Annotated in this window: 51 protein-coding genes, 1 tRNA gene, 1 other RNA gene and 1 pseudogene (1 of these 54 cut by a window edge); 22 read left to right on the top strand and 32 right to left on the bottom strand. The window is 70.0% G+C overall.

Annotated features, from left to right (window positions below; genetic code table 11):
- Positions 1-1257, bottom strand: partial view of a metallopeptidase gene (locus tag ACFOW8_RS19395; protein WP_378552257.1) — the 5' portion only. It extends 192 nt beyond the left edge of the window; the window shows 1257 of its 1449 coding nt (coding positions 1-1257); the start codon lies at positions 1255-1257; its stop codon lies off the left edge, out of view.
- 76 nt (positions 1258-1333) lie between these two features.
- Positions 1334-2284: an endonuclease/exonuclease/phosphatase family protein gene (locus ACFOW8_RS19390; RefSeq protein WP_378552255.1), complete on the bottom strand. Its 951-nt coding sequence runs from the start codon at positions 2282-2284 to the stop codon at positions 1334-1336.
- A 94-nt stretch (positions 2285-2378) separates the two neighbouring features.
- Here ACFOW8_RS19390 and ACFOW8_RS19385 point away from each other — a divergent pair, with 94 nt between their 5' ends.
- Positions 2379-2681, top strand: a complete 303-nt coding sequence (locus ACFOW8_RS19385) for a hypothetical protein (protein ID WP_378552254.1) — start codon at positions 2379-2381, stop codon at positions 2679-2681.
- On the opposite strand, the gene ACFOW8_RS19380 is transcribed toward ACFOW8_RS19385, so the two are convergent.
- Complete coding sequence (locus ACFOW8_RS19380) at positions 2648-5161, bottom strand: GmrSD restriction endonuclease domain-containing protein (protein WP_378552253.1); 2514 nt, start codon at positions 5159-5161, stop codon at positions 2648-2650. The genes ACFOW8_RS19385 and ACFOW8_RS19380 overlap by 34 nt on opposite strands.
- A gap of 115 nt (positions 5162-5276) precedes the next feature.
- Positions 5277-6296 carry a hypothetical protein gene (locus ACFOW8_RS19375; RefSeq protein ID WP_378552251.1) on the bottom strand — a complete coding sequence of 340 codons (1020 nt, stop codon included), beginning with the start codon at positions 6294-6296 and terminating at the stop codon, positions 5277-5279.
- Between the two features lie 188 nt (positions 6297-6484).
- On the opposite strand from ACFOW8_RS19375, the gene ACFOW8_RS19370 reads away from it, so the two are divergent.
- Complete coding sequence (locus ACFOW8_RS19370) at positions 6485-6688, top strand: cold-shock protein (RefSeq protein ID WP_278262620.1); 204 nt, start codon at positions 6485-6487, stop codon at positions 6686-6688.
- A 51-nt stretch (positions 6689-6739) separates the two neighbouring features.
- Here ACFOW8_RS19370 and ACFOW8_RS19365 read toward each other — a convergent pair whose 3' ends face one another.
- From ACFOW8_RS19365 to ACFOW8_RS19355, 3 genes are all read right to left on the bottom strand, one after another.
- Positions 6740-9754, bottom strand: a complete 3015-nt coding sequence (locus tag ACFOW8_RS19365; RefSeq protein ID WP_378552250.1) for a bifunctional [glutamine synthetase] adenylyltransferase/[glutamine synthetase]-adenylyl-L-tyrosine phosphorylase — start codon at positions 9752-9754, stop codon at positions 6740-6742.
- 40 nt (positions 9755-9794) lie between these two features.
- Positions 9795-11132, bottom strand: coding sequence for a type I glutamate--ammonia ligase (glnA, locus tag ACFOW8_RS19360; protein WP_378552248.1), 1338 nt, complete (start codon positions 11130-11132; stop codon positions 9795-9797).
- Positions 11133-11311: 179 nt separating this feature from the next.
- On the bottom strand, positions 11312-12844 hold the full coding sequence (locus ACFOW8_RS19355; protein ID WP_378552247.1) for an alpha/beta hydrolase: 1533 nt from the start codon (positions 12842-12844) through the stop codon (positions 11312-11314).
- A gap of 208 nt (positions 12845-13052) precedes the next feature.
- Between ACFOW8_RS19355 and panB the strand changes: the two genes are divergently transcribed.
- The 4 genes from panB to ACFOW8_RS19335 all read left to right on the top strand — a co-directional run bounded on the left by panB (position 13053) and on the right by ACFOW8_RS19335 (position 16285).
- The gene (gene panB, locus ACFOW8_RS19350; RefSeq protein WP_378552246.1) at positions 13053-13910 is read left to right on the top strand and encodes a 3-methyl-2-oxobutanoate hydroxymethyltransferase; all 858 of its coding nucleotides are present in this window, start codon (positions 13053-13055) and stop codon (positions 13908-13910) included.
- Between the two features lie 104 nt (positions 13911-14014).
- Entirely contained in the window at positions 14015-14467 is a 453-nt protein-coding gene (locus ACFOW8_RS19345) for a hypothetical protein (RefSeq protein ID WP_378552245.1), read from the top strand.
- The gene (gene pip / locus ACFOW8_RS19340; RefSeq protein ID WP_378552244.1) at positions 14467-15429 is read left to right on the top strand and encodes a prolyl aminopeptidase; all 963 of its coding nucleotides are present in this window, start codon (positions 14467-14469) and stop codon (positions 15427-15429) included. Before ACFOW8_RS19345 ends, pip begins: the two co-directional genes overlap by 1 nt.
- Positions 15430-15433: 4 nt before the next feature.
- Positions 15434-16285, top strand: coding sequence for a CHAD domain-containing protein (locus tag ACFOW8_RS19335; RefSeq protein WP_378552243.1), 852 nt, complete (start codon positions 15434-15436; stop codon positions 16283-16285).
- Between the two features lie 118 nt (positions 16286-16403).
- On the opposite strand, the gene ACFOW8_RS19330 is transcribed toward ACFOW8_RS19335, so the two are convergent.
- Both ACFOW8_RS19330 and ACFOW8_RS19325 read right to left on the bottom strand, forming a co-directional pair.
- Complete coding sequence (locus ACFOW8_RS19330) at positions 16404-17834, bottom strand: RNB domain-containing ribonuclease (RefSeq protein WP_378552242.1); 1431 nt, start codon at positions 17832-17834, stop codon at positions 16404-16406.
- Between the two features lie 20 nt (positions 17835-17854).
- On the bottom strand, positions 17855-18187 hold the full coding sequence (locus ACFOW8_RS19325) for a hypothetical protein (RefSeq protein WP_378552241.1): 333 nt from the start codon (positions 18185-18187) through the stop codon (positions 17855-17857).
- 403 nt (positions 18188-18590) lie between these two features.
- On the opposite strand from ACFOW8_RS19325, the gene ACFOW8_RS19320 reads away from it, so the two are divergent.
- A complete protein-coding gene (locus tag ACFOW8_RS19320) occupies positions 18591-18956 on the top strand; it encodes a hypothetical protein (protein WP_378552240.1) in 366 nt (121 codons plus the stop codon).
- 46 nt (positions 18957-19002) lie between these two features.
- Here the strand turns inward: ACFOW8_RS19320 and rnpB are convergent.
- Positions 19003-19412: RNase P RNA component class A (gene rnpB / locus ACFOW8_RS19315), an RNA gene on the bottom strand.
- A 110-nt stretch (positions 19413-19522) separates the two neighbouring features.
- On the opposite strand from rnpB, the gene ACFOW8_RS19310 reads away from it, so the two are divergent.
- Positions 19523-20410, top strand: coding sequence for an alpha/beta hydrolase (locus ACFOW8_RS19310; protein ID WP_378552239.1), 888 nt, complete (start codon positions 19523-19525; stop codon positions 20408-20410).
- Positions 20411-20622: 212 nt separating this feature from the next.
- Here the strand turns inward: ACFOW8_RS19310 and ACFOW8_RS19305 are convergent, their stop codons facing one another.
- The 5 genes from ACFOW8_RS19305 to cobC all read right to left on the bottom strand — a co-directional run bounded on the left by ACFOW8_RS19305 (position 20623) and on the right by cobC (position 26213).
- Positions 20623-21327, bottom strand: a complete 705-nt coding sequence (locus ACFOW8_RS19305; RefSeq protein WP_378552238.1) for a S1 family peptidase — start codon at positions 21325-21327, stop codon at positions 20623-20625.
- Positions 21328-21446: 119 nt separating this feature from the next.
- Positions 21447-22673, bottom strand: coding sequence for a bifunctional RNase H/acid phosphatase (locus tag ACFOW8_RS19300; RefSeq protein ID WP_378552236.1), 1227 nt, complete (start codon positions 22671-22673; stop codon positions 21447-21449).
- Between the two features lie 7 nt (positions 22674-22680).
- Positions 22681-23418 (bottom strand): zinc ribbon domain-containing protein, encoded by a 738-nt coding sequence (locus tag ACFOW8_RS19295; protein WP_378552233.1) that lies wholly within the window; start codon positions 23416-23418, stop codon positions 22681-22683.
- 128 nt (positions 23419-23546) lie between these two features.
- On the bottom strand, positions 23547-24662 hold the full coding sequence (locus ACFOW8_RS19290; RefSeq protein ID WP_378552231.1) for a Nif3-like dinuclear metal center hexameric protein: 1116 nt from the start codon (positions 24660-24662) through the stop codon (positions 23547-23549).
- A gap of 399 nt (positions 24663-25061) precedes the next feature.
- Complete coding sequence (cobC, locus tag ACFOW8_RS19285) at positions 25062-26213, bottom strand: Rv2231c family pyridoxal phosphate-dependent protein CobC (RefSeq protein WP_378552229.1); 1152 nt, start codon at positions 26211-26213, stop codon at positions 25062-25064.
- Positions 26214-26257: 44 nt separating this feature from the next.
- Here cobC and ACFOW8_RS19280 point away from each other — a divergent pair, with 44 nt between their 5' ends.
- Both ACFOW8_RS19280 and ACFOW8_RS19275 read left to right on the top strand, forming a co-directional pair.
- On the top strand, positions 26258-26761 hold the full coding sequence (locus tag ACFOW8_RS19280) for a low molecular weight protein-tyrosine-phosphatase (RefSeq protein WP_378552228.1): 504 nt from the start codon (positions 26258-26260) through the stop codon (positions 26759-26761).
- Positions 26761-27627, top strand: a complete 867-nt coding sequence (locus ACFOW8_RS19275; protein ID WP_378552227.1) for an SURF1 family cytochrome oxidase biogenesis protein — start codon at positions 26761-26763, stop codon at positions 27625-27627. Before ACFOW8_RS19280 ends, ACFOW8_RS19275 begins: the two co-directional genes overlap by 1 nt.
- Positions 27628-27965: 338 nt before the next feature.
- Here the strand turns inward: ACFOW8_RS19275 and ACFOW8_RS19270 are convergent, their stop codons facing one another.
- Positions 27966-28895 (bottom strand): cobalamin biosynthesis protein, encoded by a 930-nt coding sequence (locus ACFOW8_RS19270; RefSeq protein ID WP_378552226.1) that lies wholly within the window; start codon positions 28893-28895, stop codon positions 27966-27968.
- A 301-nt stretch (positions 28896-29196) separates the two neighbouring features.
- On the opposite strand from ACFOW8_RS19270, the gene sigJ reads away from it, so the two are divergent.
- The gene (gene sigJ / locus ACFOW8_RS19265; protein WP_378552313.1) at positions 29197-30135 is read left to right on the top strand and encodes an RNA polymerase sigma factor SigJ; all 939 of its coding nucleotides are present in this window, start codon (positions 29197-29199) and stop codon (positions 30133-30135) included.
- A gap of 187 nt (positions 30136-30322) precedes the next feature.
- On the opposite strand, the gene ald is transcribed toward sigJ, so the two are convergent.
- Both ald and ACFOW8_RS19255 read right to left on the bottom strand, forming a co-directional pair.
- The gene (gene ald, locus ACFOW8_RS19260; RefSeq protein ID WP_378552224.1) at positions 30323-31426 is read right to left on the bottom strand and encodes an alanine dehydrogenase; all 1104 of its coding nucleotides are present in this window, start codon (positions 31424-31426) and stop codon (positions 30323-30325) included.
- A gap of 31 nt (positions 31427-31457) precedes the next feature.
- Positions 31458-32132, bottom strand: a complete 675-nt coding sequence (locus ACFOW8_RS19255; RefSeq protein ID WP_378552222.1) for a hypothetical protein — start codon at positions 32130-32132, stop codon at positions 31458-31460.
- 179 nt (positions 32133-32311) lie between these two features.
- Here ACFOW8_RS19255 and ACFOW8_RS19250 point away from each other — a divergent pair, with 179 nt between their 5' ends.
- The 4 genes from ACFOW8_RS19250 (at position 32312) to ACFOW8_RS19235 (ending at position 34721) form a co-directional block, all read left to right on the top strand.
- The gene (locus ACFOW8_RS19250; RefSeq protein ID WP_378552220.1) at positions 32312-33268 is read left to right on the top strand and encodes a GlxA family transcriptional regulator; all 957 of its coding nucleotides are present in this window, start codon (positions 32312-32314) and stop codon (positions 33266-33268) included.
- Between the two features lie 8 nt (positions 33269-33276).
- Positions 33277-33792, top strand: a complete 516-nt coding sequence (locus ACFOW8_RS19245) for a gamma carbonic anhydrase family protein (protein ID WP_378552218.1) — start codon at positions 33277-33279, stop codon at positions 33790-33792.
- A gap of 115 nt (positions 33793-33907) precedes the next feature.
- A complete protein-coding gene (locus ACFOW8_RS19240) occupies positions 33908-34093 on the top strand; it encodes a hypothetical protein (RefSeq protein ID WP_378552216.1) in 186 nt (61 codons plus the stop codon).
- A gap of 7 nt (positions 34094-34100) precedes the next feature.
- Positions 34101-34721, top strand: a complete 621-nt coding sequence (locus tag ACFOW8_RS19235) for a TetR/AcrR family transcriptional regulator (RefSeq protein ID WP_378552215.1) — start codon at positions 34101-34103, stop codon at positions 34719-34721.
- Here ACFOW8_RS19235 and ACFOW8_RS19230 read toward each other — a convergent pair.
- Both ACFOW8_RS19230 and ACFOW8_RS19225 read right to left on the bottom strand, forming a co-directional pair.
- The gene (locus tag ACFOW8_RS19230; protein ID WP_378552213.1) at positions 34715-36640 is read right to left on the bottom strand and encodes an Eco57I restriction-modification methylase domain-containing protein; all 1926 of its coding nucleotides are present in this window, start codon (positions 36638-36640) and stop codon (positions 34715-34717) included. The genes ACFOW8_RS19235 and ACFOW8_RS19230 overlap by 7 nt on opposite strands.
- 4 nt (positions 36641-36644) lie before the next feature.
- On the bottom strand, positions 36645-36797 hold the full coding sequence (locus ACFOW8_RS19225; protein ID WP_378552212.1) for a hypothetical protein: 153 nt from the start codon (positions 36795-36797) through the stop codon (positions 36645-36647).
- A gap of 136 nt (positions 36798-36933) precedes the next feature.
- On the opposite strand from ACFOW8_RS19225, the gene ACFOW8_RS19220 reads away from it, so the two are divergent.
- Positions 36934-37629, top strand: a complete 696-nt coding sequence (locus tag ACFOW8_RS19220; RefSeq protein WP_378552211.1) for a nitroreductase — start codon at positions 36934-36936, stop codon at positions 37627-37629.
- A 181-nt stretch (positions 37630-37810) separates the two neighbouring features.
- Here the strand turns inward: ACFOW8_RS19220 and ACFOW8_RS19215 are convergent, their stop codons facing one another.
- The 7 genes from ACFOW8_RS19215 to aceE form a co-directional block, all read right to left on the bottom strand.
- A complete protein-coding gene (locus ACFOW8_RS19215) occupies positions 37811-38272 on the bottom strand; it encodes a winged helix-turn-helix transcriptional regulator (RefSeq protein WP_378552210.1) in 462 nt (153 codons plus the stop codon).
- A 279-nt stretch (positions 38273-38551) separates the two neighbouring features.
- The gene (locus ACFOW8_RS19210) at positions 38552-39982 is read right to left on the bottom strand and encodes an acyl-CoA carboxylase subunit beta (RefSeq protein WP_378552208.1); all 1431 of its coding nucleotides are present in this window, start codon (positions 39980-39982) and stop codon (positions 38552-38554) included.
- A 97-nt stretch (positions 39983-40079) separates the two neighbouring features.
- On the bottom strand, positions 40080-41330 hold the full coding sequence (locus ACFOW8_RS19205) for a KasA/KasB family beta-ketoacyl-ACP synthase (RefSeq protein WP_378552207.1): 1251 nt from the start codon (positions 41328-41330) through the stop codon (positions 40080-40082).
- A gap of 10 nt (positions 41331-41340) precedes the next feature.
- Positions 41341-41640, bottom strand: a complete 300-nt coding sequence (acpM, locus tag ACFOW8_RS19200) for a meromycolate extension acyl carrier protein AcpM (protein ID WP_019046010.1) — start codon at positions 41638-41640, stop codon at positions 41341-41343.
- Positions 41641-41720: 80 nt separating this feature from the next.
- Positions 41721-42635 (bottom strand): ACP S-malonyltransferase, encoded by a 915-nt coding sequence (locus ACFOW8_RS19195; RefSeq protein ID WP_378552205.1) that lies wholly within the window; start codon positions 42633-42635, stop codon positions 41721-41723.
- Between the two features lie 127 nt (positions 42636-42762).
- Positions 42763-44064, bottom strand: a complete 1302-nt coding sequence (locus tag ACFOW8_RS19190) for a PucR family transcriptional regulator (RefSeq protein ID WP_378552312.1) — start codon at positions 44062-44064, stop codon at positions 42763-42765.
- 44 nt (positions 44065-44108) lie between these two features.
- Positions 44109-47003, bottom strand: a complete 2895-nt coding sequence (gene aceE, locus ACFOW8_RS19185; RefSeq protein WP_378552204.1) for a pyruvate dehydrogenase (acetyl-transferring), homodimeric type — start codon at positions 47001-47003, stop codon at positions 44109-44111.
- Between the two features lie 281 nt (positions 47004-47284).
- On the opposite strand from aceE, the gene ACFOW8_RS19180 reads away from it, so the two are divergent.
- The 5 genes from ACFOW8_RS19180 to ACFOW8_RS19160 all read left to right on the top strand — a co-directional run bounded on the left by ACFOW8_RS19180 (position 47285) and on the right by ACFOW8_RS19160 (position 50815).
- Positions 47285-47842, top strand: a complete 558-nt coding sequence (locus ACFOW8_RS19180) for a hypothetical protein (protein WP_378552201.1) — start codon at positions 47285-47287, stop codon at positions 47840-47842.
- Between the two features lie 117 nt (positions 47843-47959).
- Positions 47960-48382: a DUF3052 domain-containing protein gene (locus ACFOW8_RS19175; RefSeq protein ID WP_378552200.1), complete on the top strand. Its 423-nt coding sequence runs from the start codon at positions 47960-47962 to the stop codon at positions 48380-48382.
- A gap of 73 nt (positions 48383-48455) precedes the next feature.
- Positions 48456-48920, top strand: a complete 465-nt coding sequence (locus tag ACFOW8_RS19170; RefSeq protein WP_378552198.1) for a peroxiredoxin — start codon at positions 48456-48458, stop codon at positions 48918-48920.
- Between the two features lie 32 nt (positions 48921-48952).
- Positions 48953-49024, top strand: a tRNA-Val gene (locus tag ACFOW8_RS19165).
- Between the two features lie 369 nt (positions 49025-49393).
- Positions 49394-50815 (top strand): WGR domain-containing protein, encoded by a 1422-nt coding sequence (locus ACFOW8_RS19160; protein WP_378552197.1) that lies wholly within the window; start codon positions 49394-49396, stop codon positions 50813-50815.
- 42 nt (positions 50816-50857) lie between these two features.
- On the opposite strand, the pseudogene ACFOW8_RS19155 reads toward ACFOW8_RS19160, so the two are convergent.
- The 4 genes and pseudogenes from ACFOW8_RS19155 to ACFOW8_RS19140 all read right to left on the bottom strand — a co-directional run.
- Positions 50858-51025: pseudogene (locus ACFOW8_RS19155) on the bottom strand (DUF2332 family protein); the annotation flags it as partial.
- A 177-nt stretch (positions 51026-51202) separates the two neighbouring features.
- A complete protein-coding gene (locus tag ACFOW8_RS19150; RefSeq protein ID WP_378552195.1) occupies positions 51203-51643 on the bottom strand; it encodes a hypothetical protein in 441 nt (146 codons plus the stop codon).
- 303 nt (positions 51644-51946) lie between these two features.
- Entirely contained in the window at positions 51947-53212 is a 1266-nt protein-coding gene (locus ACFOW8_RS19145) for a LuxR C-terminal-related transcriptional regulator (protein ID WP_378552193.1), read from the bottom strand.
- Between the two features lie 61 nt (positions 53213-53273).
- Positions 53274-54383, bottom strand: coding sequence for a flavin-containing monooxygenase (locus tag ACFOW8_RS19140; protein ID WP_378552190.1), 1110 nt, complete (start codon positions 54381-54383; stop codon positions 53274-53276).
- 192 nt (positions 54384-54575) lie between these two features.
- Here ACFOW8_RS19140 and ACFOW8_RS19135 point away from each other — a divergent pair, with 192 nt between their 5' ends.
- On the top strand, positions 54576-55391 hold the full coding sequence (locus tag ACFOW8_RS19135) for an NAD(P)H-binding protein (protein ID WP_378552189.1): 816 nt from the start codon (positions 54576-54578) through the stop codon (positions 55389-55391).
- Between the two features lie 44 nt (positions 55392-55435).
- On the opposite strand, the gene ACFOW8_RS19130 is transcribed toward ACFOW8_RS19135, so the two are convergent.
- Complete coding sequence (locus ACFOW8_RS19130; protein ID WP_378552188.1) at positions 55436-55972, bottom strand: DUF3145 domain-containing protein; 537 nt, start codon at positions 55970-55972, stop codon at positions 55436-55438.
- Between the last annotated feature and the right edge of the window lie 4 nt (positions 55973-55976).

Raw genomic sequence — 55976 nt, 5'->3', positions numbered from 1 at the left:
TTTCGTGGTCAGCGCGCCGGACAGGCACGCGGTGCGCAGGCCCGCGGTCGCGGCACCGGTCAGCGACAGGTTCCGGTCCCGTTGCACGGCCAGCGCGTAGCGCGATACGAAGACCACGGCCGCGTCGAAATCACCGGTGACGACCGCCGAGAGCGGTTCGTTCGCACCGGCTTCCCCCTCGCCCGCGCGCTCGGCCATGGCGGGCAGATCCGTGCCGATGGTGTTTCGGCCCGGACAGTACGACACCGGCTCGGTGGTGGTGGTCGAGGCACAGTTACGGGTCACGCCGGTGTAGTCGAACGTCGGCGGGTTCTCGACCGGCATGGACTTGCCGAGCTGGGTGGCCAGCGAGCTCAGCGTCTCCTCGTTCACGGGCAACTGCTCCTCGCGCTCGCCCTCCTCGAAGGTCACCGGCAGGCCGCCGCGACGCTGCTCGATCTCGTCCTCGTCGATGTCCTTGCAGGACTTCGCGCCCTCGGTGTAACCCATCTGTACGGCGGTGACCCGCTCGAACGCCGAACCGTGCACGGCGTCAGGATCGTTGGGGTCGCGGTCGCGCACGGCGACGGTGGCGCCGAGCACACCGTTGAGCCCGTCGGTGGTGTTGAGGGTGAAGTGCTTCGAGTTGCCCTCGGCGACATGGCGCAGGAAGACCCCGGCCAGACAGTCGGCCTGCTGCTCCTTCACCAGCTTGTCGGTGAAGATGCCGCGCAGCAGGTCGGCCTGCGCCTGGATGGCGTGGCCGTACTCGTGGGCGAGCACCATCACCACCGACATCTCCTTGTACTTGTTCACCAGCAGCGGCAACAGCACGGCGCGGTCCCAGCCGATGGTGTGGTCGAGCGGGCAGTAGGCGGCGTTGATCAGCTTGTAGGTGCTGCTCAGGCAGAACTGCACCGCCTCGGACTCCGGTGCCCGTGCCGACCAGGAGAGGTACTTCGACGCGGGTTTGAAATCGCCGCGGAAGGTCTTGGAATACTCGGTCTGCCAATACTCTTCGATATCGGCGATGGCGTTCAGCGCGAGGGTGTCGATCGCGCCGCCGTCGCCGTTCTCGGCCTGCTTGTCGGTGTCGGGAACACCGGGCCGCGGGCCGCTGGGACCGGTGCTCGACGCGGCGCCGGCCACCTCCCACGGGTTGTCCATCGCGGGCACGGCCTGGTCACTGGCGACGGTGGTCGCCGAGCAGCCGGCGACGAGCAAGCCGACGCTCGCCGCTGCCGCGGCCACGGCCATGCCGAATCGATGTCTGATCATCCGCTGTTCCTCCCCAAGGAATGACGCGGACGCCGAGCGGTCCGCTGTCGAGCGCTCACATGGTAATCGAGATCGGTCAGCTGTCCATCCGGACGGTGGCCAGCACCGCACGGTGGTCGGTGCCGGGGAGAGTGAGCGTCCGAACCTGTTGTGCCACTCCACCTGCGACGAGAATGTGGTCGATGCCGAGCACCGGTCCCCAGCGCCGGTCCGCGGGGAAGGTGAGCAGAATCCCGTCACCGGTTTGGTCGGCGGCCGCGGCGAAGGGACCGTCGAGCAGCGCGCGGTAGGCCGAATGATCGCGGGTGGCGTTGAAATCGGCGCCGACGATGGCGGGCGCGGCGGTGGCGGCCAGGATCTCGTCGACGCGGCGCATCTCCGCCGACCACGCCGCGAAGTCGAGATTCGGCGGCATCGGGTGGAAGGCGAACACCGGGATCGGACCGCGCTGCGGGTGCTCCATCGTCGCGGAGATATTGCTCATCACGAAGCCGTCGTATTTCCTCGTGTCCCGCAACGGATATCGGCTGTAGATACCGGTGCCACCGCCGCCGGACCGGGCGGGCTCCAGGTAGGTGTAGGGCAGCAGATCTTCCAGGCCCGCCGCGCGCAGCCGGTCGATCGCGCCGTCGGTCAGTTCCTCTGCGGTGAGCACGTCGACCTCGTTGTCGCGCACGGCGGCGACCACAGCGGCAGGATCGGCCTGACCGAACAGCAGATTCGACTGCAACACCACCACTTCCGGCCCGGCCGCAGCCCTGCTCTCCGGCAGATAGGACGGCGCGACCAGCCACAACACCCCCAGCAGCACCGCCGCCCCCGCCACCGCGCTGCGCCAGCTCCGCGCGAGCACCAGCAGGATCAACCCCACGACCGCGCCGAGCATCAACCACATCGCCCCCGACGCCAGCAGCACCATCGAGCGCTGCGACCACTTCCCCAGATGCAGCACGATCCCGACCACCGCGGTGGCGACCGCACCCCACCCGAGAACGAGCATGGCCCGCCCCATCCACTCACGCATCATGGGCCTCACCCTATGCAGCGAGCCTTGTCGGCTCCTTATGGGCGGCTCGAGAGATCTCTGTGGAAACTACACTGGCTGCACGGAAGGAGGCGGAATGTATCTCGAGCGATTCACGGCCGCGGGTCCGCTCACCGAGGAGGCCGTCGAGGAACTGGCGGCGCTGGCCACCCGCTACACCTGCGCACTCACGCTCACCGTCGCCGAGCGCACCGTGCAGCTGCCGGTGCTGCCGGTCTGCTGGCGCGAACTGCCGATCCGCGCGGGCACCGCCGTCACCGTCGAAGCGGCGCGTGGCCACCGCCACGGCGAGGCACGCGCCGCACTACGTGACTTCGTCGCCACCTTCGGACGGTTGACCTCGCCTCAGAGTGGCAGGCCTGCCTCGATCCAGTTGTAGGCCTGGATCTTGCGGGAGGCCGGGTCGCTGACGACCTGGTTGATGAGGTCGTTGATCTGGTCGGTGGACAGCGGGTAGCCGTAGTGTTCCGCGGCGCCGGCCGATGCCCAGAGCGAGGCGAACAGGCCGGGGCCGCCGAGCAGGTGGGCCAGGGCGGAGGCGACGTCCTCGACCACCTCGATGACGCCGTGCACCAGGGCGATCACGATGTCCTCGTCGCCGGGCACGGCACCGGGCGCCAGCGCACCCGAGTCGACGACGCGGCGGGCCAGCCACTCACGCGGGACCAGCGGGGCCGGGCCGATGGTCTCGCCGAGGTAGTAGCGCCACTCCCCCGGATTGCCCTGGTCGAAGGCGTGGATATAGAAGGTGCGGGTGAGCGCCCACAGCGCGATGTAGCGCAGCGAGACCTGTTCGGGGTCGAGCACCGCGTCGGGACCGTCGGCGCGGTCGCGTTCGAGCAGGTCCCAGGCGAAGCGGAACCAGACCTGTTCGGAGTTGCCGACCCAGGTGGCCGGCAGCCGGTCGGCCAGTACCGCGACGTCGGCGGCAGGACCGTAGAGGCCGGTGTCGCCGGAGATCTCCACGCGCAGATTGTCGACGTAGCCGCGCAGGGCGTCGGCGGAGGTGAATACCGCGTAGCCGAGCTGGGCCAGGCGGGTGAGGTCGGCGTTGCCTGGTTCGAGCACCAGCACCACCGGCATGCCGACACCGGGCTGCAGTCCCTCCGGCCAGAACGCCTCCGCGACAGCGAGTTCGCGTCCGGTGACCGGATCCGATACCTCGCTGTCGAGCAGCGGGAAGCCGAAGCCGTCGGCGACCAGATCGTCGACCAGCGCGTTCACCTGCTCCACCGCCGGGTCACCGAAACTCGCCCCGGCCACCCCGACGGTCAGCAGGGTCGGCCGGTGCAGCTTGCCGGTGCGCAGCTTCTCCAGGAACGCGTCGGCCGCGGTGGACAGCAGCAGCCGCCGCGCGCGCAGGAATTCGCGATAGTTCTCCACCCGCCACAGCGCCGGGTCGGTCGGAATCCACTGCGAGGCAAGCACACCCGGGTGCCGCCGCTCCATCTCGGCGAGGTAGTCGGCTGGTTCACGCTCCCCGAGTTCGGCCTCGGAGCCGGGGCCGAGGAAGCAGAAGTTGGCGATCGCGTTGATCTCGTTGCGCTCGTAGCCCGCAGCACGCAGTGTGGCCTTCGGGAACAGGTAGTGCACCTGCACCGGTGTGCGTTCGCCGACCTGCTCGATACCGAGCTCCGAGCCGGTGCCGAGATCGCGTGACCCGTCGACGCGGGTGAGCAGGTACAGCAGCGGGTAGAACCGTGAGCCCCTGGTCGCACCGCCGAAATCGTCGGCGCACAGGTCGAGCGAGCCGCCGCGCAGCCGTTCCAGCGAGGCGATCAGGCCGTCGATCCCGCCGCGTTCGAGAGTCTCGTAGTCCTGCTGCAGGAAGGTCTCGGTGGACCCGCTGAACCGGCCCCACAGCGCGGAATGGATGTACCAGTACAGGACCCGGTCGCGGTGCAGGTCGTTGTCGAAGCCGCCGCCGTTGACGAACAGCAAGCGGGTGATCACCGGAACGGCGTAGCGCCCCATCAGGACTCGATCGTGGTCGAGACCGAGCCTGCCCGCCACGGTGTCGAGGAAGGTGTCCACCTGGGTCGCGGTCGCGGCCAGCGCCTGCTCGAACTCCGCCGGGGACAGGTCACCGAGCGCGTCGAAGTGGGCGTTGCCGTTGCCGACGGCGATCACATTGCGCAGCAACCAGTCCAGGGTGAAGCTGTAGCCCTCCTTGTCCCAGCGGATCAGATGGTCGCGCAGATTGCCACGGGCCTGCGGCCACTGCGCGCACAGCGTGGCCAGCGCCAGGTCGCCCTTGGACAGTTTGGTGCCGCCGGAGTTGACCCGGTTGAAGATGTCGACCACCTCGTCGACCGTGCGGTCGGAGCCGGTGATGGTCTCGACATTGAACTCACGGTGGGTGATCTCGCGCAGCTTGTTCAACCGGTCGAGGTAGGCCGCCAGCGTGTCCGGCGCGACCTCGGTGAACCGGGGCAGGTAGTGCACCGGGCCCAGCGCGAACAGTTCGGTGACATCGATCCAGGTCGGCGCGATGTCGCGGCCGGGCACCTGGAACTCGAAAACCTCACGGTCGACATCGAAGTGCAGGCCGGTGAAGGCCACCGCGTCGCCCTCGAAGAACGACGGTGCCCGGCCACGGATGATGCCGTAGAGCGTGGTGATGCGCTGCTGACCGTCGAGCAGGAGCTGACGCAGGCCGGTACCGCCGCCCGCGCCGCGGACCGCGATGTCCTCGGACCCGGTCTCCCACACCAGCAGCCCGCCGACCGGGTACCCGAGGTACAGCGACCGCATGAGCCCGCGCACCTGATCCCGGTTCCACACGTATCCACGCTGGAATTCGGGCAGCAGCACCGCGCCGGAGTCGATCTGGTCGAGCAGGGAGGACAGACGTGTCACGGCAGCCTTTCGATCGCGATCCGGTAGCGCAGACGCCCCATCGTTGCACGGATCGTACCGACATACCCCGACGTGCCAGCGGCCGAACAGGACTCACGCTCGCGCCGGGGATCCGCTACTGGCCGGTCACCGCCGCCAGGAAGGCGTCCGAGGCGTAGAACGGGGCCAGGCGGCGCCGGATCGCGGTGTCGAGATAGCCGCGTTCGTCGAGCTTTCCGAGTACCGAAGGGCCGAACCGCAAGGCCTCCTCGATGAGGTCGGCTCGGCCGATGCCCAGCTCGGTGAGCAGCTCGGCCAGCGGGGTGTCACCGTACTTGTCGAAGACGTGATCGATGCCCTCGTCGAGCAGCGCGTGGAAGTAGTCCGTCTCGCGGAAGGTGCGCCAGAACTCGAAGGTGAGCACCACCGCGTCCTCGACATCGTTGGCCGACACCAGGTCACGAAACGAACCGACGGCGTCGCCGGTGTGTTTGCGCCAGGTTTCGCGGGCGGTGTCGAGTAGCACCTCGTCGGCGTCGTCGCGGTTGCCGCGCAATACGAATCGGGCGCCGCTGCGGGTGATCCGGCCGACACTGTTCTCGATCGCGGGCAGCGCGGGTTCGGCCAGCCGGGCCAGCGCGCCGCGCAGCGTCCCCGCCAGACCGCCGCCGTCGTGGTGTCGGCCCTCGTCGACCGCGGCGACCACCGCGCGCTGCACCGCCTCCACACAGGCATCGACGGTCACCGGGCTGGCGAGCACCAGCCGTACCAGCCGGTGGGTGACCTCCATGTCGGCTACCGCGGTGACCAGCTCCTCGAAGCGGCGATCGTCGACGACCGCGCCGACGGCGGTCTCGTCCTGGGCCCGGTGGTGATACAGCCGGGCCGCGATCTCGCCGACGAGTTCGGGGATCGCGCCCTCGACCGGGATCTGCACGGCGTACTTGTGCGCGACGCCCTTGATCTGCTCCCTGGTGACGGCACCTGCCAGGGTCAATTCCGCGGCCTCGGCCAGCAGAGCGTCGACCTCCTCGGTGGCGAGTTCGAGGAATCCGACGGGGTGGAGCAGCTGGTCCTTGGTGAACGCGACGTGTGCGTCGAGTACCCGCAGGGCCAGGTCGTGGTGTCCGGCGTGCGCGTCGTTGGTCTCACCCATCCGCCAAGACTGGCACACCGCGCTTCGCGCGGCGAGTCTGGTCACTCTGACCTGCGAACTCCGCCCAGATCGCCTTTTCCAGATGCCATGTGGGCATTTTGCCAAGGAGTATGGCATACTTGGCTGCTGAGACTGGGCTGATCACAGAGATAGCCATGGCTCATCTACGGAAAAGACTTGTAAAACACATGACTCAAGGCACTGTTAAGTGGTTCAACGGCGAGAAGGGCTTCGGCTTCATCGCCCAAGACGGAGGCGGCCCCGACGTCTTCGTGCATTACTCCGCGATCGGCGGCTCCGGCTTCAAGTCCCTCGACGAGGGACAGCGCGTGGAGTTCGAGGTCGGCCAGGGCCAGAAGGGCCCGCAGGCGCAGGACGTCCGCGCCATCTGATCTTCGCGTGAGGAAAGGCCCCGCACCGCTCGGTGCGGGGCCTTTTCCGTCTCAATCGCCGCCGAACACCCGCTCGACCACCGCTTTGGCGCGGCGGGTGATGCGCATGTAGCTGTCCAGGAATTCACTGCCGTCGTCGGTGGGCCAGCCCGCGACCCGCGCGACCGCGGAAAGCAGCCTGCCCGGACCCGGCAGCTGATCGGTGGGCTTGCCCTTGACCAGGACCAGCGCGTTGCGGGCCGCGGTGGCGGTGATCCACGATTCGCGCAGCAGCGCGACATCCTCCGGCACCAGGATGCCCTCGGCCTCGATCACGTCGAGCGATTCCAGCGTCGAGGTGTTGTGCAGGGCGGGCACGTTGTGCGCGTGGCGCAACTGGAGCAGCTGCACGGTCCATTCGATATCGGCGAGCCCGCCGCGGCCCAGCTTGGTGTGGGTGGCCGGATTGGCGCCGCGCGGCAACCGCTCGGCATCGACCCTGGCCTTGATCCGGCGGATCTCACGGACCGCCTCCGCCGATACCCCGCCCGCCGGATACCGGATCGGATCGATGACGTGCAGGAAGCGCACGCCCAGCTCCTGATCGCCTGCCACCTGATGTGCCCGCAGCAGCGCCTGCACCTCCCAGGGCTGCGCCCACTGCTCGTAGTAGGCCTGATACGCCGCCAGCGTGCGCACCAGGGCGCCGTTGCGGCCCTCGGGGCGCAGGCCCGCGTCGACCTGCAGTGGCGGATCGGTGCTCGGCGCCCCCAACATCCGCTGCACCTTCTCGGCCACCCCGATCGCCCACTTCACCGCGGTCGTCTCGTCCTCGCCGGGCCGGGGATCGCAGACGAACAGCACATCGGCGTCCGAGCCGTAGCCCAGTTCCATCCCGCCGAGCCTGCCCATCCCGATGACCGCCATATCGGCGGGCGCGGGCGCGCCACGCTGGGCCTCCGACGCCCGGATCACCGCGCTGAGCGCGGCCTCGAGCACCGCCACCCACACCGACGACAGCGCGGCGCACACCTGCGGCACCTCCAGCATGCCGAGCAGGTCGGCCGAGGCCACCCGCGCCAGCTCGTGCCTGCGCAGCGATCTGGCGGCGGCGACCGCGCGGGTTGGGTCGTCGTAGCGGGCGGCCGCGGTCTGGATACCACGGGCCACATCGGCCGGTTGCGGGCCGAGCAGTTGCGGGCCGCCGGGACCGTCGGCGTACATACGGATGGTCTCGGGCGCGTTGATCAGCAGATCGGGCAGGTACTCCGAGGAGCCGAGCACGATCATCAGCCGCTGCGCGATCGCGCCCTCGTCGCGCAGTTCGCGCAGGAACCAGATCTGGTCGTCGAGCCCCTCCGAGACCCGGCGGTAGGCGAGCAGGCCCGCATCAGGGTTGGGGGTGTCACCGAGCCATTCGAGCAGCGTCGGCAGCAGTAGCGCCTGGATCCGGCCCTTCCTCGACACGCCACCGGTGAGGGCCTTGAGGTGGCCGAGCGCGTTGGCCGGCGCGGCGTAGCCGAGGGCGGCGAGCTGGCGGACCGCGGCGTCGGGGCTCAGCCGCAGCGCGTCGGAATCCAGCCGGGCGACCGAATCCAGCAGCGGGCGGTAGAACAGCTTCGCGTGGAGCCGCCGCACCCGCACCGAGTTGCGGCGGATCTCGGTCTCCAGCACCCCGACCGCGTCCTGACGGCCGTCGGGACGGACGTTGGCGGCGCGGGCCAGCCAGCGCATCCCCTCCTCGTCGTCGGCGGCGGGCAGCGTGTGGGTGCGCTTGAGCCGCTGTAGCTGCAGCCGGTGCTCGAGCAGGCGCAGGAACTCGTAGGAGGCGGTGAGATTGGCGGCGTCCTCGCGGCCGACGTACCCGCCCGCCGCGAGTGCGGTGAGCGCCTCGACGGTATTGGTGGCGTGCAGCGACTCGTCGACCCGGCCGTGCACCAATTGCAGCAGCTGCACGGCGAATTCGACATCGCGCAGGCTGCCCGCGCCGAGCTTGAGTTCCCGCTCGCGCAGATCGGCGGGGACGAGGTCCTCCACCCGGCGGCGCATGGCCTGCACGTCGGCGACGAAGTCGGGACGCTCGGAGGCGGCCCACACCATCGGCATGAGCGCGTCCCGGTACTGCCGGCCCAGTTCCAGGTCACCGGTCATCGGCCGGTTCTTCAGCAGCGCCTGGAATTCCCAGGTGCGCGCCCAGCGCTTGTAGTAGGCCAGGTGTGAGTCGAGCGTGCGCACCAGCGCGCCCGCCTTGCCTTCTGGCCGCAACGCGGCGTCGACCTCGAAGAAGGCCGAACTCGCCACGCTCATCATCTCCGCCGCCAGCCGGGTGGCGGTGGCATCGGCCGGTTCGGCGACGAACACCACATCGACATCGCTGACGTAGTTCAGTTCCCGCGCACCGCATTTGCCCATCGCGAGCACCGCGAGCCGCACCGGCAGCGGCCCGTTCTTGCACACCCGCGCGACCGCGACCGACAGCGCGGCGGTGAGCGCGGCATCGGCCAGATCCGACAGCTGCCTGCCCACCACCTGATAAGGCGGCACCGGCTCGTTCTCCACGGTGGTGGCCAGATCGACGGCGGCGAGCAGCATCAGCTGATCGCGATACCGGCTGCGCAGCAACGCGATCGCCTCCGGCCCTGCCGACTCGGCCCGGAACACCATCGGACCGGCGTTGGGCCCGGTCTCCGGTCGCGCGTCCACCGCGTCGAGCAGATCGGCGATCACCTCGTCGCGCTCGGGAAGGTGCTTGCGGCGCAGGATCTTCCACGCGGCAGGCGCGGCGACCAGGTGGTCGCCGAACGCGGTCGACGAGCCGAGCAACCCGAACAGCCTGCCGCGCAAGGTGGTATCGGACCGGATCGCCGAATCCAGTTCGGCCCAGTCGTCGGCGAGCGATTCGCGCAGCCGGATCAGCGTCGCCAGCGCCAGATCGGCGTCGGGCGAGCGCGACAGCGCCCAGAGCACGGGCACCCCGTCGACATTGTCCCAGCCGAGCTGGTGCAGGGAATCCGCCGCGGTGGGCTCGAGCAAGCCGAGCCTCCCGACGCCGGGAACAGCGGAGCGGGCAGTCGGTGGCCGGACCATGCCCTAAAAGTACATCCTCGCGGTCACCATCGCGTCACCCTCACAGGCTCAGGTATTCCTCGAGCTCCCACGGCGTGACCTTGCTGCGGTAGTCCGCCCACTCGCGGCGCTTGTTGCGCAGGAAGAAGTCGAACACGTGCTCACCGAGGGTCTCGGCGACCAGCTCGGAACGCTCCATCGCCTGCAGCGCCTCGTCGAGGGTGCCCGGCAGCGAACGGAAGCCCATGGCGCGCCGCTCGGCGTCGGTCAGCGACCACACGTCGTCCTCGGCCTCGGGCGGCAGGTCGTAGCCCTTCTCGATGCCGCGCAGACCGGCGGCGAGCAGCACCGCGAAGGTCAGGTACGGGTTGCAGGCCGAATCGGGGCTGCGGATCTCGACCCGGCGCGAGGACGCCTTGTTCGGCGTGTACATCGGCACCCGGACCAGCGCCGAGCGATTCGACCGGCCCCAGGAGGCCGCGGTCGGCGCTTCGCCGCCGTGGATCAGGCGCTTGTAGGAATTCACCCACTGGTTACTGATCGCGCTGATCTCGGGCGCGTGCTCGAGGATGCCGGCGATGAACGAGCGCGCCGTGGTGGACAGGTTCAGCGGGTCGTCCGGGTCGGCGAAGGCGTTGGATTCGCCCTCGAACAGGCTCATATGGGTGTGCATGGCCGAACCGGGGTACTGCGAGAACGGCTTGGGCATGAACGTCGCGCGCACACCCTCGTCGATCGCGACTTCCTTGATGAGGTAGCGGAAGGTCATCACGTTGTCGGCCATCGACAGCGCGTCTGCGTAGCGCAGGTCGATCTCCTGCTGGCCGGGCGCGCCCTCGTGATGGCTGAACTCCACCGAGATGCCCATCGACTCGAGCGCGTCGATGGCGTGGCGGCGGAAGTTCGGCGCGGAGTCGTGCACGGCCTGGTCGAAGAAGCCGCCGGTGTCGGCGGGGGTCGGCTTGCCGTCCTTCAGCCCGTCCTCCAGCAGGAAGAACTCGATCTCGGGGTGCACATAGCAGCTGAAGCCCACGTCGGCGGCCTTGTTCAGCTGGCGGCGCAGCACGTGCCGCGGGTCGGCCCAGGACGGCGAGCCGTCGGGCATGGTGATGTCGCAGAACATGCGCGCGGAGTGCTGGTGGCCCTTGGAACTGGCCCACGGCAGCACCTGGAAGGTCGACGGGTCGGGCCGGGCGACCATGTCGGCCTCCGATACCCGCGCGAAGCCCTCGATCGCCGAGCCGTCGAAGCCGATGCCCTCCTCGAAGGCGCCCTCCAGCTCCGCGGGCGCGATGGCCACCGACTTGAGGTAGCCGAGCACATCGGTGAACCAGAGCCGTACGAAGCGGATGTCCCGCTCTTCGAGCGTCCGCAGCACGAATTCCTTCTGGCGATCCATACCGGCGAGCGTAAGCACCCGGCGTTAAATCCGTGTTACATACGCGATCGGGTTTGCGATCTTGTCACCACTTCCGCACATCTCACCAGCGTGGATGGGAGGTCGTGAGCGAGCGAACCACCAGCACAGCGCGCCGGAACGACGACGCAAGAGCAGCCGGGGGAGCGCGAGCGATCGCGTCAGCAGGTGAGGCCGGGTTCGGGCGCGGCGAGCTCGACCAGGTAGTCGATCACCGCCGCGTCCAGGCACTGATCGCCCGCGACCAGCGCGGCGGTGTGCCGGTTGCCGCGGAAGGTGATCAGCGCGGCGCCCAGCTGATCGGCCAGATCCACGCCTGCCTGGTACGGCGTCGCCGGGTCCTCGGTGGTGGACACGACGACCGTGGTCGGCAGCCCCGGCGCCGACACCCGGTGCGGGGTGCTCGTATTGGGCACCGGCCACGCGGCGCACAGTTCCAGCGGGGCGGCGCCGGTCCCCCTGCCGTCGTCGAGGAACGGCGCGGCCCTGCGGTACTCGGTGTCCTGGCGGCCGACGATCGCCCGATCGGTGATGCGCGGATCGTCCACGCAGCGGATGGCGTTGAAGGCGTCCTGGATGTTGGCGTAGCTGCCGTCGGCGCGGCGGCCGTCGTACATGTCGGCCAGTCCGAGCAGGGTGTCGCCGTTGCCCGCGCGCAGTTCGGTCAGGCCCTGGGTGAGCACGTCCCACAGGTCGTCGGTGTAGAGGGCTTGCTGGACGCCGGTGATGGCGTCGCCGTAGCTGAGGCCACGCGGATCGGCGGTCGCGGCGGGCGCGCCCGCCAGCGGCGAGACGAGCGCGCGGAACCGGGCGACGGCCTCGGCCGGATCGGTGCCGAGCGGACAGTCCGGGCTGTTCGCGCAGTCGGCGGCGTAGGCGTCGAACACGCCCTGGAATCCGGCGGCCTGGCGCAGCGATTCCTGCACCGGATCCTGCGCGGAGTCCACCGCGCCGTCGAGCACGAGGGCACGCACATTGCCCGGGTACTTCTCGGCGTAGGCCGAGCCGAGCCGGGTGCCGTAGGAGTAGCCGAGGTAGGTCAGCTTCTCGTCGCCGAGGGCCGCGCGCAGCACGTCCATGTCCTGCACGACCTCGCGGGTGCCGACATGGGCGAGCAGGTCGACACCGCTGCGGTCGGCGCACCGGCGCGCGTACTCGTGGTTGTCGGCCTCGGCGGCGGCGATACCCTCCGGGGTGTTTTCCAGCGGCGGTTCGGCCCGTTCGGCATCGGCCTGCTCGGGGGTAAGGCAGACGATCGCGGGCACCGAGGAGCCGACCCCGCGCGGATCGAAACCCACCCGGTCGAACCGCTGTGCCAGCGCGGTGCCGTGGCCGACGGCCACCGTCGACAGCCCGGAGACACCGGGACCGCCTGGATTCAGCAGCAGCGAGCCGATCTTGTCCCCGGTAGCAGGCAGCCGCGACAGCGCGAGCCGGGCAGTCGGCCCGTCCGGCCGCGCGTAATCGATCGGCACGGTGACCATGGCGCATTCGGTCCGCGGCGGCAGCCGATCCTCCGGGCCGCCGAAGTCGGCGCACGATCCCCACTCGATCCGCTGCTCGTAGAACCGCTCCAGCCCGGCGGGCGCGGGCGGCCAGGTCGCGGGCGTGCTGCTGTTCTCGGTGCCGCTACAGCCGGAGACGAGCAGAGCGCAGAGCGCCACGAAGGCACCGACCAGCCGGCCTCGCTGCACAGTGGGCCACCTTTCCGCGCCACCCGGCGCACAACACGATGCGCCCGAATCCACACGACTGGGCTCGCTTCACGGTAGCCGAACCGCCCGTGTGACCGATCACACCCGCGCACGCCCTTAAACCGGCTCGGTGCCGGGTGGCACACTGGATGCGTCAGAAAAGCCCGGGGACCCGCGCAGGGCCTCGAGGAACCCGACGAAAGGGACGATGATGTCCGTATCTGCTGAGCAGAACCCTGTCTACGGTGCCGCTCCCGCCGAAACCAAGCCCCGTCGCAAGACCCGCGTCCAGCATCTGCAGCAGATGAAGGCCGAGGGCGAGCGCTGGTCGATGCTGACGGCCTACGACTACTCCTCCGCGCGCCTGTTCGAAGAGGCGGGTATTCCGGTCCTGCTGGTCGGCGATTCCGCCGCCAATGTGGTGTACGGCTACGACACCACCGTGCCGATCACCGTCGACGAGCTCATCCCGCTGGTGCGCGGTGTCGTCCGTGGCGCTCCGCACGCGCTGGTCGTCGCCGACCTGCCGTTCGGCACCTACGAGTCCTCGCCGCAGCAGGCGCTGGCCACCGCCACCCGTTTCATGAAGGAGGGCGGCGCGCACGCGGTGAAGCTGGAGGGCGGCGAGCGTGTGGCCGAGCAGATCGCGCTCATCACCGCGGCGGGCATTCCGGTGATGGCGCACATCGGGTTCACCCCGCAGAGCGTGAACACTCTCGGCGGCTTCCGGGTGCAGGGTCGCGGCGACGGCGCCGAACAGCTCATCGCCGACGCCATCGCGGTGCAGGAGGCCGGCGCGTTCTCCGTCGTCATGGAGATGGTCCCGGCCGAGCTGGCCGGTCAGGTGACCCACAAGCTCACCATCCCGACCGTCGGTATCGGCGCGGGCGCCGACTGCGACGCCCAGGTACTGGTCTGGCAGGACATGGCCGGCTACACCAGCAGCAAGACCGCGAAGTTCGTCAAGCGCTTCGGCAATGTCGGCGACGAGCTGCGCTCGGCCGCCGCCGCTTACGCCGACGAGGTCCGCCGCGGCACCTTCCCCGGTCCCGAGCACAGCTTCTGAGTTCGGCCGCACTCCGGCCTGCGGGCCGGAGTGCGCTCGGTGGGTTCGCGCGGCGGCGGGTGGCAGACTCGGTGACGACACCGTCGACACGAGTAGAGGTTTCGATGCCGCACCGCCGTTGGAAGATCCGCCCGCTGCTGGCGACCGTGAGCGTGCTCGCCGTCGCCGGCCTGACCGGTTGTGCCAGCGTGGACACCTCGCCGTCCGGGAGTGCCGAGAGCTCGACGCCGACGGGCAGTACCGCGCCGTCGACGACCACCTCGCGGGCGAACGGCGCGGCGGGCGATCCGGCGGTCGATGACGCGCAGGCCGCCCAGCTGTGCGACATGTTCCGGCCCGAGCTGTCCAACTTCCGGGTGCAGGGCCCGACGCTGGGCAGGCTGTCACTGAACGCGATGGTGCTCGACTGGGTGCTGCGCAATCCCGAACTGCAGGCACAGGTGGTGGCCGACAAGACCATCGTCGACCGGGTCACCGAGAGCGCGTGCCCGGACGTACGCGCCGAGGTGCTCACCGCACTCGAACTCCCTGATCTCGCCTCGGGTCTGGTGCTGTGATGCGCGGACCGTACCCGGAGATCGAGCCGTACGACTACGGACTGCTCGGCGTCGGCGACGGCCAGTCGGTGTATTGGGAGGTCAGCGGCAACCCCGACGGCAAGCCCGTGGTGTTCGTGCACGGCGGCCCCGGCGGCGGCACCAGCCCGCTGCAGCGGCGGTTCTTCGACCCGGCGGTGTACCGGATCGTGCTGTTCGATCAGCGCGGCTGCGGACAGTCGGTGCCGCATATCGCCGACGGCGCGAGCCTCGAGCTCAACACCACCGCGCATCTCGTCGCCGATATGGAGCTGTTGCGCGAGCATCTCGGGATCGACCGCTGGCAGGTGTTCGGCGGGTCATGGGGTTCCACCCTCGGTCTCGCCTACGCCCAGGCTCACCCCGAGCGCGTCACCGAATTGGTGCTGCGCGGGATCTTCCTGCTGCGGCGCGCGGAGATCGACTGGTACTACAACGGCGCGGCGGGCAACGTGTACCCCGACGAGTGGGCGAAGTTCCTGGCGCCGGTGCCCGCGGCAGAACGCGACGACGACCTGGTCGAGGTATATCACCGGCTGCTGCACTCCCCCGACCCGCGGGTCGCGCTCGACGCGGCGGTGGCCTGGTCGACCTGGGAGGGGGCCACGAGTTCGCTGCTGCCGCAACCGGAACGGGTCGCCGAGACCGGCCAGGCGCGGTTCGCGCTGGCCTTCGCCCGGATCGAAAACCACTATTTCCGGCACGGCGGATTTCTCGACGAGGGACAGTTGCTGCGTGACATCGATCGGATCGCCCACATCCCCGGCGTGATCGTGCAGGGCCGCCACGACATCGTGTGTCCCGCGGTGAGCGCCTGGGACCTGCACAACGCCTGGCCCGCCTCGACCCTGCACATCGTGGAGGACGCCGGGCACACCGCCCACGAGCCGGGCATCACCCATCAGCTGGTCGAGGCGACCGATCGGTTCGGAAAGCGAGGGTGAGGTCATGAAGGCGGGCAAAGCCGTCACCGCGGCACTCGGAGCGGATATCGACCGGCTGCTTGCCGCCGAACCCGACGTGCGTGCCGACATCTACGACTCGGTCCACCAGATGCGGGTGGCCACCCGCAGGTTGCGCAGCGTGCTGCGCTCCTACCGCGCGGTGTTCGACACCGAGCGGGCCGCGGCCACCGTGACCGAACTGAAGTGGCTGGCCGACCTGCTCGGGGTGGCGCGCGACGCGGAGGTGCGCGCCGAACGCTTCACCGACCTGCTGGCCGCGCACGACAACGTTCCCGACGAGGTGACCGCCGCGTTGGTCGGCGCCTCGCGGGACGCCTATACCGCCGCGCACGAGACGGTCCTCACCGAACTCGACGGCCTGCGCTATCGCCACCTGGCCGAGACCCTGGACCGCTGGCGCACCGATCCCCCGCTGGACCCCGCGCTCGGGCGAGAGAAGGCGCGTCCGGTGTTCGAGCACGTACTCGGCCGCGACCGCAAGCGGCTGCGCAAGCTCGTCTTCGCCGAACCGTCGGCGGCACCGGCCGACCGGGTCGAACTGCTGCACGATATCCGCAAGGCCGCCAAGCGGTTACGGTACTCCTGTGAGGCCGCCGGTGATGTCCTCGGCGCCGCGGCCACCGAACTCGGGGCAGACGCCAAGCGCCTGCAGACCGTCCTCGGCGACCACCGCGACGCCGTCGAGTCCCGCGAGGCCATCCTCGCCGCCGCGGCGTCGGCGCCGGGTGCGACCGCCACGCTCTACGAACTGCTCGCCGACACCGAGGAGGCGGCCGCGGGCACGGCGATCGCCCGCTACCCCGCCGCCGCCAGCTTCATCTCCTCGGCCGACTGACAACGACCAACTCGCCGCCCGAAAGGTTACGGCCGCCGTTGCGGCGTCGGCCAGGTCGGCCGGATCGGCGGTTCCGAAGCCGTCGGTGTCTCCCACGGCGTCCCGTGTTCCGGATCGATCAGCTTCCGGCGTAAGCGAATTCGATGGTGCGGGTGGCGCTGTCTGCGGTGACCAAGCGGACCGGGACGTGGGCGCCCTCCGGTGGTCTGCCCGCGCAGCGGGCCAGCACGGGCGGGTCGGCGACGAAGATCTCGGCGTCGCGGGAGCCGTTGGCCTCACGCAACACCATGGCGGCGAACTCGGTGCCGACGCGCGGGGCGAGCACGGTGGCCTCGGTGAGGTCGATGCAGGCGCGGTCGACCTTGCTCGCGACAGCGTCGGTGCGGCGCAGGGTGCCCGCGGCGGCGGCGATGCCGTCGACCGCCCAATCGGGAACCTCGGTACCCGCGCAGTGGGCCAGGCAGACCTCGGTGGCGAAACGGTCCGCGAGACGGCGCAGCGGTGCGGTGACGTGCGCGTAAGGCGCGCCGATCCCGCTGTGCGCCAGCTGGTCTTCGGTCAGCTGGTCGAGCTCGGCGAGCACGGTGTATCCGGCGCCGCGCAGCAGACTGGTCGCCTCCGACATGAGCACCAGCCCGGCCGGGGTGTTGGCATCGAGGCCGGCCAGCATCCGGCCCACCGGCAGGTCGGCGGGCCAGTCGACGCCCAGCGCGGCGGCGGTGCGGCGCATCGAGGCGATCGCGGAATCCGGCGGCGGTGGCATGGTGCGCAGCAGGCCGACCGGGGCACCCTGGTGTTCGAGCATGATCCGGGCCGCGCACATGCCGGTGAGCAGTGACACCTGCTCGTTCCAGTCGTCGGCGGCGGTGCGCGGCTCCAGCTCGAGACGCCAGTTGTCGCCGTGGCGCACCACGTCCTGCGACGGTAGCCGCAGCGAGATCGCGCCGCGTGCCAGCCCGGCTTCGATGCGCAGGCGGCCGAACTCCGGCAGCGCGGTGAGGGCGGGGTGCAAGGTGCCCGCGTCGGCGGCGGCCTGCACCTGCGCGTAGTCGAAACGCTCACGGGAGCGCACCAGTGCGCGCGTCACCGAGAACGACTGCGGCACAGCGGCTTCGTCGAGTTCGATGGTCCACAGGGCGGCGGGCCGGTCGACACCGGGCAGCAGGCTCGCGGCATCCTCGGACAGCACGGGCGGGTGCAGTGGCACGGTGCCGTCGGGGAGGTAGAAGGTCTGGCCGCGGGTCTCGGATTCGCGGGCGAGCGCACTGCCGGGCACGATCACGGCGCCGAGATCGGCGATGGCGTAATGCAGGGTGAACCCGGTCGGGGTGCGTTCCAGATGCAGCGCCTGGTCCAGATCCATGGCGCCGGGTGGGTCGATGGTGACGAACTCGATCTCGGTCCGGTCGACCCTGCTGCCCGCGAACGCGTCGACCGCGGCACGGGCATTCGAGACGGCCTCGGCCGGATAGTCCGAGGCCAGCCCGAATTCGGAACGGATGGCGCCGAAGTCGACCGGCGCCGAGACGATCCGCTGATGGAGTTCCATCCTGGCAGGGTAGCGAGTTCCTACTGCAGCGCCAGCATGGTGCCGTTGAGCTGATCGAGCGGACCGTACACCGTGAAGGTGACCCGGCCGCCCGGGACCGTCGAGGACACGGCCGCTGCCGCGTCGAGCGCCTGGCCGAACGAGGCCGCCGACGGATGCGGCAGGCCTGCGACGGTCAAGCCGAACCGCGTCTGGTGTACCCACGCGGTATCGGCCGGGCTGAGATCGACCTGAACCCCACCCGAGAGCGGGGTCACCGCGACCGCGCTCGCCGATCCGGCACCGAGCGAGGTGAGCACGGCGGCGGCTCCGGCGATCAGCGCACCGGCGACAATGGAACGAACTACCCGCATGTAAATGTGACCTGCTTCCGGGATCGAATGTGTAGTGCCCGCGACCGGCGGCCGCGGGCCCTTCCGACGGCGAACACTCTATGACCTCGCTCACGTACGGGGCGAGTTCCCGGAGATCGTCACCGACCTGATACCTGTGGCGCCGCGATTGCTACTGTGGCGGGCGGCACGCCCGGCATTCGGCGGGCGATGCGGCACCCACATCGATAAACGGGAGTTCCTAGCGTATGTCGTCGCTGATCTACGATTACCTGCTGCCGATCCTCGGCCCGGACGCGGCCTCCTACTGGGCCCAGATGCTGATGATCAACCCGCAGTAGCCGACCGGTTCCGTCGAGCACCGCCGCCTCCCGTCCTCCCGACGGGAGGCGACTTGTTTCCCGGGGCGCTAGCATCCCGCTCCGTGAGAAGAACTTCCGCCGCCATCGCGGCAAGCGCCACCGTTATCGCCCTGCTCCTGGCCGGTTGCGGCGACGACACCACCGCCACCGAGCCCGCCTCGACCACCGCCGCCCCCGCCACCAAGGTCGACGCCGCCAAGGCGGGAATGTTCGTGGTGAGTTACCGCAACGCGTTCCCCAAGCTGGCCGAGGGCCGTGACGACGCCGCGGTCGCCGACGTGTTGAACCTGACCTGCAGCGATATCAAAGCGGGCAAGTCCGAGGCCGATACCGTCGCCGCCGTGGTCACCTATTCCAAGAACGGCTCGACCACCGCCACCGAGGACGAGGCCAAAACGATCTACGAGACGGTCAAGCTCATGTGCTGAGCCCAGGCACGCGGCGGTTCCCCTGTGGGACCGCCGCTTTCGTGCGCGGACGAGCCGGCCTGTAAGCCGGATCCTGTCCCCGGTTCGCACCGGGGGGCGACCATCCATCTGGACACACCGTCGCCGGGTGCCTCGAGCGGTCCACCCGCAGGCTCGGGCGAGCAGCCCTCGAACACCTGCGCAGCCGCACCGGGTGGTGCGACCTTCGACCTTGCTCCGGGCGGGGTTTACCGAGCCGCCCCGGTCACCCGGGGCGCTGGTGCGCTCTTACCGCACCGTTTCACCCTTACCGCACAGCTGTGCGGCGGTCTGTTCTCTGTGGCACTGTCCCGCGGGTCGCCCCGGGTTGCCGTTAGCAACCGCCCTGCTCTGTGGAGTCCGGACTTTCCTCGGCAGCGGGCGGCGGCACTGTGTGCCCGTTCCCGTTCCCGTTGCCGCGGTCGCCCGGCCGACTCGTCCGCCCGTACAGGATACCGCGGTGCGAGCGACGGGCCAGGAGGCGGCAGCCTGGGTATCCACGTAGGGCCCCGGGAGCACCGCTGGAAAACGCAGTACGGTAATCACTCATGGAACGTGTCGACGTCAGTTTCCCCTCGGGTGAGCAGCAGTGCGCTGCCTGGCTCTACCTGCCCGACGGTGCGCCCCGGCCGCGCCCGTTGGTGATCATGGGACACGGGCTGGGGGCCAACCGCGAGATGGGGTTGGATCGGTACGCGCGGCGGTTCGTCGCGGCGGGAATGGGGGTGCTGGCGTTCGACTACCGGCATTTCGGGGCCAGCGAGGGCGATCCGCGCCAGGTGATCGGCATCGCCCGCCAGCGAGCGGACTGGCGGGCCGCGATCGCCTACGCCCGCAGCATCCGCGGCTTCGATGCGACGCGGATCGCGCTGTGGGGCACCTCTTTCGGTGGTGGGCACGTGCTGTCGGTGGCGCCCGAGGACGACTACCTGGCCGCGGTCGTCGCGCAGGTGCCGTTCACCAGCGGCTGGGCCTCGGCGATGGCGAAGGGACCGACCAGCCTCACCAAGGTCGCCACGATCGCCGCGACCGACCTGCTGTTCGGGCCGATCCGGCGCAAGCCGGTGCCGATCCGGCTGGCCGGGCGCAAGCGCGCCGCGGCGCTGATGAGCGCGGCCGATGTGCCGGAGGGGTTCGGCAGGCTGGCCGAGGAGAGCGCCAACTACCGGCCGAAGGTCGGTGCGCGGGTGGCGTTCTCGACACTGTTCGATTCACCGGGGCGCCGGGCCAAGGCGCTGAAGGTACCGGTGTTCTACGCGATCGCCGAGAACGACACGATCGCGCCCGCCGCCCCGACCCGCAAGGCGGCAGAGCGCACCAAGCACGCGGTGGTCAAGCAGTACCCGGTGGGTCATTTCGACGTCTACTTCGATGATGTCTTCGAGCAGGTCGTCCGCGACCAGACCGAGTTCCTGGTGTCGGTCCTGCGCCCCTGACCGGGCGCGATCGGGCACCATGGGGTCATGGAACAGCTCAGCTCGTGGCCGCCTACGGTCTGCTGCTCCTGCACGAACGCGGCCTCGGTTCGTCCTGATCGGCAGTGCCGAGCGCGCGTTCGCGTGTCCTCGCCGCGGCACGCTGACGCCGCACAGCGCAGGGGCGCGGCAACCGTGACGGTGCCGCGCCCCCGTGCGGGTCCGAACCGGGATCAGATGGGCTGGAAGCCCGCGCCGACCCCGCCTGCCCGGTTCAGCACCTCGAGGATGACCCCGATGGGCTGGAAGTAGGCGGGCGAGTGGATCGGATTGGCGCCGTTGGTGCACGGCACGTCGAAATCGAGGGGGCCCAGGCCGGTGAGCCTGCCCTGGTTCATGCCGACCAGGCGATCGCCGACCACGACCGGGCCACCGGAATCACCCGGCTGCGAGCAGTACTGGTTGATCGAGGTGCCTTCGAGCTCACCCCACACCACACCGCAGCTGCGGCCGCTGGTGCGGCCGTCCGAGCACACCGTGGCACCGGCGGCGGGCGGCTCGCCGATCCCGGCGACGGTGGTCTGGCCGATGGTGCGCACCGGCACGACCTTGGTGGCATCCAGCTGCAGCACCGCGAAGTCCAGGTATTCACCGTCGTCGGAGAAGGCGACGGTACCGATCACGCCCGCGTCCAGCGCCTGCTCGGCGCCGACCCTCGCCCCGGTCGGGGCGCAGTGCCCCGCGGTCAGGCCGACCAGGCGGCCCGCGCTGTCGTGCCCGATGGCGGTCAGCGAGCAGCCGGAGTTGTTGTCGAAGACGATGCCGGAGGCCGCGCCGAGCACCACGCTCGGTTCGGCCGACACGATGCCCGCACCGGCGGACGCGGTGAGCACCCCCGCGATGGCCGCCGCGAACGCCGCCATCCGTAGAAACCTCATCAAGTACCTTTCTCGATGGCCGCGGCCTTGCGCCGCCCGAGATCCTTTCGGGCGGCGGGGCGTTGTCGTTACGCCGAACCGCGAACCTGGCGACGGTACCGTGTCGCGCGCAGGGGTGCCTAGCTCAAATACGAAACGTCATTGACCAGACGCACCGAGGCCCCGCCGTCGGGGTAGAACTCGGCGATGCTCAGCGAGGCCAGATCCAGATGCAGCCGGTACAGCAGCGAGGGGCCGACGCCGAGCGCCAGCTGCAGCAGTGTCTTGATCGGGGTGACGTGGCTGACCACGACGACGTTCTGGCCTGGATACAGCGCGACCAGATCGCGGCGCACACCCTCGACGCGTTCGCGCACCTGATCGAAGCTCTCACCGCCGGGCGCGGGAACGGACGGGTCACCGAGCCAGTCGGTGTGCAGTGCCGGGTCACGGTCGGCGGCCTCGGCGAAAGTCAGGCCCTCCCAGGAGCCGAAATCGGTCTCGGTGAGTCCGTCGAGGACGCGCAGCGGCACGTCGAGGGACGCGGCGGCCGCTTCCGCGGTGGCCAGCGCGCGCTGCAGCGGTGAGGTCAGCACGGCGGAGATATCGCCTTTGGCGGCAAGCATTTTCGCGGCACGGTCGGCCTGGCTGCGACCGAGGTCGGTGAGCGGCGGGTTACCGCGGCCCGAGTAGCGGCGTTCGATCGACAGTTCGGTCTGGCCGTGGCGCAGCAGCAGCAGCCGGGTCGGTCTGCCGAGCGCGCCGGTCCAGCCGGGGGTGCTGTTCGAAACCTGCTGTGCTGCCGTGCTTCTCGCATCGGGTGCCGAGTCGGGATCGAGCGCCTGTGGCCGGTCCGCGACCGCGGTCGTACCTACGGCGGCCCGGTCGTCGGCGGCGGGCACCGGCACCTGGTCGCCCGGAGCATGCCCGGCCGAAACCGCGGCGCGGACCGTGCCGACGAGGCCACCGTCGTCCATCGCCTCGTTCGCCAGCCGGTCGGCGTGGGCGTTCTCGGCGCGCGGAATCCAGGTGAAGCTCACCCGGTCGAACCCGGCGACCAGGGCGCGCGCCTGTTCGGCGAGCGGGATCATCGACGGATGCTTGACCTTCCAGCGTCCCGACATCTGCTCGACGACGAGCTTGGAGTCCATCCGCACCGTCACCACGCGCGCGCCGAGTTCGGCGGCGGCCGCCAAACCCGCGATCAGACCGCGGTATTCGGCCACATTGTTGGTGGCTACGCCGACGTATTCCGCGCGCTCGGCCAGCACCCGCGCGTGGTCGGCGTCGAAGACCACCGCGCCGTACCCGGCCGGGCCAGGGTTGCCGCGCGAGCCACCGTCGGCCTCGACGATCACCTCGGTCATCGGCCGATCACAGCCCGGATTCCTTGGTGCGCACCATGATCGCGCCGCATTCGGGGCAGCGCAGCACCTCCTCGGGCGCGGCCTTGGCGATGCGCTGCATCTCGCCGCGGTCGATCTCGATCCGGCAGGCGCCACAGCGGCGGGCCTGCAGCAGGGCGGCACCGACGCCGTGCGCGGCGCGCTGCTTGTCGTAGACGGCGAGCAGTTCGGCGGGGAACAGACCGAGCAGCCCGGCCCGGTCGGTGTCGCATCGCTGCTCGGCGACGTCGAGGTCGGCCGTCGCCTCGTCGCGCAGGCGTTCGGCGTCGGCCAGGTCCTGTTCGGCCTTGCTCAGCCGGGCACCGGCGTGATCGTGGTCGGCGGCCATGGCCTCGCGCTGCTCCATCACGGTGAGCAGTTCGTCTTCGAGCACCGAGCGGCGCCGCTCCAGGCTACCCAGCTCGTGCTGCAGCTCCGACAGCTGCTTGGCGGCGACGGTGCCCGCGGTGAGCATGCCGCGGTCGCGGTCCTCCCGCTTACGCACGGCTTCCACCTCGCCCTCCAGCTTGCGGATGTCGCGATCCAGATCGTCGATGCCGATCTCCACCGCGACCGCGGCGTCCTTGTAGCCGTTGCGCTCGGCCGCCAGCCGCGCCACCTCCTGCTGCTCGGGCAGCGCCTTCCTGCGGTGCGCGATCCGGGTGAGCTCGGCATCGACAGTGGCGAGCTGCAGCAGCTTGGACTGGACCGACGGTTCGACATTCAACGCGAACGAACTCCTGAACACAGTGGACGGATGGGGTCGGTCAACCGTACCGCGCCGCACGGGTGCGTATGCCACGACCCGAAGACCGAGGTTCGGTCGGGCAGCAGTAGTCGCTGCGCTGAGACCGGTCAGCCGGTGACGGTCCACGGGTCGGTGCGCAGGGTGGACACTCGGGTGTCCAGGCCGGGCAGGGCGGTGCGGACGACCTGTTCGGCCTGGGCGCACCAGGGGAACTCGGTCGCCCAGTGGGCGGCGTCGACGAGCGCGGGGCCGCCGCGGCGCAGGTGTTCGTCGACGGGGTGGTGGCGCAGGTCGGCGGTGAGGTAGGCGTCGACACCGGCGCGGATGGCGGCGTTCAGGTAGGAGTCGCCCGCACCGCCGCAGACGGCGATCCGGTGGACCACGCGGTCGGGGTCGCCCGCCGCGCGCACGCCCCACACGGTGCGCGGCAGGCCGATGCCGACGCGGGCGGTGAACTCGCGCAGGGTTTCCGGACGGGCCAGCTCACCGATCCGGCCGAGTCCCAGCGAGGACGGCAGCGGCGCGCGTTCGGTGACGTGATAGGCCGGTTCCTCGTACGGGTGGGCGGCGCGCAGCGCGGCCAGCACCGCCAGGCGCGCGGACGGCGGCGCGACGACCTCAACGGCGTCCTCGGTGACGGTTTCCACGGTGCCGACGGCCCCGATCGCCGGAGTGGCGCCGGGCAGGGGCCGGAACTGGCCGGTGCCCGCGGTGTACCAGGCCGCTTCCCGGTAGTCGCCGATGGCGCCCGCACCCGCGGTGAACAGCGCCGACATCAGCGCGGCGGTGTGGGTCTGCGGCACCTGGATCACCCATTTGTCCATGGCGGCAAACGGTTTCGGATCCAGCGGACCTGTAACGGTGAGACCGACCGCGGCGGCGAGCGCGTCGGAGACGCCTGGGTCGGCGGAGTCGGCGTTGGTGTGCGCGGAGAACAGGGCGCAGCCGGAGCGGATCAGCCGGTGCAGCAGCGCGCCTTTCGGGGTGGAGGCGGCGACAGTGTCGACCCCGCGCAGCAGCAGCGGATGATGCACGACCAGTGCCTGCGCTCCCCATGCGAGCGCTTCGTCGACCACCGCGGCGGTGGCGTCGACGGCGAACACGACCTTGCCGACGTCCTGCGCCGGGTCACCGCACACCAGCCCCACCGAATCCCACGATTCGGCCAGCCTCGGCGGGTACGCCGCGTCGAGTACCCCGATCAGTTCGGCCAGGTCGGTCACCGCCGCCTCCTTCGTCGTATTTCCCGGATTCCGGCCGAACCCGGTGCGTTCCACTACTTCTCACCGATCCTGGCCCACCGGACCATGGCGTGCTCACCACCCGGCGCCTCGAGGCCGGGCGGTGCGCCGACGCCGCCCGGTCGGGCGTGCCGCGGAGGCCGAGGTCCTGGCACCGAAGTTTCCTCGGGTCCGAGGGAGCCGGCGCCTCGCGATGCGCGCCGCCGCGACCTCGCGCTCCGCGCTGGACCTCGCCGAAACGTCATCGCCTGCACAGTCTCGATCCGGTCGACGGGCCGCCGATGCTCCCGCTGTCCTCGCCGGGACCACCGATTCTCGGTCGGCACCAGCACGGTCCGCACGCCGTGGTGCGGCCCAGCCGCTCGGACGAGCGGTTCGGTATCACCACAGCGCCGCCCGCAGTCCGGCGATCAGGCGATCGACTTCGGCCGGGCCCCGCACCGCCACCCGCAGGTGATCGGTGCCGAGACCGGGGAAGGTGTCGGCACGGCGGACAGCGATACCGCGATCGGCCAGGCGTTTACGGACCAGGGCGCCATCGGCGACGCGCAGTAGCAGGAACGGGCCGGTGGCCGGGGTGTGGACCTCGACACCGAGGGCGGTGAGGCGGGCGATCATGGCGGCGCGCTCGGCGGCGATCTCGTGCGCGTGCCGCCGGGATTCGGCGACGGCCGACGGCACTGCGGTGGCGATGATCGCCTCCAGCTGCAAGGTGCCGAGTGGCCAATGCGGTCGCCCGTGGTTCAGCCTGACCAGCACCTCCGGCGCCCCGAGGAAGTACCCGCAGCGCAGCCCGGCCAGCGCCCAGGTCTTGGTGAGGCTGCGCAGGACGAGCACATCGGACGCGGGGAGCCCGGCCAGCGATTCTGGCTCGGCGATGTCGTCTTCCGGTCGCGCCGTCGGCGGATCGCACGATGTCGCGGTGAGCGGCGAGCGGGACGGCGGCGAAACAGCGGTCCGAGCCCGGACACCCTCGCCCGGCGATACCCCGCCGACCGCGTCGGCGAAGGCCTCGTCGACGACGATGATCCGGCCCGGACGGCGCAGTGCCCTGATGGTGGCGGCGGGGTGCAGGACCGAGGTCGGGTTGGTGGGGTTGCCCAGGACCACCAGGTCGGCTTCCTCGGGGACGAGCGTCGGGTCCAGGGTGTAGGGCGGCGGCAGAATCACGCGGGTCACCGGGATACCCGCCTCCCGCAGGGCCAGCTCGGGCTCGGTGAACGACGGGTGGACGACCGCGGCCAGGCGCGGGGCGAGGCGCGGCAGCATCGCGAAGCCTTCGGCCGCACCTGCCAGCAGCAGCACCTCGTCGGGAGATCGACCGTGCCTGGCGGCGACGGCGGCGCGGGCGGCGGCCTCCTCCTCGGCGGCGGGATAGCGGCCGAGGTCGTCGAGGCGCGCGGCCAGCCGGTCGCGCAACCACGAGGGCGGGGCCACCCCGCGCACGTTCACCGCGAAATCGAGCATGCCGGGACGGGCCTCCACGTCGCCGTGGTGGCGCAGCATCGCGGGGTCGACCGAGTCCTGGAACACAACAGACCACCCTACGTGGCGGCGATTCGGCGGCACGGGCGACAATGGCGTGTGTGGGACAGCTGCACGTGTCATTCATCTGCACAGGGAACATCTGCCGTTCGCCGATGGCGGCGAAGATGTTCGAGGCGCACCTCTACCGCGCCGGTCTCGCCAACCGAGTGCGGGTGACCAGCGCGGGAACCGGTTCGTGGCATGTCGGCGATCCGGCCGATCCGCGGACCGAGGCGACGCTGCGGCGCGCCGGGTACCCCACCGAGCACGTCGCGGCGACCTTCGGCGCGCAGCACCGCGACGCCGATCTGATCATCGCGCTCGACACCGGCCACGATCGGGAGCTGGCGCATCGCGGTGTCCCGACCGAACAGCGCAGGCTGCTGCGCAGCTTCGATCCCGCCGCCGACGGCAGTGATGTGCCCGACCCGTACTACGGCGACCAGTCCGATTTCGACCTGGTCCGCGACCAGATCGAAGCGGCCGTCCCCGGCCTGCTCGACTGGGTACGCGCCGAACTCGCCGCCCGCGCCCCGGCCGACACCCCACGCTGATGCGCAAACTCGCCTTCCTGCTTCGCCCGAGCTGGCTCATCCTCGCGGCGATCGTCGCGGCCTTCGCCTACCTGTGCTTCACCGTGCTCGCCCCGTGGCAGCTCGGCAAGAACACCAGCACCGAACACCGCAACCAGCTGATCGCCGACTCGGTCCGCGCCGATCCGGTCGACGTGGCGAGTGTGCTCGACGGCGACGAGACCGAGCACACCGAATGGCGCCGGGTCACCGCCGACGGCGCGTACGTGCCGGATTCGACGGTCCTGGTGCGGCTGCGGCACCTCGACGGCGCGCCCGGCTACGCGGTGCTGGACGCGTTCCGCCTCGGCGACGGCCGCACCGTGCTCGTCGACCGAGGTCTGGTCGCCGCTGTCGACGGCACCCGGCCGCCGGATATCGCCGCGCCCCCGACCGGACCGCAGCGGCTGGAAGCCCGCGTGCGCGCGTCCGAAGGAGTGGTCGCGGACAAGCCACCGAGCACCCAGGACGGCTATCGCCAGGTGTACACCATCGACACCGGCCAGGAATCCACCGTGCTCGGGTATCCCCTCACCGAGATCCCGACCGGCACCGACAAGGGCGGCTACCTCCAGCTCGCCGATGGCCAGCCCGGTGCCTTCACCCCCGTCGCCCTCCCCCAGCTCGACGCGGGCCCCTACCTCTCCTACGGCCTCCAATGGCTGGCCTTCGGCATCATGGCACCGCTCGGCCTCGGCTACTTCGTCGTCGCCGAACTCCGCGCCCGCCGCCGCGATCGCGCCGAAACGGCCGCCTCCGCCGCTCCGGCACCGACCGCCCAGTCACCGGAGCCGACGCCGACCACCACCGAAGCCCGCCTGGCCGACCGCTACGGCCGCACCCGCTGACCACCCGGATCCAGCCGTTCGCCGAGTCCGCCCGGTCCGATCACGACAGCGCGTCCCCGCCTGATCGGTACCACCCGGTTCCAGCACCCGGACCGAGGCGGACCTCATCCCCCGACCACGGGCCTGAGCCTTCAAGATCAACAGGCAATGGTGCAGAATCCCACTCGGCGAACGCTTGCGCCAGAGCCTGGTGATCGGCTGTCCAGCTGGGCAAGGGGCTCGAACCCCCTCTGCGCCGTCCCCGTCGCCGACGCTTCGTACGTCCCGTGGGAAAGGGTCCGCCCCGCGGATCCGACCCGGCCCGCACGTCCACCGCGGGGATCAAACTCGGGCTTGCCTCAACGCCGCCGAAGCACTTCCGCGACAACGACCGCCACCGCCAGCGCACCCGCCTGGACGGCGGTCGACATCCGCACGGCCCGCCGGAGGTCCGCCGTCGTCGGCGCCGGACCGTCGCCGAGGGTGGGGCGCAGTTCCGCACCGTGCCGGTACTGGGTGCGGCCGCCGAGCCGGATGCCGAGCGCACCGGCCATCGACGCCTCGACCACTCCGGCGTTCGGGCTCGGATGCTTGGCGGCGTCGCGGCGCCACGCACGCAACGCCGCGCCGGGCCGCCCGCCGACGAGGGGGGCCAGCACGGCGGTCAGCACGCCGGTGACCCGGGCGGGTACCAGATTCGCGGCGTCGTCGACGCGGGCGGCGGCCCAACCGAATCGCTCGTATCGCTCGTTGCGGTAGCCGATCATCGCGTCGAGGGTGTTCACCGCGCGGTAGCCGAGCAGTCCCGGCACGCCGGCGACGGCGCCCCACAGCAACGGTGCGACGGTCGCGTCGGAGGTGTTCTCGGCGATGGATTCCAGCGCGGCCCTGGCCAGTCCGTCGGCATCGAGCACCGAGGGGTCGCGGCCGCACAGCGAGGGCAGCAGCTCGCGGGCACCGGTGAGGTCGCCCGCGTCGAGCCGGTCGGCCATGTCGTGGCCCGCGCGGGCGAGGGATCGGCCACCCAGCGCCGTCCAGGTCGCCAGGGCGGTCGCGAGCACGCCGCCCCTGGCGGCCAGCGCACCGATCCCGAGCACCGATCCGACCGCCACCGCCTCGTGCAGCACACCGGCCCACCGATCGTCGGCGTAGGTCGACCGCTCCAGAACCATTGCCGCGGAGCCGAACCCGGCGACCGGATGCAGCCGGCGAGGATCGGCGAGTACCCGGTCGAGCGCGAACCCTAGAACCAGACCCACCGCCGTCGAACTCGCCCGCTGCTCCCGCACGAGTAGACCCTAAGATCTCCGCCGACGACACCGCGCGCCACCCCCACCGGGCACCACTCTGACGAGCGCGCCGCCAGGCCGCACGGCCGATCGCTGAGCCGAGGCAGTCCGGCCGAGCCGGACGCAGCGCCCGCAACCCTGGCTCACGCACGGCCCGCCCGATCCGGCGGGCTGACCGGCCGCGCCACCGCGGCGAAATCGGCCGGGAATGTCACACCGCACCCGGTTGGTTCGTCGTCTCGGCGACACACTTTCCTACACTCGCCCGAACAGGGGCCACGACAATCGAACGGCGATGACGATGACCGACGCACCGCAGCACCCCGACCGGACCGAGCTGGCCCGCCGCTTCGAAGAGCACCGCCCCTACCTGCGCAGGCTCGCCTACAGCACGCTCGGCAGTCTCAGCGATGCCGAGGACGTGGTGCAGGACGCGTGGCTGCGGCTGCAACGGCAGCACGAGGCGGGCACGGCGGGCGAGATCGACAACCTGCGCGCCTGGCTGACGACCGTCACCAGCCGCCTGGCCCTGGACCTGCTCGGCTCGGCGCGGGCCCGGCGCGAGCAGTATGTCGGCGAGTGGCTGCCCGAGCCGGAGGTGACCACCTGGGACGACCCCGCCGACCGCATCTCCCAGGACGAACGGGTCACCACGGCACTGCTGGTGGTGCTGGAATCGCTCTCGCCCGCCGAGCGGACCGCGTTCGTGCTGCAGGACGTGTTCGGGATGACCGGCCCCGAGGTGGCCGAGGTCGTCGGCCGCACTCCGGCGGCGGTCCGGCAGCTGGCCTCGCGAGCGCGCAGACACGTCGAATCGGGGACGCCGCGGTTTCCGGCCTCACGCGCCGAACAGGAGAAGGTCGTCTCCGCGTTCGCGCTGGCCTGGCGCTCGGGTGATCTGCGTTCGCTGCTCGGCGTGCTGGACGAGAAGGTGGTGCTCACCGCCGACGGTGGCGGCAAGGTGCCCGCGATCCGCCAGCCGGTGCGCGGCGCCGAACTCATCGCCAAGATGCTGATGGGCTGGTACCACGGGCCGTCGGCCGAGCGGGCGTGGGGCCGCGCGGTCCTGGTCAACGGCGCGCCGGGCTTGGTGGTGTTCGACGGCACGAATGTCGGCGTCTTCTCGTTCGTGATCGACGCGGGGCGGATCGTCGCGATCAATGTCGTCCGCAATCCCGACAAGCTGCACGGACTCCCCACCGAGGGCGTCCCGGACTGGTTTCTCGGCACCGGCGAATAGCGGAGTTCCGCCGCGGCGGTCGGGAAACGTCGCCGCCGTTCTCGTCCAAGGGATACGAGCGGCGGCGGGGATCCAGCGGCGTACGTAAGGCCGGGCCTGCCCCGACCCGCTCGTTCACTGTGCGGGTGCCGGGCCCCGGCTGCGTCCCCCGTTTTCTCCGCGCTGGCCGACGCCAAGCCGCGCGGTGTCAGACGGTGAGCGAATACCCGTGAGCGGCGGCGACTTCGGTGGACAACAGCTTGCCGTCGTCGGCGGTGAGCCCGGCCGCGAGTCCGGGATCGGCCGCGCAGGCCCCGCGCCAGCCCCGGTCGGCGATAGCGGTGGCGAACGGCAGGGTGGCGTTGGTGAGCGCGACCGTGGAGGTGTGCGGCACCGCGCCCGGCATGTTCGCCACGCAGTAGAACAGCGAATTCGCCACGGGGAAGGTCGGATCGGCGTGCGTGGTCGGCCGGGTCGAGGTGAAGCAGCCACCCTGGTCGACGGCGATGTCGACCAGCACCGATCCCGGCCGCATCCGGGCGACCAGGTCGTCGGACACCAGTTTCGGCGCCTTGGCACCCGGCACCAGCACCGACCCGATCACCAGGTCGGCGCCGAGCACGGCCCGCTCGATCTCGAGCGCGTGCGAGGCGAGGGTGCCGACACGGCCCGCGAACCGGGCGTCGAGCGCCCGCAAGCGCGCCAGATTCGTATCTAGCACACTGACCCTGGCGCCCATGCCCACCGCGACGGTGACCGCGTTGGTGCCTGCGACTCCGCCGCCGAGCACCACCACATCGGCGGGGCGAACGCCGGGCACCCCGCCGAGCAGCACTCCCGCCCCACCCATCGGCGCCATCAGGTGGTAGGCGCCGACCTGGGTGCCGAGCTTGCCCGCCACCTCGCTCATCGGCGCGAGGAGCGGCAGCGACCCGTCCGGGGCGCGGACCGTCTCGTAGGCGATGGCGGTGATCCCGGAATCCAGGATGGCGTCGGTGCACTCCTTCGACGCCGCCAGGTGCAGGTAGGTGAACAGCACCTGCTCCCGCCGCATGCGCGAATACTCTTCGGCGATGGGCTCTTTCACCTTCAAGATGAGCTCTGCCTCGGCCCAGACCCGGTCGGCGTCCGCCGCGATCACCGCGCCCGCCGCGAGGTAGTCCTCGTCGCCGAAGCCGGATCCGGTGCCGGCCCCGGCCTGCACCAGCACCCGATGTCCGTGGGCGGTCAGCTCGGAAGCTCCTGCGGGAGTGAGCGCGACCCGGAACTCTTGCGGTTTGACCTCGGCAGGCACCCCGATTGTTCCCGTCATCGGCCCAGCTTAGGTCGCGGGCCGACGGGCGTCAGCCGGTTGCCGCCTCGCGTGTTGTCTCGGTGCCCGCCGCGGCGGATTCGGCCGAGGTGGGGGCCGGCGTAGCGGTCGTGGTCGCCGGTGGCGCTGCGGTCGCGGAGGTGGAGGTCGCCTGCGACTCGGTCGTGGCCGGCTCGGTCGTGGTCGGCTCGGTCGTGGTCGGCTCGGTCGTCGTGCTCGGCGCGGGTTCCTCGCCGCACTGCCCCGGCCCGCAGTTGTCGGTGCCGCAGTCGGGTCCAGGCTGACAGGTGTGCCCGGGTGGGAGCCCGCACTCACCGGGACCACAACTGTCCGTCCCGCAGTCCGGACCAGGCTGGCAGGTGTGCCCCGGCAGCAAGCCACACTCACCGGGACCGCAGCTGTCGGTGCCGCAGTCCGGGCCCGGCTCACAGTTGTAGCCAGGCGGCGGCGTCTGCTCGCTGCTTCGGGCAGCCGGGGTGCCGGGCTGAGCGCCGCCAGGCACCGACGCGCCGTCACCGCCAGGGGCCGGTGCCGACGTCACCGAGGTCGGGGCCGAGGAGGTGACCGTCACCGAAGTCTTGGACACCGTGCTCGACGCGGGGGCCGCGGGCTCGGTGCCGCCGGACGAACACCCGGCCACGGCCGGCACCACGGCGATCAGAGCGATCAGCACCCGCGCACCGGCACCGAGCAATGTCTTCGGCAACACATCTCCTCCGTCATGGAACGACACACCGAGCCTCGGGCGCGTGCTCGGAATCCGGTGGGTGAACACCCCTCGGATCACCCAGCGGCCGCATGCGCCGTCCACAGCCCCATCCACCCTCACCGACTGCCCCGCACTCAGCGAGTGGCCTTCAGGCCATGCATCGCTAAGATCGGGCCATGCGTTCGGTGGCCGTTGTCGCGTTCGACGGGATAAGTCCCTTCCACCTGTCGGTGCCGACCCTGGTGTTCGGCCGCTCCGGGACCGGCGTCGACGCCGAGCCGTCCTACGAGGTGCGGGTCTGCGCCGAACAGCCGGGATCCCTGTCCACCGCGGCGGATTTCGACATCACCGTGCACCACGGCCTCGACGCGATCGCCGAGGCGGAGCTGGTGATCTTCCCCGGCTGGATCAGCGGGCACGACCCCTCCCCCGCCCTCACCGCCGCCGTCCGCGCCGCGCACGCCGACGGCGCCCGGCTGGTGGGCCTCTGCTTCGGCTCCTGGGCGATCGCGGCCACCGGCCTGGTCGACGGCCGCGACGTCACCACCCACTGGGCTGCCGCCGCGGCCATGGCCAGCGCCTTCCCCCAGGTGCGGGTGCGAGCCGACGCGCTCTGGACCGACCTCGGCGACGTGATCACCTCCGCGGGCGTCGCGGCCGCACTGGACTGCTGCCTGCATATCGTGCGCGGCGATCTCGGCGCCCACGCTGCCACCGAACTGGCACGCGCGCTGGTCACCGCTCCGCACCGCCCCGGCTCCCAGGCGCAGTTCATCCCGATCGACACCATCGACGACGGCACCGACGACCCGATCGAACACGCGATGGTCTGGGCGCGGACCCACCTCGGCACCACCATCGACCTCGACGCCTGGTCACGGACCGCGTTCATGTCCCGGCGCACCTTCACCCGCCGCTTCCGCGCGCGTACCGGAACCAGCCCGCAGCGCTGGCTGCTGCGGCAGCGCACCGATCACGCCAGGCTGCTGCTCGAGTCCACCGACGACACCATCGACCGCATCGCCCGCGACACCGGATTCGGCAGCGCGGTGAACCTGCGCCACCACTTCCACCGCGCGCTCGGCACCTCACCGGCGGCCCACCGTGCCCAGTTCCGCGGGACAGCGCAATAATCGCGGACATGATCATCAAGGTGGCCGGGTTCGCACCGGAAATCGACGACACCGCGTGGATCGCGCCGAACGCGACCGTGATCGGCCGGGTGAAGCTGGCCGGCGAGGTCGGCATCTGGTACTCGGCGGTCCTGCGTGGCGACCTCGAGGACATCACAGTTGGCGCGCGCACCAATATTCAGGACGGGTGCGTGCTACACGCCGACCCGGGCTTCCCGCTCACCGTCGGCAGCGGAGTCTCGGTGGGACACAACGCGATCCTGCACGGCTGCACCATCGGCGACGACGTACTGGTCGGCATGGGCGCGACCGTCCTCAACGGCGCGGTGATCGGCGCGGGCACGCTGATCGCGGCCAATGCCCTGATCCCCGAGGGCGCGCAGATCCCGCCCGGCTCGCTGGTCGCGGGCGTTCCCGGCAAGGTACGCAAGGAACTGACCGAAGCGCAGCAGGACGGGCTGAAGCTCAATGCGGCTGTCTACGTCCACAACCTGGGCGCGCACCGGGATGCCGAGATCTTGTGAGACATCACACTGATCAAGTGACCAGTAGGGAAACCTGATAGCATTTGCCCTGCGTATCACGCCCGGCCAGGAGTTCGGCGGTCGGCACCGGATGCGCGAGGCAGGAGGTTTCACGGTGGCATACGCGCAATCCGGTGTGCACCTGACGGGACGGCTCAGCGTGGCCGATATCGCCGCCCAACCCGGCGGAATCGAGGCACTCCGGTGCCGGGTCCACGAATTACGCTCCCGCGGAGTCCACTTCGCCGCCAATGCCATCGAACAGGAGATGGCCGCGCTGGATCTGACGCCACAGGGATAATGGGGCGATGCCCACCGTTTCGTCCATCCTCGCGCGGATACTGGAAAAGCCCGTCACTGACGGGGAGAAGCTGCTCGACAGCGCGCTGTCGGCGTTTCTCGACTTCGGGATAAAACGCACGAGCATGGGCGAGATCGCCCGGCGGGCCGGGATCAGTCCGGCCACCCTGTATCGCCGCTTCGAATCCAAGAACGACCTGGTCGAAGCGGTGGGGGTGCGAGAGGCGCAGCGGTATGTGGCCGAGATCGACGAGCGGGTGCGGGCCGTGGCCGAGCCGGGCGAGCAGCTCGTGGAGATCTTCGTCGCGTTCGTCACGACCATCGCGGGCAACGAGCTGCTGCGCCGGTTGCTCAGCACCGAGCCGGAGATCATCCTGCCCAAACTCACCACCGAGGCCGGTCCCATCCTGGCGGTCGGGCGCGGCTATCTCGCCGACAAACTGCGCGAATTCCAAGCGGGCGGATCGGCGGACTTCGATGCCGACCTGGTCGCCGAGATCATGGCCAGGCTCGGCCTGTCGCTGGCACTGACCCCGGACGGCCTCATCCCCCTCGACGACGCCGAAGCCGGTCGCGAATTCGCCCGCCGCACCCTGCTCCCGATGGTCGGCATCGACACCGGTCAGTGAGCAGGCACGCCGAACGCGGCGGCCACCGCCTCGTCGATCCCGGCCTCCGCACCCGGCACACCGTCCTCCACCACGCCGCGCACCCGCTCGACGACCGCCGCCGACGCGGGTCCGGCCGGATCCGGCAGCGGCAGTCTGGCCACGTACTGGGTGATCCAGCGCCGTCGCCCCGAATACAGCCGATTGCCGCACACCGCGTCGTAGAACCGCAGTCCCAGCGTCGAATTCGCCACGCCCATCAGCAGATACGCCAGTTCGGTCGCCTGCAGGCCCGCGCCGAGGTCGGTGAGTGAGATCCAGTAGCAGTCGCCGTTGACCACGGCGCCGGACCGGTCCAGCGCGAACCGTGGCCGCTCGCTGATATCGGGAAACACCAGTTTCGGCGCGCCCCACAGGTGCGGACGCTGCGGCACCCAGATCTCGAACCACTTCCGGCCGCCGTCGAGCACATACCTGCGCCCCGCCAGCACCTGCTCGTGTTCCCGTAGATACCTTGCGGCACAAGGAAATTCGGCGAGATCGATCGGTGTACGCCGCGGCTGAACGAGATCATAGGGGTAAAGCACCCTGATCCCGCGATCGGGGCCGATCCGCCATGGCTGCAGGTCGTGATGGGTGATCAGCGTGCGCAGCAGTTCCGGTTCGGGGGCCGGGTCCATCTGGTCCCACCGATCGGAGATGAACACACGGTCGGCGGTGGTCTTGATGCCGACGCGGATGCGGGCGGTTTCGCCGAAGGTGCGCCACGTGCGGCCGGCGATGGTGTCGAGCCATCGATCGAGGGCAGGTCGCGACATGCGCCACGCGGTGTCGAACCGATCGGGCTGTGCGCGTGCGGGTTCCGCGGCGGGTAGGGATCGCAACCCCTCCCGCGCAACCGGCCGCCGGTGCCACGCCGATCCAGCACTCGAGCCCCGCCGCGGTGGCCCACCGTCCACCGGCGAAAGGAACCGTGCGCGCTGATCATCGTCCGCCGACGCTGCCTGCCGAGCTGTTGTCGGCACCACATCCGAGTCCGGCTCCGCACCGCTTTCGTTGCCACGCGCGATCATCCGGGTGCCGAGCGCCCCTTCGGGTAGCTCCCGCCGCTGCGGCTGCGAAGCACCGGTCATCAGCACGCCCACTTCGACGGCGAACACCCGCCCGCCCTCGCCGACCAGGCACGCGTCGTCGCCGGCGAGCGCGTCGAACAGCGTCGTCGCGCAATCGGGTTCGGCGCCCGGCTCCTCGTAGACCGAGACGTAGCGGCACTCACCGGTTCGCTCGGCCCTGGTGGCGACGGTGATGGCGGGCAGGACGGCGGCGGCGAACAGTTTGGTGTCGCCGAGGTCGTAGAGCTCGGCCGGGTGCAGGTCGCTGGTGAGAATCCGGCGCAGATTCGCACCGGCCTTGGTGGTGAGAAACCGGTTGGCGCAGAGCAATCCGAGTACCCCGTCGGCGGCGAGCAGTCGCGGCGCGACCGCGACGAACGGGTGGGTCAAGTCGATCCGCCCGCGCAGCCCGAACTGTTTGCTCAGCAGCTGCGCGGTGGCGCCGCCGAGCTGCTGAGTCCGCACATAGGGCGGGTTGCTGATGACGAGATCGAACGATCCCTCCGGGATGCGCGCCGACGCGGCGAGGAAATCTCCTGCCCGGCAGTCGATGTCCACACCCGCGGCCGCGGCCCGCGTCACCGTCGACGCGACCGCGCGGCGGTCCAGGTCGTAGCCGGTGAGCCGTACCGTGACGCCGGGCCCGGCTTCCCGGTGCACCGCGAGGAGCAGTTCGCCGTCGCCGCAGGCCGGGTCGAGCACGCGGAGTTCGCTCACGCGTGGGGCGTGCCGCAGCGCCCGCCGCGCGAGGAACCGGGCCAGGGCGGTCGGTGTGTAGTGCCTGCCGTGCCGTTTACGCTCCCGCGCATCGCGGACCTGCGAAGCCATGCGCTCAATTGTGCCCGCTGCGGCCCTCGTCCAGGGGTAGGCGCGAGGCGCGGCCCCACGCCGCGAGTGCCAGGTACGCGGCGACCACGTTCATCCTGGACGCGTCCGGGCCCATCGAACGCCCTGATCGGGACGGCACCATGATGGATTCGGCCAAGCGGTGGGGTGCGCTCGTTCGCCGAGTCGGCATCAACGGGGTCCACGGTCGCGGGCGGGTTCCGCGCGTCCCGGCCGACTGCTAACCTGGTCTCGAAATGAGACTAGTTCTCCGCCGTCAGCAAGGGAGCCGGGCGATGACGCCGACCGAACACGAGACCGACGATTTCGCGGCGCTGCTGCGCCTGGCCGAACAGCGGTGGACCTGTCGGCAATTCCGCCCCGACGAGGTCGAGCGCGCGACGATCGAGCAGCTGCTGAGGCTGGCCAATCGCACGCCGTCGTGGTGCAACACCCAGCCGTGGGAGGTCGTCGTCACCAGCGGCGGGGGAACCGAACGGTTCCGCAAGGAACTGCTCGCCCACATCCAGACCAACGGCACCGCACCGGATTTCGAGTTTCCGGCCCAGTACGCGGGCGTGTACCGGGAGCGCAGGCGGGCGTGCGGATTCCAGCTGTACGACAGCGTCGGCATCGCCAAGGGCGAGCACGAGGCAACGATGCGTCAGATGGTGCGCAATTTCGAGTTCTTCGACGCGCCGCACGTCGCGATCGTCACCACCGAAGCCGATCTCGGGGTGTACGGCGCCCTCGACTGCGGCCTGTGGCTGCAGAGCTTCCTGCTCGGCGCCCAGGCCCTCGGCCTCGGCGCCGCACCCCAGGCCGCCCTGGCCTCCTACGCCCCGTTCCTGCACGACTATTTCGATCTCCCCGCGCACCGCAAGGTCGTCTTCGGCGTCTCCTTCGGCTACCCCGACCACGCCCACCCCATCAACACCTTCCGCACCGCCCGCGCCTCCCTCGACGACCAGCTCACCTGGCACACCACCTGAGCCTTCAAGATCAACAGGCGATGGCGCAGAATCCCACTCGGCGAATGCTTGCGCCAGAGCTTGATGATCAGCCGTCCAGCTGGACTAGGGCCTGCGTCGAGGTCGGGCCGATCACGACGTCACGGCAGTCCGGCAGGATCCGGGGTCCGGCGGAACCGGGTGGGGATATCGGGATCGGCGGCTAGGCCGAGCGCGTGGCGGCGAGGCCGGGGCCGGGTTCGACAGTGATGTCGCGGGCGGTGAGCTCAGCGTCGCACTCGTCGCAGGTGAGGTGCGTGTGGGCAGCGCCGGTGCAGTCGCGGTGCCGGTACTCGACGGGCGGACCGTCCGGCGCCATATAGGTGTCGCCCCAGTCGCGGATCGCCATCAGGATCGGGTAGATGGCGTGGCCCTTCTCGGTGAGCCGGTATTCCTCGTAGGCCCCGTCCTCCGCGGGCCGCTTCACCAGGATCCCGTGCTCGATCAACCGATCCAGCCGATCCCCCAGCCTGCTGCGCGAAATCCCCAGCGCACCCTGGAACGCGTTGAACCGCCGCACCCCGGCGAAGCAGTACTTGAGGATCAGCAAGGTCCACCGATCCCCGAAGATCACCAACGGCCGGGTGATCGAACACGGCACCTCGGCCAGCTCCTCATACCGCACGCTGCCATTATGCGCCCCGCTCGCCCGTGGCCGCCGCGCACGCTGCCGAATCACCGCCGACGCGCATCTCCCGCATTGCGCACCGCTTCCCCACTTCGCGGCCACCTGGCCCGTCCCGGCCGCATCAGCGGGAGCGGCGCCATTACCGGTTCGTCCGGCGCCTTGCGCCACCCGCGATACCGCGAGTTCGACCGGCTCGCCCACACCGCGAGTTCGCTCGCCTCCGCGAGGTCCCAGCGCACCGGTCCGATCGCGGTCGCCAGCGGATCGGCAGGCCCGCTACAGCGGGATGTTCTTGTGGTGGCTCTTGCGGGCCGGGGCCGAGGCGAGCGCGGCGGCGAGGATGCTGCGGGTCCTGGCGGGGTCGATGACCTCGTCGACCACACCGATGGCGACAGCGCGTTCGACACCGCCGGCGATCTGCTCGTGTTCGGCGGTGAGACGCTCGTGCAGAGCTTCGCGCTCGTCGTCGGGGGCCGCGGCGAGTGCCTTCTTGTGCAGGATGCCGACGGCGGCCTTGGCGCCCATGACGGCCACCTCGGAACCGGGCCAGGCGTAGACGGCGGTGGCACCGAGCGCACGAGCGTTCATGGCGATATAGGCGCCGCCGTAGATCTTGCGCGTCACCAGGGTGACACGGGGAACGCGGGCCTCGGCGAAGGCGTGCAGCAGCTTCGCGCCGCGGCGCACGACACCGTCGAGCTCCTGACCGACCCCCGGCAGGTAACCGGGCACATCGGTGACCACGATCAGCGGAATGCCGAACGCGTCGCACAGCCGCACGAAACGGGCCGCCTTCTCGGCGCTCTCGGAGTTCAGGCAGCCACCGAGGCGCAGCGGATTGTTGGCGAGCACACCGACGGTGCGGCCACCGAGCCGGCCGAGACCGACGACCATGCTGCGGGCGTAACCGCCCTGCAGCTCCTCGAACGAGGACTCACCGTCGACATTGTCGAGCAGCTCGTGGATGATCGGCTTCACGTCGTAGGCACGACGCGGGGACTCCGGCAGCATCGCCTTCAGGTCGACGTCGCCGTGCGCGGCCGCCACCAGGTCGAACTCGCCCTGCTCGGCGAACATCGATACCAGGCGCCGGGCGCGGTGCAGCGCGTCGGCCTCGTCGTCGGCGGCGATATGGCACACGCCGGACTTCTTGAAGTGGGTGGTGGGACCGCCGAGGGTCGCCATGTCGACGTTCTCGCCGGTCACCGAACGCACCACGTCGGGACCGGTGACGAACACCCGTCCCTCGGGCGCCATGATGACGATGTCGGTGAGCGCGGGACCGTAGGCGGCACCACCGGCGGCGAAACCGAGCACCACCGAGATCTGTGGGACCAGACCGGACGCACGGACCATCGCCTCGAAGACCAGCCCTACCGCGTGCAGCGCCTCGACGCCCTCGGCCAGCCGGGCACCACCGGAGTGCCACAGCCCGACGACCGGGATACCGGACTCGATGGCGGTGTCGATCGCGTCGACGATGTGCTTGCAGCCCGCCACGCCCATCGCGCCGCCCATGACGGTCGCGTCCGAGCAGTAGGCCACGGTGCGCACACCATCGACCTCGCCGATGGCGGCGAGCACACCGGACTTGTCGCGCGGATGCAGCGGCAGCACGGTTCCGGGATCGAAGAAGCGCTGGAGCCGACCGAGTGGATCACGCGGATCGGTCGACGCGTCGTGAAACGCGGGAGCAATGATCGTCATCGCGTCCTCCTGTCTTGGTATGCCGAACGACCGGTGGGGCCGACCAATTCACTTGGCCGACCCCACCGGCGAGATCGGGTACTTCTCGATCGGCGGACTAGGCCCGACCGAAGGCGAGCGCGACATTGTGCCCGCCGAAACCGAAGGAGTTGTTGATCGCGTACTCGATTTCCTGATGCCGGGCCTGCCCGTGCACCACGTCGAGATCGATCTCCGGGTCCTGGTTGTCCAGGTTCAGCGTCGGCGGAACGACACCGTCCCGGATCGCGAGCACGGTGAGCACCGACTCGAGGGCACCGACGGCACCGATCGAGTGGCCCAGCGCCGACTTCGGCGCGTACACCGACGGGTGGTTGCCCACCGCCAAGTTGATCGCGTTGGCCTCGGCGGTGTCGCCGATGGGAGTCGCGGTCGCGTGGGCGTTGATATGGGTGATGTCCTGCTTGGACAGACCGGCGGTCTGCATCGCGCGGGTCATCGCCCTGGCCGCACCGGTGCCCTCGGGATCGGGGGCGACCAGGTGGAAACCGTCGGAGGTGATGCCGGCACCAAGCAGACGCGCGTGGATGGTGGCACCGCGAGCCTTCGCGTGCTCCTCGGTCTCGATCGTCATGAGCGCGCCGGCCTCACCGAAGACGAAACCGTCCCGGTCGGAGTCGAACGGCCGCGACGCACCCTTGGGGTCGTCGTTGCGCGTGCTCATCGCCCGCATCATGGAGAACGCCGCGATCGGCACGGAGTCGATGAAGCCCTCCACACCGCCGGTGACGACCATGTCGGCGTCACCCATCACGATCATCCGCCACGCGTTGGCGATGGCTTCCGAACCCGACGAGCACGCCGAGACCGGAGTGACCACTCCCGCCCTGGCCTTCAGCTCGAGCCCGACGACGGCCGACGGACCGTTCGGCATGACCATCTGAACAGCGAGCGGCGAGATCTTGCGGTAGCCGCCGTTCTTCAGCTTGTCGACCGAGTCGATCAGCGCGTCGCCGCCACCGAGGCCGGTGCCGATCGCGACGCCCAGACGGTCGGGGTCGACCTCCGGGCTGCCCGCGTTCTTCCACACCTCGCGACCGAGGACGGTCGCCAGGCGCTCGACATACGCCATACGGCGGATCTCGACCCGGCTCAGCAGGGTGTCGGGGCTGACTTTCAGGTGACCGCCGATACGCACCGGCAGGTCGTATTCCTCGATGAAGGAATCCTCGAGAACGTCGATTCCGCTCTCACCGTTGAGGAGTCCCTTCCACGTCGCATCGACATCACCCGCGATCGACGTGGTCGCCGCCATGCTGGTGACGACGACGTTGGGGAAATTCCCGTTCAAGGTGGAAGGAGTGGTCACTGGTTCAGCCCTACTCGGCGTCGAACTTGGCCTTGAGCTCCGCGGCGGCGTCGGAGTTCTCCGCCTCGAGCTTCTGGATGTAGGAGACAGCGTCACCCACGGTCTTCAGGCTGGCCAGATCCTCGTCCGGGATCTTGACGCCGTACTTGTCCTCGGTCTGCACAGCGATCTCGACCATGGACAGCGAGTCGATGTCCAGGTCGTCGACGAAGGACTTCTCGATGGTCACCTCGGAGGGTTCGATACCCGTCACCTCTTCGATGATCTTGCCGAGCTCTTCGACGATCTGTTCCTGGGTCAGAGCGGCCACTTTGGTGGCTCCCTTCTTGTTCTCGTTTGTAGGGTCTGAACGGTCCCGCACCTCGTCGTGCGCGACCGCCGGGGGGAAAGCTAGCCGGAGACGGTCAGCTCGGCCAACGCGGGGAGGTCTTCGGGGGTCTTCAGCGCCAGATTCGGCGTGCCCTTCAGTTCCCGTTTGGCGATTCCGACGAGGGTCCCCGCCGGAGGCAGTTCGGCCACGGCCGACACACCCGCCGCGCGGACGGTCTCGGTGCACAGGTCCCAGCGCACGGGGCGGGTGACCTGAGCCGCGAGCTTGTCGATCGCGTCGGCGCCCGAGGTGACCGGCTCGCCGTCGAAGTTCGACAGCAGGGTCCGGACCGGGTCGCCCGGCGTGATCTGGGCGATGGCCTCGGCGACAGCAGCCTGAGCCGGGGCCATGAAGGCGGTGTGGAAGGCACCGGCGACGGGCAATGCGCGGACCCGTGCCTTCTCCGGCGGGTTCGCGGCGAGCTCCGCCAGAGCTTCCATGGTGCCCGCCGCCACGATCTGGCCGACCGCGTTGCGGTTGGCCGGGACGAGATCGAGTTCGGCGAGCCGGGCGAGCACGGCGGCTTCGTCGCCACCGAGCACCGCGGACATGCCGGTCGGCTGCAGCGCGCACGCCTTGGCCATCTCCCGGCCGCGGATGGCGGCCAGGTTGACCGCCTCGTCGGCGGTGATGACGCCGGCGACCGCGGCCGCGGCGAATTCGCCGACCGAGTGTCCGGCGACGATGGTATCCGCCGGAATCGTCTCGGGGGCGATTTCGGCGAACGCGAGCAGTGCGGCCGCGACGACCAGCGGCTGGGTCACCGCGGTGTCGACGATCTCCTCGGCCGTCGCGGTGGTACCGAGACGGACCAGGTCGAGGCCTGCGGCCTTCGACCACAGCTCGAGGCGGTCAGCCGCGCCGGGAACGGCGAGCCAGGGCGTGAGCATGCCGGGTGTCTGGGACCCCTGTCCAGGGGTGAACAACGCGATCACCCCCTAAGAGAACACTGTGACCCCCGCCGCAAGAGATGTCGGCGCGAATGAAGCTTTCGGACGCGTTTTGTAGGGGTCCCACAAAATCCGAGGTGGGGTGTCGGGATCGACCGATTCCCCAATCTCGTTACAGGGGCTCGTAGCCCACTGGGGAAGGCGAGGTTTCTGTGACTGGGGGTGACGATTCGTTATGGGTTCGTGTCAAACGACCCACTGTCGCCGCGATGCGGAGCACATACGCGTCCCGCGGATTCATCGGATCACGTCCGGTGATCTCCCCGATTCGTTTGAGTCGGTACCGAACAGTATTTGGATGGACGTACAGCTGACGCGCGCATGTTTCTACTGCGCCGCCACAATCGAGGTAGGCGTCGAGTGTGTCGGATAACGAAGATCCGGCAGACGCCAACGGGAGCACAAGATACTCGTTCAGCGCCTCTATCGCAGCTCTATCGCCCAGCAGGGCCCGTTCCGGTAACAACTCCGAGGCGTGAACGGGCCTTGGCGCGCCCCGCCAGCCCACCACGGCCTCCATGCCTGCCAGTGCCTCGATGGCGCTGGCGTGCGCGGCGCCGAGCGTGCGCATGGTCGGGCCGATCACCACCGGGCCGTCGGAGAACACATCGGCCAGCAGGTCGGCCAGGAACGGCGAGGCGATCCCCGCGTCCCCGAGATGGCCGCTGACCACCATCACCAGCCTGGCTCCCTGCACCACCGCCAGCGCGGCCCTGCCATGTCTGGAGGCGATGGTGTGCACCGCGCCGACGGTCGACACGCCCTGATCCGCGGGCGGCGTGCCGACCAGCACGGTGGCGGGCGCGGTGGCGTCCCAGTTCAACGTGGCCGCACGCGAGAGCATGTCGGGGCCGGTGTCGCCGCGCACGACCGCGTCGACCACCAGGGCCTCCAGCCTGGTGTCCCACGCGCCGCGCGACTCCGCCGCGCTGGCGTACACCGAGGCGGCCGCGAAACCGAGCTCACGCCCGTAGCGCAGCACCGCTTCGGTGAGCGCGACCAGCTGACGATCGTTGCGGGCCAGCGCGGGCAGCCACTGCTCGAAGAAGTCCATGGCCACCCGCACCATGTCCACCGTCTGGCGCAGCGTCAGCCGCCGCGCCAGATCCTGCGGAATCACCTGGAACGCGTCCAGACTGAACCGGATGTCGGAATCGGGGTCCTGCAACCACTCCAGGAAGTTCACGACCGCCGTCTGCACCAGCATCTGCACGCCCGCCCGCTGCGCGGCATCCAGATCGGCGAAGAACGGCAGCCGATCCTGCATCGACCCCACCGCCTCGGTCGACAACCGACCCGAGAACTGCTTGACCCGCTTGAGCAGCGTGTCGGGCAGCGGATCACGGGTCTGCCGATTCGGGGACAGCGCCCCGGTCGGCAGGTAGACCTCGTGTTCGCTGGTGCCCTCGGTGATCCGGCGGGGCCGCGGCGGTTTCCGTTCCACAGTCCTATCGTCCGCTACGCGAGTTCTTCGGCCGCGTCCGCACTCGGCTTCGGCGCGGCGGCCACGTCGTCGATGCGGTACTTCGCCGCCGCTTCCACCGCCTTCGCCTTGTCCAAGCTGCCGTCTTTGACCAAGCCCTCGATCACGGCGACCACGATCGACTGCGCGTCGACATTGAACACCCTGCGCGCGGCGGGACGGGTGTCGGAGAAGCCGAACCCGTCGGTGCCGAGGGTGATGTAGTCGCCCGGCACCCACTGCCGGATCTGGTCGGGCACCGCGCGCATCCAGTCGGTGGCGGCCACGACGGGGCCGCGCGCCGCCGCGAGCGCCCCGGTGACGTACGGAACGCCCGGATCGGTGTCGGGGTGCTTGAGCGCCTGGATCTCCTTGTCCAGCGCCTCCTTGCGCAGCTCGCCGAACGAGGTCACCGACCACACGTCGGCGGCCACGCCCCACTCCTGCGCCAGGATCTCCTGCGCGCGCAGACCGTCGGGCACGGTCACGCCGGAGACCAGGATCTGGGCGCGCATCTCACCCGCACCACCCGGCTGGTACAGGTACAGCCCCTTGAGCAGACCGGCCACATCCAGGCCCTCCGGCTCGGCGGGCTGCTGGTACGGCTCGTTGTACAGGGTGATGTAGTAGAAGATGTTCTCCCCGGCGAACGCGCCGTGCTCGGGCGGATTGGTGCCGGGCAGTTCGCCGTGCTCAGCTGCCGTGCCGCCGTACATCCGGCGCAGGCCGTCCCGGATGATGTGCGCGATCTCGAAGGAGAACGCCGGGTCGTAGGTCACCACGGCCGGGTTCGTCGACGCCAGCAGCAGCGAATGCCCGTCGTTGTGCTGCAGGCCCTCACCGGTGAGCGTGGTGCGCCCTGCCGTCGCGCCGAGCACGAACCCGCGGGCCAGCTGATCCGCCGCCGCCCACAGCCCGTCGCCGGTGCGCTGGAACCCGAACATCGAATAGAAGATGTAGAGCGGGATCATCGGCTCACCGTGGGTGGCGTAGGAGGTGCCGACCGCGGTGAACGACGCGGTGGAACCGGCCTCGTTGATGCCCTCGTGCAGGATCTGGCCGACGGCGCTCTCCTTGTAGGCGAGCATCAGCTCCGCGTCGACCGAGGTGTAGAGCTGGCCGTTGCGGTTGTAGATCTTCAGCGTCGGGAACCACGAGTCCATGCCGAAGGTCCGGGCCTCGTCGGGGATGATCGGCACGATCCGCTTGCCGATCTCGGAGTCCCGCAACAGCTCCTTCATCAGCCGCACCAGCGCCATGGTGGTGGCAACCTTCTGCTTGCCCGAACCCTTGCGCACCGAGCGGTAGGCCTCGTCGCCGGGCAGCGTCAGCGGCCTGGCGGCCGAGCGGCGCTCCGGGACGAAACCGCCGAGCGCCTGACGGCGGCTCAGCATGTACTGGATGGCCGGATTGTCCATGCCGGGGTGGTAGTACGGCGGCAGGTACGGATCCTTTTCCAGCTCGGCATCGGTGATCGGGATGCGCTGCAGGTCGCGGAAGTCCTTGAGGTCCTGCAGCGCCAGCTTCTTCATCTGGTGGGTGGCATTGCGGCCCTCGAAGTGCTTGCCGAGGGTGTAGCCCTTGATCGTCTTGGCCAGGATCACCGTCGGCTGGCCCTTGTGCGCCATCGCCGCCGCGTAGGCCGCGTACACCTTGCGGTAGTCGTGGCCGCCGCGCTTGAGGTTCCAGATGTCGGCGTCGGACATGTTCTGCACCAGTGCCTTGGTGCGCGGGTCACGGCCGAAGAAATGGTCGCGCACGTAGGCGCCGTCGTTGGCCTTGTAGGTCTGGAAGTCACCGTCGGGGGTGGTGTTCATCAGATTCACCAGCGCGCCGTCGCGGTCGGCGCCGAGCAGCGCGTCCCACTCGCGGCCCCAGACCACCTTGATCACGTTCCAGCCCGCGCCGCGGAAGAACGACTCGAGCTCCTGGATGATCTTGCCGTTGCCGCGCACCGGGCCGTCGAGACGCTGCAGGTTGCAGTTGATGACGAAGGTCAGATTGTCGAGCGCCTCGTTGGCGGCCACCTGGATCAGGCCGCGCGACTCCGGTTCGTCCATCTCGCCGTCGCCGAGGAAGGCCCAGACGTGCTGGTCGGAGGTGTCCTTGATCCCGCGGTCGTGCAGGTAGTGGTTGAACCGCGCCTGGTAGATGGCGTTCATCGGGCCCAAGCCCATCGACACCGTGGGGAACTCCCAGAAGTCCGGCATCAAGCGCGGGTGCGGGTAGGAGGGCAGTCCGTGGCCCGGACCACCGTGGCTGTACTCCTGCCGGAAGCCGTCGAGCCGGTCGGCGCCGAGACGGCCCTCGACGAAGGCGCGGGCGTAGATACCGGGCGAGGCGTGGCCCTGGATGAAGATGCTGTCGCCGCCGCCGGGGTGGTCCTTGCCGCGGAAGAAGTGGTTGAAGCCCACCTCGTAGAGCGCCGCCGAGGACGCATAGGTGGAGATGTGGCCGCCGACGCCGATGCCGGGGCGCTGCGCGCGGTGCACCATGATCGCGGCGTTCCAGCGGATCCAGGCGCGGTAGCGGCGCTCCACCTCCTCGTCGCCGGGGAACCACGGCTCGTTCTCGGTGGGAATCGTGTTGACGTAGTCGGTGGAGGTGAGCGCGGGAATCGACACCCGGCGTTCACCCGCCCGCTCGAGCAGCCGCAGCATCAGATACCTGGCGCGGCCGGGGCCTTCGCGATCGAGCATGGCATCGAAGGATTCCAGCCACTCGCTGGTCTCCTCGGGGTCGATGTCGGGAAGATACGACGCGACGCCCTCACGGATCACCCGGACGCGTTCACCGGCCGGTCTGGTGGCGCCGTCGCTGCCCGCGACGGGTGCCGCAGCGGCGGGATCGTTCGCGGAGTTCGCGGACACAGGGTGGATCAGGTCGGTCAAATCTGCTCCTCGTACAGGGGGCTGAACTGCTTGTTGGCGTCGCTATCCCCGGGCCTGCCCGCTTGGTGTGCGGGCCACCCGCTACGAACGTTTCGGGCGCACCCCCATCCTTACCGAAAAGGTGGCGCAGGTCATCCTCTCCGAGCGGGTACTGCCCGGTATCCCCCGAACTCACCGCATCGGGCGCCGGATGTGACCGCCGCCCTCGGCGACCACGGGCGAATCCACTAAATTCTGTGTCGGGAAATCCGGCTCGGTGAGTGGAGAGGGATCGGGGAACGATGAGGGTGCTCGACGTGCGTCGCCTCGGCGTGGCCTGTGCCGCTGTCGCCGTCACCGCGGGCCTGGTGGTGGCGGGTTGCGGCAAGCAGGTTCCAGGCACCGCGACCACCGACGCCGCCGAGGTCGCCACCTACCGGACCGAGGCCGCCGCGTCCTCCTCGGCCGCCGCCGCCTCGCGGGCCGCGGCCGCCCAGGCCAAGGCCATCAGCGACAACTGCACCCAGTTCCCCACCACCACCGGCGCCGGTGTCACCGCCTACAACGAGTTCGTCACCGCGCACGACAGCAACGCGCCCGACTACGCCGACAAGCGGGAAGCCGCGGCGGGCACGCTCGACAACGCCGCGACCAAGGTCGAGACCGGAGTTGTCGCGGCCGCGGGCGCGCTGCCCGCCGATCTGGCCGAGAAGTTCACCGCCTATGTGGTCGCCGCGCGCGAGCTGTCCGCCGAGACCAGGAAGATGACCTACAGCTCGCAGGTGGGCCGGCTCAACGAGGCCAGCCGCAAGATCAACACGGCCCGAACCGACGTCCACGAGGCGTGCCGGAACCGCTGAATCCGGCCCGCCGACACGCGGATTACGGTCCCAATTCGTCCGATCGGCTTGCGCTGAGGCCGATAACCATGTTCGCTTGCACGTATCTACTGTCGGCAGTTTAGGGAGGACACCACCGTGGTCGCCGCGGCGGACGCGCAGAACTACGCTCAGAAGCTTGGCATTTCTCACGGCTTGGTCGTTCAGGAATTGGGCTGGGACGAGGACACCGACGACGCATTGCGCGCCGAGATCGAGGAGGTCAGCGGCGGTGAGATGGTCGACGAGGACTCCGACGAGGTCGTGGACGCCGTCCTGTTGTGGTGGCGAGAGGGTGACGGCGATCTGGCCGACGAGCTGATGGACGCTATCGGCCCACTCGCCGACGAAGGCTTCATCTGGGTACTCACCCCCAAGACCGGGCAGGACGGCCATGTCGATCCGAGCGAGATCGCCGAGGCCGCACCGACCGCCGGTCTCACCCAGACCTCGACCATCAGTCTCGGCAGCTGGACGGGGTCGCGCCTGGTCCAGCCGAAGGCACCGTCCAAACAGCGCTGAATCCGCGGTTCGCTATGGTCTCAGCCGGACGAGAACGCTCGGCTGAGACCCGACACGACGGAGGATTCACCCCATGCCGCTAGAGGTTGGCACTCTCGCGCCGGACTTCACGCTCAAGGACCAGAACAACCAGCCGGTCTCGCTGTCGGACTACCGCGGCAAGAAGAACGTGCTGCTGGTGTTCTATCCGCTCGCCTTCACCGGCATCTGCCAGGGCGAGCTGTGCAAGGTGCGCGACGAGCTGCCCAAATTCCAGAACGACGACGCCGAGATCCTCGCGATCTCCGTCGGCCCACCACCCACCCACAAGATCTGGGCGGCCGAACAGGGCTATCTGTTCCCGCTGCTTTCGGACTTCTGGCCGCACGGCGCGGTCACCCAGGCCTACGAGGTGTTCAACGAGAAGGCCGGTTACCCCAACCGCGGCACCTTCGTCGTCGACAAGTCCGGCTACATCACTTTCGCCGAGATGAACGGGCCCGGAGAGGCCCGTGACCAGGCGGCTTGGGAGAAAGCCCTCGCCGCGCTAGATTCATAGACCGATCCCGTCGGCACCCGCCGACAGGACCCGGGCGTATAGCTCAGCGGTAGAGCACTGGTTTTACACACCAGCGGTCGGGGGTTCGATCCCCTCTGCGCCCACATCGTCGAGCCGAGTTCAGGAGCGATTCCTGACCATCTGGTGGTGTCCCCGCGAGCACCCCGACACGGTCCGGTCCTCCGCAACACCGCCGCACCGTGGCCGAGTCACTCCGCCACAGCCGCGGGTGGCATTCCCGAAACCAGCGGGGTTGTTCGCGGCGGTTGTGCCGAGTGTCGTGCGGACGGATCACCGGCAGCCTGGCCGCCTTCACCTTCGCTGGACCACTCCGAACTCCTCGTGGACAGCGAGGAGGCGTTCGTCGGTCCACTGCTGCCAGAGGGGCCGCCCGGCAACCGCGCGGATCGCCGATGTCGGTGCCCTTTGCTACTTTTCGCTCGTTCGATGCCGCACGAGCTCAGCGAGGATCCATGACGACCGCCGAAACCACCTACCTGGAACTGTCCGACGACACCGGTTCCTCGCACAAGTTCTACGAGGTGATCGTCACCGGCACCCAGGTGAACATCCGCTTCGGCCGGATCGGTGAGCAGGGTCAGTCCAAAGCGAGCTCGTTCGCCACGGCGGAGAAGGCGAAGTCGGCCGCGCAGAAGAAGATCGGCGAGAAGGTCCGCAAGGGCTACGCGCCCGCCGTGATGGGTGCGCGCCAGCGCCGCGCGGTGACCCGCCGCGTGATCACAAGCCAGCGCTCGACCGCCAAGAGCGCCCCGGTCCTGTGGCGCTTCGATTCCGGCGCCGCCGCGTTCGGCATCTTCGTCGACGAGCAGCGCTGCTGGGTCGGCAACGAGAACGGCGAGGTCTTCACCCTCACGCCCGAGGGCGTGGTGACCAACCGCTACCAGCTGCCCGACGGCGTGAAATGCCTCGTGGCCGACGACTTCTGGATCTACGCGGGCTGCGACGACGGTCGCGTATACGACCTGTCGGGCAAAGTCCCGCGCGCCGCCTACGACGTCTCGGCCACTGACGTCTACTGGCTCGATATCCACGACGGCATCCTCGCCGCCTCCGACGCCGCGGGCGGCCTGACCGTCATCGACCACGAAGAGGAATCCCTGTGGTCAGCCCGCAGCACCGGCTCGTCCGGCTGGATGGTGCGTCTCGACCCCACCGGCGTCTACCACGGCCACAGCAGCGGTGTCACCAAGTACCACCTGGAAACCGGTGCCACCCAATGGCATTCACCCACGCACGGCTCCGTCTTGTTCGGCTGGCAGGAGACCTCCGACGTATACGCGGGCACCGCGGCCAACCGCGTCGAGGAGATCACGAAGCAGGGCGTTACCACCCGCGCCTACCAGTGCGACGCCGCGGTCTTCTCCTGCGCCGCCTCTCCCGACGGCCGCTACGTCTTCGCCGGCGACTCGCACTCGTCGGTCTACTGCTTCGACGCCACCGGCACCCGCCTGTGGAAACTGGCCACCGGCTGCGGCTCGGCCTATTCCATGCAGTACCACGACGAGAAGCTCAACCTGGTCACCACCTCCGGCGCCCTGGCCTGCCTCGACGTGAGCGAATCCGCCATCCGCGACGCCGACCAGGGCGTGCTCCCCAGCACCGTCTCCGTCAAGGCCCCCGAGATCTCCGCCGTCACCGCCTCCAACACCCTCGAGGTGACCACCGACGCGGGCACCGGCATCGTCGTCGAATGCGTCGAGCACGGCGGCTCGCTGCGCGTCCACGTCGTCAGCCCCGGCTACGAGCGTGGCTGGAACGTCCAGTTCCCCCGCGACATCCGCCAGGCAGGCACCCGCTACGTCGTCGACGCCGTCACCGAATCGGCCCGCGGCGGCTTCTACCGCGTCCGCGGCGACATCCGCCGCTTGGGCTGACCGACACGCGGCGGTGCCCGAGGGCTCGGCGCCGACCCAACGGGCCGCGCCGAGGACCAGATTCGGTTGCCGCTGCCGCACCGGAAGCTGTTCGATCAGCCCGAGCAGGATCGCGTCACCGGCAATCCCGTGGCACCACCGCTCGTAGCACGGCGAATGCCCACGCACTTCGATGTCGGCGAAGGCGCGATACCGCGATGCCGTGTCCACATCATCCCCCTGGCGTGTTTCCGGTCCGAACCCGTATCGGCATTCTGCACCGCACCACCGACACTTCGCCCCTCGGACGCTCGACCGCCGGGAGTGCGCGCATGTCGCACCCGCCGAGCACGCCACGGATGACCCGAACGGTGGTGGCCGGGCGGCGACCCGTCCACCACCGGACGATCAGGGTGTCGAATAGCCGATCAGGGCGCCGATTCCGGCGCCGATCGGCACGGTCACCAGAGCGCCGACCCCACCGAGGAAGAAGCCGAGCACCGCACCGATCCCAGCGCCGATGAGCGCACCGACGGCCGCGTTGTGCTGTTTGCGGGCGATGGTGTCGCTGGCCTCGTCGACGAAGGCGGCCATGTTGGCGGTGACCACGGCCGGCGCGGCGATCGGGCGCAACGTCACCGTGCGGCCGTCGGCGGCGATGTCGGTGGCCATGTCGAAACCACCGGCCCCGGTGGTGATGTGGGTCGGCAGGCTGGTCACGATCCGGCCCGCGTTGTCGGTCAGGGTGAGTGTGTCTGCGGCGAGGCGGAAGGTGCCGTCGGTGACCGAGGCGGTGAGGCCGGTGCCGTCACCCAGCGGGCTCGCGGTGAACGCCACTGCCCCTTCCATACCGCGAACGGTCGGCGCCGATTCGGCGTGCGCGGTACCGCTCGCGAGACCGATCGCGCCGGCCGCCAACACCGCGATCGAGCCGAATCGCCATGCGCCCGTGTTCGTTCGAGACGAGAAAGTCATCGTGCCCCTCCAGTCTGCCCGCCGAGACGACGGCGGAACATCCTCTGCCGGACCGGATCTCGATCCGCGAACATTTTCCCAAAGGGAACGATCACACGGAACCCACCAGCGGTGATACCGGAAAAACATCAGTGCGACATACCTGCGTGCACCGAAAGACGCAAGAGCGTGACCGGATCAGGTGAGATCGTGCTCGTAGGCGAACGCGGCCGCCGCGGTGCGCGAGCCGACATCGAGCTTGCCGAAGATATTCGACAGATGCCGGGCCACCGTCTTCTCGCTCACCACCAGCTCCTCGGCGATCTGCGGATTGCTCCGCCCCGCGGCGACCAGCCGCAGCACCTCGGCCTCGCGCGCGGTCAGCCCGGCGGGCAGGGTGGGCGTCAGCATGTTCGCCACCTCGGATTCGGCGGGCGCGGCACCGAGTTCGGCGAACACGGCGCGGGCGGCGGCGAATTCCAGCCGCGCCGAATCCTCGTCGTCGAGCGCGCGTAGCGCGAGGCCAAGATCGGCACGGCAACGTGCGGTCTCGTACGGCACGCTCAGCTCCGTCCACAGCCGGATCGCCCGGCGCAGGTCACCGACGGCGGCGGCGTGGTCGCCACGGACCGCCGCGACCCTGCCCGCCGCCCGTGCCGCCGTCGCCCGCAGCGCCGAACCTCCGAAGCTGTCTGCGATGCTGGACAGTTCGGCGCTCAACGCGCTCGCCTCCGCCGATTCGCCTGCCCCGAGCAGGATGTCGACCGCCGCGGGCAGCACCTGTGAACGGTGCACCGGATCGGGCGTCTCGGCGACCAGCCGTCGCAGGCCCGCGACGGCGGCATCGGTGCGGCCGCGGGCCGCCCAGAGCAGCGCGAGCCCTGGCTGCGGATCGTGTCCGTAGCCGATGGCCGCGGTGTAGGCGGCGTCGGCGTGGGGATACGCGCCACGGATCCGCAGGACATCGCCCCGTTCGGCCTCGGCGAGTCCGGCGGGCGCCACCGCCCCGGCAGCGAGGTAGCGGCGCAGTGCCAGCCCGAACTCGTCCAGCGCGGCGTCGTAGGCGCCGTGCGCGCGCATGAGCTGGCCGCGGTGCACCGCGCACTGACCGGTGAACTGCACCAGACCCGGCTGGTCAGCGCACCAGGTGGTCAGTGCGAGCGTCCACTGTTCCATGCGGGCGAAATCCGAGATCTCCTGACAGGCTTCGACCAGCGAACAGTAGATCTCGCCGGCGAACAGCGTCGACACCTCGCCCGCGTCCAGGTGTAGCTGGTAGGCACGCTGCATGGCCGCGACGCTGTCGTTGGTGCGGCCGGTCAGCTGGGCGGCGAAGGCGAGGCGGGTGAAGTCCTCGGCGCGCAGCAGGTCGGTGTCGGTACCGGACAGGGACTCGAAGGCCACCACCCATTCGCGGCGCTCATAGGCGTCGCGCGCCCGCAGCAAGCTGTCGACCACACCCATCACGTATCACCTCCCTAGGAGGATACGCGCAGGTCATGGGATCGGTTCGAGGCTGAGCGGGCTATGCGGCGGCCGCGACCCCGGCGGGCTCGGCCGCACGCCGCGCGATCCGGCGCGCGAGGTATTCGGCGTCGCGCCCGACGCCGGGGAAGACCATCGACGAGAAGGCGTACTGGAAGCTGAGGCCACAGAAGTACAGGCCGGGAACGGTATCGACGACACCCCGGTACTCCGCGGGCCAGCCGTTGTCGTCGAAGACCGGGATGTCGATCCAGTCGAAGACCTGACGGAATCCGGTGGCCCACACGACAGTGCGCACGTCGAGTACGGTGCCGTCGTCGAGTTCCGGCCTGCCGTCGCGCACTCCGCGCACCCGCTGCGTGCGCCGGTCGACGCCACGTTCGGCGAGGTCGGCGCGCTTGACCCGCAGCATCGGCCCGCCGTGGCGCCGCGCCTCCCGAAGCTGCTTGCGCCCCATCGGTGTCCGCCGCGTGAGGACATGCCGCCAGAGGAACACCAGGACCGGCAGTGCCACCCTGATGGCGCTCGAATCCCAGCGCATCGGCAGCTGCCCGCAGTCGCGGCCACACAGGACGGTCGGGTGGGTGGCCGCCAGTTCGTAGGCGATATCGGTGCCCGAATGGGACGCGCCGACCACCAGCACCGGGCCGTCACCGAGCCGAGCCGGGCCACGGTAGCGGCTCGAATGCAGTTGGGTGATGGCCGGATCCAGCTCGCCCGCGAAGTCGGGCACCCTGGGTGTGCGGCCGAAGGTGCCCGTCGCGACGACGACATTGTCGCAGGCGATGACATCGGCGCCGAGGTAGGCGAGGAACCCGCCGCCCGGTCGCCTGGTCAACCGGTCGACACCGGTCTTCATCCGCACGGGCAGATCCCAGTGCAGCGCGTACTGCTCGAGATAGGCGGCCACCTCGTCCTTGCCGGGGTAGCTCCACGGGTCGTCGGCCGGGAACGGCAGTCCGGGCAGGCCGTCGTACTTGGCCGGGGTGTACAGCCGCAGCGAGTCGTAGTGCCGCCGCCAGTTGTCGCCGATCCGGTCACCCCGGTCGACGATCAGGAACGGCCGCCCCGCCCCGCGCAGCGCGCTGCCCGTCGACAATCCGGCTTGACCTGCGCCGATGATGAGCGTCTCGATGTATTGCGTAGTCATCACGATCTCCTCGATCCGAAGCTGTGCTGTCCGATTCCGACGCTATGGCGCGCCGCCGGACGCCCGCATCGGTCGATCCACCCATCCGCCCGCACACACCGTGGGTCGAATCGTGCACCGCGTCCGGCACGGGACGGGGTGACGATCAGTGGGCAGGATGGTGGTTCAGCGAGTTCGACCGGAGGTACACGAATGACTGTCCTGGTGACCGGCGCCACCGCGAACATCGGCCGCAAGGTCGTCGACCATCTGCTCGCCGCGGGGCACGCCGATATCCGCGCGCTCACCACGAACCCGCGCCGCGCCGCGCTACCCGAGGGGGTGACGGTGGTCGAGGGCTATCTCCGCCGCCCGGAGACGCTACCCGCGGCCTTCGCCGGGGTGGACCGGATGTATCTCGCGCCGACCCCGGACACGGTCGGCGAGGTGCTCGCGCTGGCAAAGGCAGCGGGCATCGAGCATGTCGTCGATCTGTCCGGTGAGCCGGACAGCTGGTGGGGCACGGTGTGCACGGCGGTCGAGGACAGCGGTCTGGCCTGGACGCATCTCTGGCCTGCCGACTTCATGGAGAACACGCTGACCTGGTCGCACCAGATCCGTGCGTCCGGCGTCATCCGCGAGCCGCATCCCGACAGCGCTTCCGCACCGATCGCCATGGACGACATCGCCGCCGTCGCCGCGACCGCCCTTCTCGACGACTCCCACCGCGACCGCGCCTACCCCCTGGCCGGTCCCGAGGTCCTCGCCCGCACCGACCTCGCCCGTCATCTCGCCACCGCCCTCGGCCGGGAGATCACCGTCGAACGCGCGTCCCGCGCCGACACCGTCGCCGCCCTCACTCCGACCATGGGCGACAACGCCTCCTGGTACGTCGACAACGTCCTTACCGACTACCGACCCGATCCCGCCACCCTCCCAGTGACCAGTGTCCCCGACATCACCGGCCGTCCGGCGACCACGTTCGCCGACTGGGCCCGCACCAATGCGGCCCGCTTCACCGTCGCATGACCGAGTCCGGGCGCGGAATGCGCTGGGTGAAGGACGTCCTGACCTCAGCCGACGTCGCGGCGCAACCAGGTGACTTCGGCTCCGACGCAGTCGGTTCCCTGGCGGTAGGACTCGAGGTCGTCGTCCCATGCCGTGCCGAGCGCGCGATCGATCTCGGCGGACAGGTCGTAGGTGCCGTGACCGCCGAGTTCCCTGGCGGCTTGCAGTAGGGCACGTAATCGCATCTCGCCCAGCATCACATCGCCGTTGGCGCCGGTGGAGCCGTGCCACAGACCGAGGGCCGGGACGAAGCTGTAGCGCTCGCCGTCGACGCCTTCGCTGGGGTCCTCGGTGACCTCGAAACGCAGAACGGGCCAGGCGCGCAATGATTGGGCTATCCGTGCGGCGGTGCCGACCGGGCCGATCCAATCGCTGCTGGCGCGCAGTTGTCCGTCGGTGGGCTGTGCGGTCCAGCGCAATTTCGCGGGCGCGGACAGCGCGGTCGACAACGCCCATTCGACGTGCGGGCACAACGCGGCGGGCGAGGAGTGGATGTAGACCACACCCGCCGTCGCATCAGCGAACTGACTCGATGCGCGCACCAGG

The organism is Nocardia rhizosphaerae, from assembly GCF_042650365.1.
GTDB lineage: Bacteria > Actinomycetota > Actinomycetes > Mycobacteriales > Mycobacteriaceae > Nocardia > Nocardia rhizosphaerae.
The sequence above is the reverse complement of the archived record's forward strand: the minus strand, read 5'-3'. Positions and strand labels throughout refer to the sequence as shown.

Excerpts from the sequence above, each read along its gene's own strand:
- ACFOW8_RS19160 (WP_378552197.1), top strand. The coding sequence starts at position 49,394 with ATGACGACCGCCGAAACCACCTACCTGGAACTGTCCGACGACACCGGT.
- ACFOW8_RS19220 (WP_378552211.1), top strand. The coding sequence starts at position 36,934 with ATGACGCCGACCGAACACGAGACCGACGATTTCGCGGCGCTGCTGCGC.
- ACFOW8_RS19230 (WP_378552213.1), bottom strand. The coding sequence starts at position 36,640 with ATGGCTTCGCAGGTCCGCGATGCGCGGGAGCGTAAACGGCACGGCAGG.
- ACFOW8_RS19300 (WP_378552236.1), bottom strand. The coding sequence starts at position 22,673 with ATGACCGAGGTGATCGTCGAGGCCGACGGTGGCTCGCGCGGCAACCCT.
- ACFOW8_RS19150 (WP_378552195.1), bottom strand. The coding sequence starts at position 51,643 with ATGGAAGGGGCAGTGGCGTTCACCGCGAGCCCGCTGGGTGACGGCACC.
- ACFOW8_RS19140 (WP_378552190.1), bottom strand. The coding sequence starts at position 54,383 with ATGACTACGCAATACATCGAGACGCTCATCATCGGCGCAGGTCAAGCC.
- ACFOW8_RS19375 (WP_378552251.1), bottom strand. The coding sequence starts at position 6,296 with ATGGGTGAGACCAACGACGCGCACGCCGGACACCACGACCTGGCCCTG.
- ACFOW8_RS19275 (WP_378552227.1), top strand. The coding sequence starts at position 26,761 with ATGCGCAAACTCGCCTTCCTGCTTCGCCCGAGCTGGCTCATCCTCGCG.
- ACFOW8_RS19390 (WP_378552255.1), bottom strand. The coding sequence starts at position 2,284 with ATGATGCGTGAGTGGATGGGGCGGGCCATGCTCGTTCTCGGGTGGGGT.
- ACFOW8_RS19210 (WP_378552208.1), bottom strand. The coding sequence starts at position 39,982 with ATGACGATCATTGCTCCCGCGTTTCACGACGCGTCGACCGATCCGCGT.
- ACFOW8_RS19145 (WP_378552193.1), bottom strand. The coding sequence starts at position 53,212 with ATGGGTGTGGTCGACAGCTTGCTGCGGGCGCGCGACGCCTATGAGCGC.
- ACFOW8_RS19345 (WP_378552245.1), top strand. The coding sequence starts at position 14,015 with ATGCCGCACCGCCGTTGGAAGATCCGCCCGCTGCTGGCGACCGTGAGC.
- ACFOW8_RS19325 (WP_378552241.1), bottom strand. The coding sequence starts at position 18,187 with ATGCGGGTAGTTCGTTCCATTGTCGCCGGTGCGCTGATCGCCGGAGCC.
- ACFOW8_RS19245 (WP_378552218.1), top strand. The coding sequence starts at position 33,277 with ATGATCATCAAGGTGGCCGGGTTCGCACCGGAAATCGACGACACCGCG.
- ACFOW8_RS19305 (WP_378552238.1), bottom strand. The coding sequence starts at position 21,327 with ATGAGGTTTCTACGGATGGCGGCGTTCGCGGCGGCCATCGCGGGGGTG.
- ACFOW8_RS19280 (WP_378552228.1), top strand. The coding sequence starts at position 26,258 with ATGGCGTGTGTGGGACAGCTGCACGTGTCATTCATCTGCACAGGGAAC.
- ACFOW8_RS19330 (WP_378552242.1), bottom strand. The coding sequence starts at position 17,834 with ATGGAACTCCATCAGCGGATCGTCTCGGCGCCGGTCGACTTCGGCGCC.
- ACFOW8_RS19170 (WP_378552198.1), top strand. The coding sequence starts at position 48,456 with ATGCCGCTAGAGGTTGGCACTCTCGCGCCGGACTTCACGCTCAAGGAC.
- ACFOW8_RS19135 (WP_378552189.1), top strand. The coding sequence starts at position 54,576 with ATGACTGTCCTGGTGACCGGCGCCACCGCGAACATCGGCCGCAAGGTC.
- ACFOW8_RS19365 (WP_378552250.1), bottom strand. The coding sequence starts at position 9,754 with ATGGTCCGGCCACCGACTGCCCGCTCCGCTGTTCCCGGCGTCGGGAGG.
- ald (WP_378552224.1), bottom strand. The coding sequence starts at position 31,426 with ATGACGGGAACAATCGGGGTGCCTGCCGAGGTCAAACCGCAAGAGTTC.
- ACFOW8_RS19250 (WP_378552220.1), top strand. The coding sequence starts at position 32,312 with ATGCGTTCGGTGGCCGTTGTCGCGTTCGACGGGATAAGTCCCTTCCAC.
- ACFOW8_RS19385 (WP_378552254.1), top strand. The coding sequence starts at position 2,379 with ATGTATCTCGAGCGATTCACGGCCGCGGGTCCGCTCACCGAGGAGGCC.
- glnA (WP_378552248.1), bottom strand. The coding sequence starts at position 11,132 with ATGGATCGCCAGAAGGAATTCGTGCTGCGGACGCTCGAAGAGCGGGAC.
- ACFOW8_RS19335 (WP_378552243.1), top strand. The coding sequence starts at position 15,434 with ATGAAGGCGGGCAAAGCCGTCACCGCGGCACTCGGAGCGGATATCGAC.
- panB (WP_378552246.1), top strand. The coding sequence starts at position 13,053 with ATGATGTCCGTATCTGCTGAGCAGAACCCTGTCTACGGTGCCGCTCCC.
- ACFOW8_RS19180 (WP_378552201.1), top strand. The coding sequence starts at position 47,285 with ATGAGGGTGCTCGACGTGCGTCGCCTCGGCGTGGCCTGTGCCGCTGTC.
- sigJ (WP_378552313.1), top strand. The coding sequence starts at position 29,197 with ATGACCGACGCACCGCAGCACCCCGACCGGACCGAGCTGGCCCGCCGC.
- ACFOW8_RS19370 (WP_278262620.1), top strand. The coding sequence starts at position 6,485 with ATGACTCAAGGCACTGTTAAGTGGTTCAACGGCGAGAAGGGCTTCGGC.
- ACFOW8_RS19235 (WP_378552215.1), top strand. The coding sequence starts at position 34,101 with ATGCCCACCGTTTCGTCCATCCTCGCGCGGATACTGGAAAAGCCCGTC.
- pip (WP_378552244.1), top strand. The coding sequence starts at position 14,467 with ATGCGCGGACCGTACCCGGAGATCGAGCCGTACGACTACGGACTGCTC.
- ACFOW8_RS19310 (WP_378552239.1), top strand. The coding sequence starts at position 19,523 with ATGGAACGTGTCGACGTCAGTTTCCCCTCGGGTGAGCAGCAGTGCGCT.